Genomic DNA, 56896 nt, shown 5'->3' with positions numbered 1-56896 from the left:
CGGTCGGGACATGCCCGAGATTCCCGAGTGGCTCATGAACATCATGCGCTACGGCACGCCGGTCTTCGCGATGATCGGGACGTTCCTAAGGACCGTCGTCTTCGCGGGGCTCTACTGGCTGATCTTCTCGTTCGTGCTCGGCGACGAGGGACGCTACCGCCAATACCTCGCGGTCGGGGCCCACGCTTTGTTCGTGCCCGCCCTAATCGGCCTCGCCCTCGTGCCGCTCAAGATCATGACGGGGGACGCTCAGGCGACACTCAACCTGGGCAGCTTCCTGTTCTTCCTACCCGACGGATACTGGTCTAACGTGTTCAGGCTGATGGACCTGACAGGGATCTGGTCCGCGCTCATCATCGCGCAAGGAGCGCACTCCATCGACGCCAAGCGCAGCTTCGGCAGCGCGGCCGCGATCCTCATCGCGATCGTGTTCATCGTCGCCCTGATCTTCGGCATCTTCACCTAGCGCCGGTGCGTTCCAAAGACGAGATCTCGATCGAAAAGATGGGTTGGGAGCCGGGTTGAGGCCGGGTCGGGGCAGGATGGTCGGCTGGACCGTCGCGGCGGCTTCGGCCATTGCGGCGCTTTTCCATCTCTACGCGGCTGGGATATCTCCGTTCACGGCGCTCATCCAGCGGCCGGTCCACCTGGCGCTCATGGCGACGCTGGGCTTTTTGGGTGTGGGAGTGCAGCGAAAGATCCGGCGACGAAAGGCAGACGACGGGGCCGACGGCAGCGAAGCAAGCGAAGAGCCGCGCATCTACTGGCTCAACTGGCTGCTCGCCTCACTCACCGTCGCCGTCTGCCTCTATCTCGCCTCTGAGAGTCAAGAGTTGGTGGCCCGGTCGGGGATTCCCACACGCATGGATCTCATTGCCGGCGCGATCGCGATCCTGCTCGTGCTCGAGTTGGCGCGGCGCACCACCGGATGGGGACTCGTCGCTGTCTGTCTGCTGTCGCTCGGTTATGCCTTTTCGGGACCGTACCTGCCGGGCTTCCTAGCGCATCGTGGCTACGGCGTCCAGCGGCTCGTCGAGCACATCTACTTGTCGACTGAAGGCCTGTGGGGCGTGCCGCTCGGGGTCTCGGCGGACTTCGTCTACCTGTTCGTTCTCTTCGGTGCCGTGCTGGAAACGGCGGGCGGCGGCACACTGCTGATCGCGCTCGCGAACAAGGTTGCGGGCCGCACTCGTGGTGGTCCGGCGAAGACCGCGGCGGTGGCGAGCGCCTTCATGGGTTCGCTGTCGGGAAGCGCCGTCGCGAACGTCGTCACGACCGGCACCTTCACGATCCCGCTGATGAAGCGCGCGGGCTTCCGGCCGTTCTTCGCTGGGGCGATCGAGGCCGCCGCGAGCACGGGTGGCCAGCTCATGCCTCCCGTCATGGGTGCCGGCGCGTTCATACTCGCGACGTGGACGAACATCCCGTACGTGGAGGTCGCGACCGCAGCGATCATCCCAGCGATCCTCTATTACGTGTCGCTGCTGGCGGCCATCCACTTCCGGGCGGGGCGAATGGGCATCGAGCCGGCCCGCGAGGTCTCCAACGAGCGCGTCTTGGACCGGCTGCACCTCCTGCTGCCGCTGGTTGCGATCGTAGTGCTGCTCGCCATGGGCCGTTCCCCGATGCGCGCCGCCTTCTGGGGCGTGACCTCGGCGCTGGTCATGGCGTATCTGCGGCCGACGACCCGACCATCGCTGCCGGATCTACGTCTCATCATGGAGGGTGCGGGTCGCGGAGCGGTCCAGGTCGCGGCTGCCTGCGCCGCGGCCGGGATCGTCGTGGGTGTCGCTTCATTGACGGGAATTGGGCTCCGCATGTCGGGGCTCATAATCACCTTGTCTCAGGGGAATCTGCTAATCGCGCTGATGCTGACCGGCGCGGGTTCCATCGTGCTCGGCATGGGTCTTCCCACGACGGCCGCGTACGTCGTATTGGCGGCGCTCGGCGCGCCCGCGCTGGTCGAGCTCGGTGTGCCACTGCTCTCCGCGCACCTCTTCATCTTCTACTTCGGATGTATCTCGAACGTCACGCCGCCGGTGTCGCTGGCTGCGTTCGCCGCCGCGGGCATCGCCGGCTCGCCGCCGGTCCGCACCGCGCTTGCCGCAGCCGTTCTCGCGAGTGCCGGCTTCATCGTGCCGTTCATGTTCGTATACGGACCAGAGTTGTTGCTCGACGGTACGATTCCGCAGATCGCACTCTCGTTCTCTACCGCCGTCGCCGGGGTCACTGCCTTCGCTGCCGCCGCCATCGGATATGCGCGCCGGCCGTTGCCCGTATGGGAACGTGTGCTGCTCGGCGCGGGTGCTCTCGCGCTGGTCTTCCCCGGTCTCATGTCCGACGGGGCTGGGCTATTGGTGCTCTCTGTTGTCTTTTTTAGGGCTAAATAGAGAACGCACGGAGGATCACAGTGAAGAGAGTCCGAATCCGGTGGGCGGCTCTGGCCGTCGTCGCCTGGATGGCAGCGTGTGGCGTGGAGGGTGGACGGACGTTCCTCTCGTTGGGTACCGGCGGAACCGGCGGCATCTACTACCCGCTCGGGGGCGCGCTCGCGAGCCGCCTGTCGATCGCGGACGAGTCCCGGCAGTACACTGCGGAAGTGAGTGGCGGCTCGGTCGAGAACGTCAATCGGCTCGCGGCCGGTCAGATCGACCTCGCGTTCGTGCTGGGGGTGACGGCGTTCCAGGCACAGGCGGGCCTGGGAGATTGGGAGGAACCTGTGTCCGGGCTGCGTGTCCTAGCGCCGTTGTACCCCAACCTCACGCATGTGCTGGTGCCGGCGGGTTCGGATGCGGCCGGTATTTCTGACCTAGCAGGACAGCGTGTCTCTGTTGGTTCCGCCGGTAGTGGCACGGAGCAGGTCGCCCGGCACCTGCTGCAAGCGTACGGCCTCAGCTACGACGACATCGACGTGAGGTACTTGTCGTTCACCGAGTCGTCCTCCGCTCTGCGGGACGGCGCGATCGACGCGGCCGTGATGTCGGTGGGTTATCCGGCTGCCGCGGTGCTGGAAGCGACAACCACGGCGGGCGTGCGGCTGCTTCCGGTCGATCCCGACGTAGTCGCTGCCATGCAGGCGCAGCACCCCTACTACACCACCACTATGCTGCCCGAGGGTGCCTATCCCGGAGTAACGTCGGCGATTCCAGCGCTGACGGTCCACAATTGGATCGTCGGCATGGACTCTCTAGATGACGAGGTCGTGACGATACTGCTGAACATTTTGGCCAACGACCGTGTCTCTCTGGAGCAGGTCCACGTCATGGCGAAGCAGATCGACCTGGATCGCCTCGATGACGCCCCAATTCCACTTCATGCTGCGACTCAAAGCTGGATTTCTCAGAGATAGATGATCGAAAATAGGTACGGGGCAGGTCGCGATCTTGTGATCGCGGCGCTGCTCACGCTGTCGGTGCCCGTGGGCATCGCAGCTCAATCCGACCTCCGGGGCTCCGAGGTCGCGACTCCGAGCGCGACCGCTCCCCGCACCCCCGCAGCTGAGCGCGCCGCTCTCGACGCCGACGCGCCGCTCTTATCCATCGTGGTTGATGGTGTGCTCGACGATGCGGAGTGGGCCAACGCGAGGGTCTTCACTCACTTCACGCAGACTCAGCCCGTGGAGGGTGCGCCGGTCGAATACGATACCGAAGTGCGCATGATCATCGGTGACGAGGCGATCTGGATCGCGGCGCGCATGCACGATCCCGAGCCGGAGAGCATCGTCAGGCGCCTCACGCGGCGGGACTCGCACGGGGCGTTCGACCTCTTCGCGGTTACGCTCGATCCCAACCTCGACGGCCTGACTGGCTACATGTTCGGGGTCAGTGCGGCCAATGTGCAGAGCGATTCGTATCTGTACGACGACGACAAGTTGGACCCTGCCTGGGATGCGGTGTGGTCCTCGGCGGTGACCGTCGACGCCGAGGGATGGACCGTGGAGCTTCGCATCCCGCTCTCGCAGATTCGGTACGAGGCTTCCGACGCCGAGCAGACGTGGGGCGTGAACTTTTACCGCTCGCGCGTCTCGAGCAACGAGCAGTCGTACTACTCGCTGGTGTCGCGGCTGAAGAAGGGCCGTGTCAGCCAAATGGGGCGCATGGAGGGCGTGCGGGTCACCCGTCCTTCGCGGCGGCTCGAGATCCTACCCTACGTCGTGAGCAACCTGCACAACGGTCCATCGATCGAGGGCGATCCGTTCTTCGATGGCTTGGCGGCGAACGGTCGTTTCGGCATGGACGTGAGCTACGGTCTCGGATCGGCGTTTACGCTCGACGCGACGATCAACCCCGACTTCGGGCAGGTCGAGGCGGATCCCGCGGTCATCAATCTCTCGGCGTTCGAGACGTTCTTCGACGAGCGACGCCCGTTCTTCGTGGAGGACGCGCGCGTATTCGACTTCAACCTTTCGGGCGGCCGGAACCAGCTCTTTTACAGCCGGCGGGTCGGTCGCTCTCCTCACGGCCGCGCTCCGTCGGACGCCGAATACGACGACATTCCGTCCAACTCGACGATCCTCGGCGCCGCCAAGCTCTCGGGTCGAACGGCGAACGGCCTGTCGGTCGGGGTGCTCGCGGCGGTGACCGGCAACGAGTTCGGACAGGCTCTCTTCGAGGACGGTTCGCGAGATGACTTCCTCGTGGAGCCGCGCTCGGAGTTTGGTGTCGTGTCCTTGGCGCAGGATCTGAACGATGGCGCGACCAGCTTCGCTGCCATCGCCACGGGTATGCGACGTGCGCTACCCATCGATGGATCGTTCGATTGGCTCCCCTCGTCGGCATTCAGCGGCGGCGCCCGCTTCGAGCATCAGTGGGACGACCGGACGTGGGGGATCTGGGGTGTGCTCGGCGTGAGCCAAGTGCGAGGCTCCGAGCGCGCGATTACCCGCATTCAAACAGCGCCCAACCACTACTTCCAGCGCCCGGACGCGACGCGCTTTCAGGTGGACGAAACGGCTACGTCGATGGCTGGCGTGAACTGGCGTGTCCAGTTGGACAAGCGCGGCGGACGGCACTGGACGGGTGGCCTTTGGGCGGCGGAGGTCACGAACGGCTTCGAGATCAACGACCTCGGCTTCTCGACGACCGCCGAGCGGTTGGACGGCGGAGCGCGGATAAGCTACCGGGAGATTCAACCTGGGTCGCTGTTCCGTAACTACAGCGTCACCGCCATGACCTTCCACAACTGGAGCCACGAGGCGCTCGATGACACGTGGTCGGTCGCTTCATGGCAGCGCGCTCGCATGCGTGGATCGTTCCGGCTGAACACGAACTGGCAGTTCCTCAACTACTGGAACGTGCGGCTCAACAGCTCGTACAGCCCGCAGTCGATGACTCGCTCGGCGACGCGGGGCGGTCCGATGATGGTCAACCCGGCGTCTACCGACTTCAGCATCAACGTCAGCAGCGATCGCAGGAAGTCGGTGAGCTTCGGCTCGAACTTCCAGGTCAAAGACGACCGCATCGGCACGGGAGGCTCGACCTCCGTTCGCGGCGACGTCCGCTTCCAGCCGGCCGACAACCTGTCGGTGTCGGTGAGCCCCAATTGGTCGAGGTCGACCACCGACGCCCAATACGTATCTTCGACTTCGATACTTACGTACGACCCGACGTACGGTCGGCGCTACCTCTTCGCCGAGCTCGATCGCCGGTCGTTCTCGATGGTGACGCGGGTCGACTGGACGTTCACACCGACGCTGTCGCTGCAGCTCTACGCGCAGCCGCTGCTGTCCTCGGGTGACTACCTGGAGTACAAGCAGCTCGCACGCGCCGAGTCATACGACTTCTTCGGCTTCGAGGCGGGTTCTGCCGAAACGCTCGAGGACGGAATCCGGTGCACGTCGAACATCTGCAACGTCGATGGCAAGCAGTATGTGGACTTCGACGGGGACGGCACGACGGACTACTCGTTCACGGACCGGGACTTCAACGTGCGGTCTCTGGTTGGCAACACCGTCCTTCGCTGGGAGTACCGACCCGGTTCGACGATCTTCCTGGTCTGGCAGCGTCAGCAGTTCAGCAGCGTCCCGATCGGCGACTTCGATTTGAGTCGGGACGCAGGTGCGCTCTTCGGTGCGCCGGCGGACAATCGGTTCATCATCAAGATGAACTACTGGCTGGGGTTGTAGAACGAGCCGCCTCAGGCTGAAGGGCCGACCTCGCTGATACGGGGTGGGCCGTTTGCTTGGCTGGCCGTATCAACGACTTGGGCGCATCTTGGCCGCATGTCAGACATACCCTCCCGCTTGAATGATGCACTCTCGGGCCGCTACGCCATCGAGCGCCAGATCGGCGAGGGCGGTATGTGACCACGGTCTACCTGGCAGACGACCTCAAGCACGAGCGGAAGGTTGCGCTCAAGGTCCTCAAGCCCGAGTTGGCCGCGGTCGTGGGTGCCGAGCGATTTCTCGCGGAGATCAAGACGACCGGCGGCCCCGGCTGAGACGTCGAAACGTTGGAAGCGGATCGCGGTGACGACGAGCACGCTAGCGGCTCTGGCAGTGTTGACGGCCGCCTGGAGCTTGCTGGCGCCCTCCTCGGAACCAGGTTCGGTCATGCGCCAGAGGATCGACCCGGTGGCCGGTGGGATGACCCGCGCCGTTGGCACGTTCACCGCGCTGGCTCCTGACGACTCGAGCATGGTCTACGCCTTGTCTACCGAGGACGGCGAGGGCCGGCACCTCTGGCTAACACGACGCTGAACGACGTGACCGTGGCCGCGCCCGCGACGTGGACCACGACGATCGCGTTGAAAAGCTGCGACTCAGCCGCATGCTGGTCGGGCTCATGGAGATGGACAAGGCGACGATCCAGGGGATCACCGATCGGTCGATGGCTGGGGGGGTATGGGTGATCTACGGCCGAGGTCCCGCTTGCCGCGCTCAGAGGCGTGCCGGATAATGCAGCGCCCCCACCGGAGGAGATTGCCTTGCTTACGTCGGTTTCCCAGCCCCGGCCCGCGACTCTTGCCAGCGTCCTTGGCCTCCTGACTTTTCTGAGTGTCGGCGGAGGGGCGGAGCTCCTCGCTCAGAGTGACGACGCGTCCACGGAGTGGCAGTATTACGGAGGAAACCTGGCCTTCAACAGGTATGCGCCACTCGATCAGATCGACCGGACGAACGTTGCGGATATCGAGGTCGTCTGGCGTAGGCCGGGCGTGGACCCATCGTATCTCGAGGCCTTTCCAGATCTGAATCCGAGCGCCTATCTGAGGGCCACGCCGGTTCTAGTCGACGGTGTCTTATACGCTCCCAATTCGTTCGGGCTCGTCGAGGCCTTCGATCCGGGCACTGGCCGAACGCTGTGGGTCCAGGAGCCGTTCGAACCGACCATCGAAGAGGTCCGTGGGCGGTCGAACCGAGGTGTCCAACTTTGGGGCGAAGGGGGAGATCGGCGCATCATCCTGGTCCGTGAGCCGTACTTGTACGCGCTCGACCCGGCGACCGGACGTCTCTTGTCGGACTTCGGAGAGGGTGGCCGGGTTCTCCTGAGTCCCGGTGGGTCGGAGCGATTCAGATGGAGCTTCAGCCCGATCGTGGTCGGGGAGGTCATCGTCGTCGCGGGCATCATCGGCTCGGCCGGTGACAGTGGCGAGGTCAAAGAGGCGTTGCCCGAAGACGTGCGCGGCTTCGACGTTCGCACCGGTCGGCATCTTTGGACATTCCACATCCTGCCCCGCCAAGGCGAGTTCGGTCACGACACCTGGGGTGACGGCTCGTCGGAGTGGGCCGGTGACATGGGCTCTTGGTGCTGCCTGAGCGCCGACGAAGAGACCGGGATCGTGTACGTGCCGTCGTCGGCTCCGACGGCGGCGTACTACGGCGGACACCGACCCGGCTCGAATCTCTTCTCGAACAGCCTCATTGCGTTGAACGCGGAGACAGGCGAGCGCCTGTGGCACTTCCAGATGGTGCACCACGACCTCTGGGAGTACGACACGGTTGGGCCGCCGGTACTCGGTGACATCGTCGTCGAGGGCCGCACCATCCGGGCGGTCATGCAACCGAGCAAGACGGGCTTCCTGTACGTCTTCGACCGGGACACCGGCGAGCCCGTCTGGCCGATCGAGGAACGTTCAGTGCCTCAGTCGACTGTGCCCGGCGAGCGATCGTCCCCGACCCAACCGTTCCCGACCAAGCCGCCGCCGTTCGGAGCCCAGGGCGCCACTGAAGATGACTTGATCGACTTCACGCCGGAGCTACGCGCCAAGGCCCGGGAGTTGGTGAAGCCGTTCCGGCTCGGGCCGATCTTTACTCCACCCTCTATGCCCACGCCGGGGCCCAGCGGCGAGCTGGGTACGCTCACCCGACCCGGCATCTGGGGCTCGGGCAATTGGCATTCTGGCGCCTTCGACCCCGAGACGGGCTACTACTACGCGGTCTCGCACCAATTGCCGGACATCCACACGATCAACTCCGCCACCGGGCCCGACGCCACGATGATGTATGCGGGCCGGTCGAACCTGGAGAGCGCTGTGCCCACGATCGACGGCCTGCCGATCTTCAAGCCGCCGTATGGGCGCATCACCGCGATCGACATGAGCAGGGGCGAGCACGCGTGGATGGTCCCAAACGGTGACGGGCCGCGGGATCACCCCCTCCTGGCCGGGCTCGACGTCGGACCTCTTGGCATCTCAGGCCGCGCGGCCCCGCTCGTGACGAAGCGCCTGCTCTTCATCGGCGAAGGAAGCGACGCGGTGATCGGAACCACCGGCAGCGGGCTGAATTTTCGGGCGTACGACAAGGCTACCGGTGAGGTGGTCTGGACGAAGGAGCTCGAGGCCGGGACGACCGGTGCCCCGATGACCTACATGCACGACGGTACGCAATACATCGTGGTGGCGATCGGCGGTAACGACCGCGAGGCCGAGTGGGTGGCGTTGGCGCTTCGGTGAAGGCCGGCGTTCGAGGAAGTGACGCGGGATCTCAAGCTGGTCTTCGGGCCCGCTCGACTCGAACCTACGGTTCTGTTGGCTGATGCCCAAACTATACCAACTCTAACCTACCCTACCGCGCTCCACGTATAGGTCGCGGCCCGTCCGATCCCCCTGCCTTCCACGAGAACGTGATTGCGGTCACCATACTCGGCACGGATGGGGCGCCGGAGCTATGGGTCAAGGAGTTGCCTGACGGCCCCATTATGCGGCTCACAACGGACGGCGCGTTTACCCGTCGCCCCGTTTGGTCGTGGGAAGGCCGGACGATCGCATACGTCACCAACGCCGGTGGGTCCTATCATGCTCGGACGATTGCCGCCGACGGTAGCTCGACGAGTGCGTTCGAGGTCCTGCTCGAACGCGAGCGGCAGGTCTACGAGGTGTTCTTCACACCCGAGCGAGGCGGACTATTGTTTCGGAAGGGCACAGGGGCGACGGGAGGCATCGGTCTCGTGGACCTGACGACGGACAGCGTCTCCGAGGCCGTCGCGACCTACACGGCTGATTCGACGTTCACCGGGGAAAAGCGAGAACGCCTCAGGCGCCGCTCCGGATTCGGACGTGAACTTCATCTACGTCCAGAACTTCTTCGAGGAGCTGAGGGAGCGGGTGGGGAACTGAGCGCTCAGCGTCGGTAAGCCACGAGCTGCAGCTCGGGCACCCTGCGGAAGCTCGCCGCGTCCGCTGTGACGAGCGGGAGCCCGTGTCTCGGTCATCGATCGGGCGGCGCCAAAGCGATTCAGCGTTAGCTTTTCCGGTCCCGCCGTCCCGTACCTATTCGCCACCGCCAGTCGACCCTCCGCTCGCCCAGCATGTCCGACACCGATACGGCCGACCGCACGGCCGGTCCCGTCACCGACGACTCTCGCACGGACCGCCTCCAGGAGTTCCTGGACGCTCCCAGGCGCGCGCTCTGGATCATGGCCGTGCCGATGATCGCCGGGATGACGGTCCACACGATGTACATCGTGGCCGATACGGCGTTCATCGGATCGCTCGGAACGGACGAGCTCGCGGCGGCCACTTTCGTCGCTCCGCTGTTCTTCTTGATGATGGCGCTGACGATGGGAATCGGTACCGCGGTCACGGCTTTGGTGGCTCAGTGCGTGGGGCGAGGCGACGCCCGAGGCGCGGACGCCGCTGCGGGCACCGCGATCAGTTCCGGCCTCCTTCTGGGAGTCCTATTCGGTGGAGTCGGGCTCGCGACCGGCCGCTGGATGCTGGCGGCAATGGGCGCGGAGGGCCACGTCGTGGACCTGGCTTGGGAGTACTTCCAGGTCCTCGCGGCATTCATGCCGCTGTTCTTCGTGTCCGCGGTCCTGCGCTCCATTCTCGCCGGGGAGGGTGATGCGAAGACCCCGATGATCGTTTTGACGATCTCGACGCTGGCCAACATCGCTCTCGACGCGCTCTTCATCCTGGTTCTCCGCATGGGGCTTCGGGGCGCCGCTATCGCGACCATCCTGGCCGTCTTGATCTCGGTCTCGACGTTCTCCGTACTGCTGCTGCGCCGAAAGTCGGCGTTCGTCCGTCTGCGCTTGTCGGCGCTGGTCCCATCGCGCGAGGTTCTCGTGAAGCTGTATGGGTTGGCGATCCCGATCGCGGCGAGCATGGTCGTCATGTCGGCAGGCAGCATGCTGTACAATCTGATCCTGTCCGATTTTGGATCGGTGTCGGTCGCGGCCTACGGCGCGGCGTCGAAGGTGGACATGATCGTCGTGCTCCCGATTTTCGGCCTCTCGGGGGCCGCGGTCACCGTCGTTGGCATGTTCGCCGGAGCCGGGCGGAGCGATCTGGTACGCTCGACAGCGCTTTACACCTATCGGTGGGCGATCACGCTTGCGGCCGTCATCGGTGGCGTGGCCTACCTGACCTCTGGAAGCCTCCTCCGCGTCTTCACATCCGACCCGACCGCGCTCGCGATCGGATCGACGTATCTCGGGTTCATGATCTTCGCGTACCCGATGATGGCGGTGGGGATGACGACCGGGCGCTTGCTCCAGGGACTCGGGCATGGATTCCCGGCACTCTTCATCACCACGCTTCGCGTGTTGTTGGTCGGCGTGCCGGTCGCATGGGTAGCGGTGCACGTCTTCGACCAGTCCATCAGGGGCGTGTGGATCGGCATCCTCACGGGTGGCGTGTGTGCGACGATTTGTTCGGTTCTGATGGTCCGGCAGTTGATGTGGCGGTCGGACCCGAGCCTGAAGGCGGGGGCGGCGCGCGCCTAGAGGCCTCCCTGGCGCCTGCAGTAGGTCACGACGTCCCGCTCCTGGGCGAGTTCGCGTAGGGTCTCGCTTCGTTCCACGAGCGCCCGTGTCAAGTCGGATATGGGCGTCAGTTCGCTCGAAGCACCTCCACCGGATCGGCGCGGGTCGCCCGCCTCGCCGGCACCCAGACCGCGGTGGCGGCGACCACGCTGACCACGACCGCCACGACGCCGTAGGTGAGCGGATCTGTGGGTCGAACCTCGAAGAGTAGGCTCTCCATGACGCGTGAGCCCATACCCGCCCCGATAAGACCCACGGTCAGACCGAGCAGGACGGCCGTCATCCCCTCCCGCAGCACCACGGAAGCCACGGCGGATGGCTCAGCTCCCAACGCGATACGAATCCCCATCTCGCGAGTCCTGCGTGCTACGGAGTGGGCCACCACACCGTAGATGCCTACCGACGCGAGCGTGACGGCGAGCGTGGCGAAAGCGACCAGCAACAACGTGTAGAATCGTGTCATGGCCAGGGAAGCAGCGAGCGCCTCACGGGCAGTACTCACCGCGGGGATGGGGAGATCCGGGTCGATCGCCCAGATCTCGCGTTGGATCCGGTCTCGTATGAGCTCGGCGTCTCCAGTGAACCGTACGAGCAGGTTCACCAGTTCCCTGAGCCCCTCGAGCGGTGCGTAGAGCTCCGCCTGGCCGGCGGTAGGAAGGCCGGGGTGCTCGAAGTCTTTGACCACGCCCACGATCGTCGTCCACGGATCCCTCTCTCGTGCGCGTACGCGACGACCCACCGCCGACTCATTCGGCCAATAGGCCTGCGCGGCCGTTTCGTTGATCAACGCGACGGGTTCCCCACCGCGGTCGGACGGCCTGAGCGGGCGGCCCTGGACGACCGGGAGACCGAGTGCTGTCAAGTAGTCGCCATCCACCCAAAGGTGGGAGAATTGGATCACCTCGGTTTCCGAGAAGACGTTCCGTCCACCGTCGCTCGCACCCTCCCGGGGTCCGCCCTCCTGTTGGAGTCCAGACAGAAAGGTCATACCCGAGAACGGGGTCGCGGACCCGACGCCGACCCGTTGTACTCCAGGAATCGCCGCGACGCGGGGCCTGAGCTCCTCCAGGAATCGATCGCGTAGCGATGAGTCGCTACCGCCGCCGTATGTGTACGACGGCATCTGGAGATGCACGAAGAGAAGGCCATCGGGATCGAATCCAGCGTCCGCACGGCTCATGTGATGGAGTGTGTTGACCATCAGGATCGCGGCGACCAGAAGCGCACTCGCCTGGGCGACTTCAGCGCCAAGCAACACCTCACCTCGCCTCTTTTCCTGTCGACTGATCGAGGACCCGTGAGCGCGGATTCGACGGACCGAGACACGACTCGCTCGGAGCGCGGGGATCACGCTGAAAAGCGCTCCGGTGAGCGCGGTTAGGAGCAGCGCGAACGCGAGCACGCGCACGTCGACTTCGGCGGCCATGGCGAGAGGGATTTCCGCCGGGACCAAGGCGAGCAGAGTGTCGACACCGACCCAAGCCAGTCCCATCCCCAGCAAACCGCCCACGGTGGCGAGGATCGCACCCTCGAGGAAGACCTGCCGCGCCAGGTCGCCCCGCGATGCGCCCAGGCTCGATCGTATCAACAGCTCCGGCATTCGTTCGGCGCCCCGAGAGAGCAGAAGATTGGCCACGTTGACGCACGCGATGAGCAGGACCGCTACCACCGCACCCATCAGGATCCAAAGATTCGCTCCGATGTCGCCCACGAGACGGCTCCGATAGTCGAAGACTCCGGCACGCCACGGGTCGGCGAGCTTGCCCACCTCCAGTGCTGCCCGCTCGGAAGCGGACAGCAGATCCTGCTCGACGTCCGCGAGGCCGACCCCCGGACGTGCTCGAGCCAGGGTTACGAGCGAGCCGAAGCGGATGCGATCGCGTGCCCAGTCGACGTCGAGCTCGACCGGCGTCCACACGTCTACATTCGGAAGGATCGCCACTGTAGGAAGCACCCCGACGATCTCGAACGATCGGTCGTCGATGTGAAGACTCTCTCCCATCACGTCAGAGCGACTCCCGAATCGCTCTCGCCACAACGACTCCGAGAGAAGGGCGACCCGTTCGGCGCCCGGCTGGTCTGCGGTGGGATCGAACGTGCGACCCAACACGGGGGTTACCGAAAGCAGGTCCCGGAGGAACCCTGCGGTCACACGACCCTCTTGTACGACTGTCGGAAGGCCGACCCCGATCAAGTTTCCGTCGAAGACCGAGTAGGCCTCCATGGCTTCGAGCGTGGCAGCCCGCTCTCGCCAGGCGACGAAGAGCTCAGGGTTGAGGTCGAGCCCCTTGATGTCGTAGCGCTGGAAATCCGCGGTGATCTGGAAAAACCGGTCGCCGCCCGGGTACGGGAGAGGGGCCACCAGCACCTTGTCGACGACGCTGAACACTGCGGTCGTCGCCCCGATCCCCAGGGCTAGCGTCACGATGACTGCGGCCGAAAACAGCGGTCGCCGAGCGAGCGTTCGAAGCGTGAGGCCGGACTCCGCCAACATTCGATCCATCGCCATCATCCACGCCTCCCCCCTCAGCCAAGTGGCGTGGCGTAGCGAGCCGATCGCGGGCCACACGACCGGGCCTCCCTCGTCGGACCGGGCCCAGACCTCGGCGGACCACTCCCGCAGCCATCTCCGCCGGCGCGCCGCCGGTACGATCGCGGCCGCGAAGCGAACGATCCCCAGCGCGATCCGGCGGCTTGGTGCGGGGTTCACGTCTCCGTCAGCTGCTGGTAGTGAGGGGCTGTCCGAGCGTGCGGAACCGCTCCATCGCATGTGCGAGGGCGGCTCGCCCCTCGTGGGTCAGCGTGTAGTAGCGACGGGGCGGACGCCCAGCCTCGCGTTCTGATTCGGGGTTCTGCCACCGAGAAACGACTAGGCCGCGCTTCTCCATCCGGCTGAGAATCGGATAGACCGTCCCCGACGGGAGGCTCGTCGAGTCCATGACGTCGAACCCGTAGGAAGAGCCCTCGGTGATCGCGCGAAGCACCGCCACCGTGGCTGGGCTCATCGCTCTATTCCGCTGCGCCATCGCACCCCTCATAACGATATACGTATATATTTAATATATATATAGAGTTATGGCAAGTAGCATCGATCTCCAGACTCGTCCTTCAGGAAGGGGCCAGGTCGGCGAAGTCGACGCGGCGCGTATAGCCGCTGCGGAGGCGTAGGCCCGCTCTAACCCGGGAACCCCGCGGTAGGCATGTTCGGGATGATCCTCAACGCGTTCCCGTAGTACAGCTGCCTCAGCACATCGTCGGGCAGTCCCATGCCGTACAGCTGCCAGAAAGCGTGGTAGTTCCGGTAGTAGTCGAAATACTCGTCCTCGGTCTCGAAGACCCGCCAGTAGTATGGGTACTCGTCGGGCTGGAACGAGTCCTTCCCGAACAAGATCCGGTCCTTGTACTTCTCGAAGAAGGCGCGCGCGAAGCGGGGCTGCCTGCCCAGGTCGTAGAGGACCGCACCGACCTCCCCGTGCACGTTGGGGAAGCGATCGAAGAGCTCGCCCAGCTTGCCCAAATCCTGTGTGTACCAGCTCATGTGAGCGAGCACCCAGGTCGTATTCGTGTGCTTCGCGAGCAGTCGATCCCGCTCCGCCATCAGCTCTTCGAACGTGGGAAAGCGTGAGCGGTCGTTGAACCGACGGCTGGGGAAGATCGCCATCTCGAGCCAGCGCTCGTTTTCGAGATCGAGCGGCTGGAAGAACTCCGCCGGATCCCCCGTGTGGATGAATACGGGGATGCCGAGTCGGCCGGCGGTCTCCCACACCACGTCGAGCTCCGGATCGTCCAGCCGGAGCCGGGTCCCGTCCGCCTTCCGTGTGCCCAGTCCGAAACCCTTGCCGATCTCGCCGATGCCCACGGCACCTGCGGCGACGTCGGCCTCGAGCTGCGCAGCGATGAGCGCGCCGGAGCCCGGTCCGACGTCCCGGAGGTCCAGCGTGGTGAAGAAGACGAACCGGTCCTCATAGCCCGCGGCGCGAACCGCTTCGATCTGGCTCGTGAGGCGCTCGCCGGAGCTCCCCCGGGCCTGCACCATTACTTGCAGGTTGAGCTCGTCCATCGCCGAGATCACGCGGTTGATGGCCTCGGGGTTGTTCAGCGTCGGCGGATGCCCATGCAGGTCGACCGCAGGGAACTTCGCGCGCGGCACCTCATGCTCCGGCACGACCAGCGTCGAGCGCGGGTTGTACTCCGTGATGGTGGGCGGAGGAATCGTGGGCTCACGGTTCCGTCGGAATTGCGCCTCGCTCTGCGCGGGCGGAAGAAGAAGAGCGAGGGCGACGAGGATGAACAGCACGCGAGTGAGAGGCATCCCAGGGGCTCCGGTAAGATGAGTCCGCCAAAGTAGAGGTCTTCGCCCGATCCTGTACAGCGGACGGACGACAGCACGCTGAACACGCGCACCTCCACGTCCGCCGTACGTACGCGCGAAGGGCGCGGCTCAGCCCTCGGACTGCATCTCCGCCGCCACCGCCTGTACGTCGTCCAACACCCGCAGCAGGTTGCCGCTCCACAGCATCCCGATCTGCTGCTCGGTGTAGCCGCGGCGTACGAGCTCGAGCGTCACGTTGAACGTCTCCGACGCGTCGTTCCACCCTTCGACACCGCCTCCCCCGTCGAAGTCGGAGCTGATGCCGACGTGCTCGACGCCGATGAGGCTCACGAGATAGTCGATGTGGTCGACGAAGTCGGAGACGTCGACGGGCGGGGCGACGGCAGTCACTTCAGCTTCCATTCGCGCCTCGACGGCCTCCTGAACCGGCTGGAAGGCCGCATCGTATGCGTCGCGATCTTCAGCGCTCATCCTGAAGCGCCCGCCCCGGTCTACCAGCTCGACGCCCATCTCGTCGGCGACACTCCGCTCCAACGCGGTGCGCGCCTCTCGGTTGGCGTTGTTCTTTTCGGGGTTCACGTAACCCCGGAACGCGACGGTCTGCACCACGCCGCCGTTCTCCTTGAGCGCCATGAGCTGCTCGTCGTCCAGATTGCGGCTCACGTCTCCCACTGCGCGTGCTGCCGAATGCGACGCGATGACCGGCGCCCGGGACAGGTCTAGAGTCTGCATGTTCGCTTCTTTCGAAGGATGCGAGAGGTCGATCATGATACCGAGCCTGTTCATCTCTGCGATCGCCTGGCGTCCAAGCTCGCTGAGACCACCGTGCAGCCAGACGTCGTCCCGCTCGCCGGTGTTCGAGTCCGCGAGTTGGCTGTGCCCGTTGTGCGCGAGCGACATGTAGCGAGCGCCCATCTCGTGGAACCGCTCGATGTTAGAGATGTCAGTACCGATTGAATACGCGTTCTCAACCCCGATCATCGCGACCTTCTTGCCCGCCCCGACGATGCGCCGCACGTCGTCAGACGTCAGTGCGAGCTCGATCCGGTCCGGCGCGATCTCTTCAGTGAGCCGATGGACCGCCTCGAACTTCTCGAGCGCCTGTTGATGCGCGCTCGCGTATCCCTCAGGGGTCAGATCCCCCTGACCCACATAGACGATCATCCAGGATACGTCGAAGCCGCCCGCCTCCATCTTCGGGAGGTTCACCTGCGTGGGAAGTGCCATCGTGTAGTTGCGCTCGGCGGTGAAGTTCGCCGGGCTGATGTCGTTGTGCGTGTCGAGGGTGATCACTCGCTCGTGGATGCCACGCGCGCGTTCGACCAGGTCGGCTTCGCTCTCGGCGACCGCACCAGAGTCGTTCCCGCCGCAGGCGGCGGTCGCGACGAGGGAAACGAGGGCGATCAACTGGTAACCGGTGGTCATCTTTTTCATGGTGCTCAACCTGGAAGACTATTGCTCGGGTCCGACTCGAGGGAAGATTGTACGGGCTCATTCGCCCGTTGACGAACGCGGCCGTGTGCCGGCATCGGATCCGGGAGGGGCGACTCCGGTATCACCCGAGGGCACGTCATTCTCGACCCCCGCCGGCCTATATGCTCCGCCTAGCTCTACTGATCGTGTTCCTTTCAGGGTGTGCCGAGGCGACTCCTCCTCGTTCGCTGGACGAGCTCGCGATCCGGGACAGCACATACGTCGATCCCGAGACGCTCGTTCCGTACACCGGTCGTGTCTTCCGCATGTTCGAGACCGATCCCGAAATGCAACAACTCCGGGGTGAGCTCATGGACGGGATCTGGGAGGGTGAGCTCATCGTCTACCACGAGAACGGCCGTATCCGATACACGGGCTCCTTCGCGAACGGTGAGAGATGCGGACCGTGGCTCGAGAACCGCGACGCGGAGCCCCCGGAAGACATCTATGCCGAACTCAAGCAAGTGATCGAGAGCATGGGCCTATACCCGGATTGTCCGAGCGATGACGAGTAGCCTTACGGCTGCCCTTCCGGCGCTCACCTGCCAGCGAGCAGCCTTCCAGCTACCGCGCGACGCACACTACTTCAACTGCGCGTACATGGGTCCGTTGCCGCGAGCCTCCGAACGCGCAGGCGTTGAGGCTCTGACCAGGAAGCGTGTGCCGACGAGCATCGTGGCGCCGGACGACTTCTGGGACGCCGACGGGCTACGCGCGCTCTTCTCGCAGTTGGTGAATGCGGGAGACCCCCGTCGCATCGCGATCCAGCCCGGCGTGTCGTACGCCGTCGCGACCGCAGCTAGAAACCTCCCAGTCGAGGCGCGACAGAATATCGTGCTGACGCACGAACAGTTTCCCGGCAACGTCTACTCATGGCACAGGCTCGTATCCGAATCCGGCGCCGAGCTTCGCGTGGTCACACCGCCCGAAGGAGCCGGTCGGGGCGCTGCTTGGAACGAGCGTCTTCTCGAAGCCATCGATGCATCCACGGCTGTCGTAGCGGTCCCGCACGTGCATTGGACGGATGGCACGCTCTTCGATCTAGTCGAAGTCGGTCGGCGATGCCGCGACGTGGGCGCGGCCTTCGTCGTAGACGCCACGCAGTCGGTCGGGGCGATGCCCTTCGACGTTGAGGCGGTGCAGCCCGACGTGCTCATCTGCGCGACGTACAAATGGCTGCTCGGCCCGTATTCGGTGTCGCTCGCGTACTTCGGTCCCCGCTTCGACGACGGCGTGCCGCTCGAAGAGACTTGGATCGCGCGCGCCAACAGCGAGGACTTCCAACAGCTGGTCGACTATCAGGATGCGTATCAGCGGGGCGCGGTCCGCTACGACGCCGCCGAGCGCGCGAACTTCTTTCTGCTCCCCATCGCAGCAGCGAGCCTCGAGCTCCTCCTCGAGTGGACGCCCGAGCGGATTCAGGCGTATTGCGCCGAGCTGACGAGGGAGATGCTCGTCGAGGCGGGCGAGCTCGGATATTCGTTCGAGGACGAACGGTGGAGAAGCAGCCACCTCTTCGGTCTGCGCATGCCCGGGGGTGTCGATCTCGCCTCGCTCAAGCAGGCACTCGCGGACCGCAATGTCTCGGCCTCGCTGCGCGGCACGGCGCTCCGGCTCGCGCCGAACGTGTACAACGACCTCGAAGACGTGGACGCGCTGATGGGCGTGCTACGCGAAGCCGCGCCGTAGAAGGGTGATCGGGATGGGGGACGGGCCGCGGGACTCGCGCGTGCTTCGGGCTGTGCGTGGGTCTTGCGGAGTGGGCTATGGAGGCGACAGCGTCACCGATGGAGCTACTCACGAGAGCCAAAGGACGTGCGGATGAGTTGGAGTGAACTGGATCCCGGGACCCAGAGCGTGCTCAAGTGGACGTTGGCGAGCGCGCTCATCTGGGGCGCCGGCTTCGCGGCGACGTCGGTGTCGGGGGCCCTGATCTCGGACGTCAACCCACTCGATCACCTGGGGCCGATCGGTGTCCTCACCGTCATCGGAATCACCGTCGGCGGGCTCGTCGGCCCCCTGGCCCGCGGTCTCGCTGAACGTCGCAGACAGCGCTGAACCGCCTCTGTCGCACCGCCGCCCAGCTCAATACCCTTCGGCCGTGTCTACCGCGAGTACAGGTAGGCGTGCACGTTTCTCCGACGCGCCCGCGTTACGGTGGCCGTGACCCTGCGAGTGTCGGCTTGTGATCCGCTGCGCGCAGGTAGTAGGATGCGGGTACGTGATGGGTTAGTGGACCGTATGCGAGGAGAACCCGAGTGATCGTTTGGCTTCCTGCAATGGCGTTGTTCCCGATCCTCGCCGCCCTCTACCTGGGCGGCGCGGCCATCAACATCGAAGGAGGAGGGGGCGGGCGTCAGATCGCAGGCCTGCTGCTCCACTACGCGGCCTTCATGGGGGCCTTCGCGGTGCTGCGACTGGTCATCCTGACATTCATGGGACCTGTTCAGTCCGTGGCGCTGGCGATGGTGGGCGCAGCCATTCTCCTGCCGTTGCTGGGACGACTCATGTTCCGCGTGGTCGGTGTGCGTATCACGAGCGCGGAGCGAGCGAGCGGAGGAGGCGCGGCGTAGAACCGCCACTTGCGCTACGAGGGAGGATGGAGTGGATGTCTCGGTAGGAGCGGCAGTCGTCTTTGGAGGGCTGGTCTTCTTGCGTGTCGGACTCATCTGGTTCGCCGCGGGGCTGCTGCTGCGCCCGGCGCGTGAGTGTCCCGCCTGTTTTTGTTCTACCGTACTAGTCCGACGTCCGGTCATCACGGCTCTTCTTCCCAATGCCGAGTGGCGATGGTGTCCCTCATGCGCATGGCAGGGGCCAGCGCGAAAACCCGAAGACGATCGATGGACTCGCAAGAACGTAAAGTCGCCGGTGTGACGGTCCGGATCGACCGGCTGCTCTGCGTCGGGTTCGAGACATGCATCGAGGTTGCGCCCGATCTGTTCGAGCTCGACGACGAAGGGATCGCGATCTTTTGCGCCGACACGAACGGGACAGCGCACGAGGACGTTCTGGGCTCTTGCAAGTCGTGTCCGGTCGACGCCCTGGAGGTTCTCGACGCCTCGGGCACGCTGTTGGTCCCGTAGATGGGTCACACGGCCGGTGAGCCACGCAAGGTTCGGGGGTATGCCGAGGTGTCGCACGAGACGGGCTCCCAGCTCCTGGAACAAGTGCTCGCGCAGCACGCCAAAGTCTCGGCTCGCCTTGAGACGATCGGCGCGGTCATCGCGATCGCGAGCGGCAAGGGAGGTGTCGGCAAGAGCGCGGTGACCGCCAACCTCGCGGTATCGCTCACCCGGCGAGGCGCTCGCGTCGGCGTCGTGGACGCGGATCTCAACGGGCCTTCGCTCGGCCGCATGCTGGGTCTTCTGGGGAGCAGGCTCGTGGACGGTCCCGATGGGGTGGTGCCACCGGCCGGGGCCGCTGGTGTGCTCGGGATCTCGACCGAGCTCTTGCTGAAGGAGGACGCTCCGCTCCGCTGGAAAGGTCCCGACTCGGACCGCGTCGTATGGCTGGGCCTGACCGAGGCCGCGGTGCTGCGGGAATTCCTTTCGGATGTCGTCTGGGGCGAGCTGGACTATCTGCTGATCGACATTCCGCCGGGCACCGACAAGATCGGGCGGTTCCTCGACCTGGTTCCCAATCCTGCGAGCGTCCTCGTGGTCACGATTCCCTCGGAGGTGGCGCTCTCGGTCGTGTCGCGCTCGGTGGCTATGCTCCAGGAGGCGGGAGTGGAGTCGATCGGCGTCGTGGGCAACATGTCCGGATACGCTTCGCCGGGTGCGGTGCGGCCGCTCCCGCTCTTCTCCGGTGACGGCATCCGGCGCCTGACGGAGTCCACGGGCCTGGAGCTGTGGGCGGAGATCCCGTTCGACCCCGGAATGGGGGCCCGTACCGACGGCGGCGACCCCCCGGGCGCGAGCGACGATTCCCTATTCGGGAAGGCCTTCCAGGCCCTGGCCGATCGAGTGGAACGAGGCGTCGGGGGGCGCGAGGCAGCTTCATGAAGTTTCTCTGCCTGACCTGCGACGAGGTGATGGCCTTCGCCGAGCGACAGCTTCCCGGCGACGGCACCCTCACGGCGATCTTCACCTGCCCCGGTTGCAAGCGGGAGATGGCACTTCTGACCAACCCCATGGAGACGCAGCTGATCACCTCGCTGGGTGTAGAGATCGGCGGCCGAACGGTCCCGGAGCAGCCGATGCAGCAGACCCGCATGGGTATGGACTCGCCTCGTGAGGACGCCTTCGAGGCCCCGGCGACACCCCCCGCCACGACTGGACCCGTGACCTGGTCTACGGAGGCGACCGAGCGCCTAGAGAACGTTCCCCGCTTCGTGCGCGGCATGGTCAAGCGCATCTACGCCGACTACGCCATGGAGCGCGAGATCCATATGATCACGCCCGAGGTCATGGATCGGGCCCGAAGCGACCTGGGCCTGGAGGGCATGTAGGGCGTGTCTGGCCCCGACGCCGGCCCCGACGCCGACCGGGGCTCCGATCCGGCGTTCGACCCGGCGTTCGACCCGGTGGTCCATGCCGAGGGGCTGAGCTACCGCTACGACTCCGGCGCCCCGGCGCTCGACGGCATCGATCTGGAAGGCCGCTCAGGGGAGATTGTGGCGCTCGTCGGACCGAACGGGGCCGGGAAGAGCACCCTGCTCAGGCTCCTGGCGCGGGACATCGCTCCCGACGCCGGCGTGCTCCACCTGCCCTCCCGCCGGAACGCGGCAGGGCGTGTGGCGATGGGTTATGCGGGCGAGGAGGCGTGCCACTTCGAGTCTCTCTCCGGCACACACAACGCGGTGTTCTTCGCGAGAGCCGCAGGCCTCAGTCGCGAAGAGGCCGAGGCCGCTGTTCGGGAGCAATTCGATCGGCTGGGCCTCGCCGAGGACGCCTCTCGACCGGTCTCGACCTACTCGTTCGGGGCTCGACGTAAGCTGCTCCTGGTGGAGGCGCTCGCGCACCGGCCGACGCTCACGCTCCTCGACGAGCCGTTCGTTGGTCTGGACCTGGACTCGCGCGAGGCGCTCGCCGACCTGCTGCGAGAGCGATCCGCTGAAGGGGGCACGGTGGTGATGGCCAGCCACGATCTTGATCTCCTTCCCCAGCTCGCGGATCGGATCGTGTTCATCCACGATGCCCGCGTCGTCGCCGGAGGAAGCCCCGACGAGCTGCTCGCCGCGATGCCGGACGTCACGCGTTTCGAGTTCACGCTCGACAGACCAGTTGACAGCGCCGAGCTCGTCCTCGGTGAAGGGATCACCCTCGTGGATGGCGGAGATCCGCTCGTGCTCGAGAGCGAGCGCGGCCAGGCCGCGCTCCCCGATGCGTGCCGGGCGCTCGTGGCGGCCGGAGCCCGGATCCGCGGCGTCGCGGTACGGAATGTCGGCCTGGCCGCGGTCTTTCGGAGCGTCACCGGCGCGGAGCTCGACGGATGACCGCCATCGTGTGGGAGCTCGAGTGGCGCATCGCCACCGCGCGCAGGCGGCTCTTCGTCCTCAACGTCGTGGTGCCCCTACTTCTTGTCCTGCCGGTCGCCATGGGTGCGGCGCCGGCGGTGCACGCGGCGGCGGTCTACACGGTGCTGTTCGCGATCTTCAGCGCTTTCGGGTCCGCGATCCCCCTCGTTCGTGACGGCGAGTCCGGCCTATCGGGACGTGTGCTCCGAGCCGGAGTCCCGCCTGCCAGCTATTTTCTGCAGCGGACAGCCGCCGGAGCTGTGCTCGACGTGCTACAGCTGGGGCCCGCGCTCGCGGTGGCCGCTGTCGGGGCGGGTGCGGGTCCGCGCGCGTTCCTCGTGGCCTTCGTGGCGCTCGCGGCCACGGTGTGGGTCGCGAACCTCCTAGGCGTGCTCGTGGCCGCCGCGACCCGGTCGCTCGCGGAGGCGGCCCTCTTTTCCGCGGTCAGTACCCTGCTACTCCTGCACGCGTCCGGAGTGTTCCGCACGCCCGTGCCGGGATCCCTCGGGGCCGCTGTAGAGAGCGTGGCTCCGTTTCGCGCGCTCCACGAGGCGCTGCTTTCGATGAGCATGATGACGGCGGTCGGTGGAGGTACGGCCCTGGGGGTCTGGGGTGTGGTCATGGCGGTCGCGACCTGGGTTCTGGCCGGTCGGCTGACAGGATCGCTCGGGGTGTCGAGAAGGGCCTGACGGGCGCGCGCGCCCGCGTATCCTGCGGCTTGTCGTGGGTCACTTCAGACTTTTAGATCAGGCCGTTGGTGGGGGGCTTTGGGGCTCTTGGGGGACGGTTGACAACCTCTTGGTGGCCATCCCATACTAGCCCCCTTCGGGCCGGATCGGCTGGTCGAGCGCGCCTGCCCGAGCCTCCTCAACATCTAGTTAAGAACCGGTGGGGGCAGTTCGCCTAGTAGGCCACCGGACATAAAACGCAGAACCAGCACGGTCGCCCGAAGTGGCCCAGGCCGCTGTATATAGGGGGCGCCGAGACCCGAGAGCGACGGTCTGGCGTTGTGGGCACCCGTGCGTGTGTGTTGCAGACAACCAAGGGGTGCCATGTATAAAGAGATTCTGGTTCCGGTCGACAACTCCGATCCCTCCAACTGGGCGGTCGCCCGAGCGATCGAGCTCTGTCGCCGCACGGAAGGTCGAATCACCGGAAACCACGTCTACGCCGCGCGGCTTCACGATGTCCGCTTCCGGCAGCTGGAGACCGGGCTCCCGGCGCGGTTCCAGACGGCCAAGGAGATCAAGCGGCAGCGCAAGATCCACGACAAGCTCATCGAGAAGGGCCTGCAGTTGATCTCCGACTCGTTCCTCGACCAGACCGAGAAGCTGTGCAAGGCGGCCGACGTTCCGCTCGCGCGTCAGCTCCTCGAGGGGATCAACTACGAGGAGATCATCAGGGAGACCAACGGTGGCGAGGGTCGACTGCCGAGCCTGATCGGGTTCGACCCCAACATCGCCGACAAGTACGACGGCGGGGCCACGGTGCGAGGCGACGTCATCCTGGGCGAGGACGGCAGGCTGGTCGCGGAAGACGAGGACCCGGACGACAAGCTCGCGGGCACCAGCGGTCGCGACTACGACCTCCTGATCATGGGTGCGCACGGGATCGGCCGGCAGGAGTTCTCCCAGCTCGGTGGGGTCGTCGCACGCGTGCTGCGCAAGGTGGAAAAAGACGCCCTCATCATCCGCAACGACCGTCCGCTCCAGGACGGCAAGATGATGGTGTGCGTCGACGGGTCCGCCTACAGCTACAAGGCGCTGCGAGTCGCGCTCGAGATGGCCCAGGAGTTCGACGCGTCGCTCTACATATGCTCGGCGTTCGACGTGGAGTACCACCACGTCGTCTTCGGGAACATCAAAGACGTGCTGTCGGTCGCGGCGTCGAAGGTCTTCAAGTTCGAGGAGCAGGAAGAGCTCCACAACAACATCATCGACAAGGGGCTGCTGAAGCTCTGCAAGGCCAACCTGAAGCGCGGGCAGGTCCTGGCCGAAGAGTTCCCCGACGTGCCGGTCGAGACTCAGATCCTGGTCGGCAAGCCCTTCGACTGTATCCTCCGCTGGGCCAAGGAGATCGAGCCCGCGGTACTCGTCATAGCGCGCCACGGCAGCCATCGGATCGAGGGGACGGACCTCGGCTCCCAGGCTGACAACCTCATTCGCCTGACCGACACCAGCGTCCTGCTGGTCGGGATTCAGAACGTTGGGCCCGAGGACATTCCGTGGATCGAGGAGGACGGCGAGACCGGACTCGAGTGGGCGCCGGATGCCGAGGTGCGCATCCTCAGGGTTCCGCCCTTCGCGCTGGGAATCGCGCGGCGGGCGGTGGAAGAGTTCGTTCTCGACAACTACGGCGAGGGCGCCAACGGGACGTACCGCGAGGACAACGTGGCGACCAACGGCAGCCGTCGCGCGGAGGCGCTCCTGGCGGGCGCGCGGGCACAAAACGGCAAGGCGGAGGGCGACGGCGCATCGGCGAGCAACGGCACGTCCGCGCCGAGCGCTGACGAGCCCATGGTTGCGGTTCCGCCACTCGGCATCGACCAGCGTCCCCTCGTGACCGGCGACCGGCTCGATGAGGCGATCACCAAGCTCCTCCCCACCCACATGCAGCTCATCATGGGCATTGGGACGGCGGAAGAGCTGGCGCTTGCGGAGGTCAAGGCCGAAGAGGCGATGAAGCGGACGCACGTCGAAGGAAGCGACGCCGACCCTGAGGCGGACGTACCGATGATCTCCACGGCGTGCCCTTACACCGGTCAGGTGCAGACCCGTGAGCGGACCGAGGCGGATCCCGTCGCCTGGACCAACGAGGCCTTCCAGCGCCTCCGCGCCGTGCCGCTCATCGCGCGGCCGCTGGCGCGCAACACAGTGGAGCGATTCGCACGAGGGCACGGCTTCTGGCGCGTCACGACGCTCGTCATGGACGAGAACAAGGACGCGATGATCGAGGCCGACGAGTTCGACATGGACACGATGCTCGTCATGTTCCGCGAGCTCCAGTCCAAGCAGCTCAAAGCCGCGGCCGAAGGTGTCGACGGCCTGACTCCGGAGATGAGGCGATTCATCGAGGAGGCCAAGGCGAGCGGCGTCACGCGCTGCCCGATCCGCGACGTCGCCGAGGCTGTGGAGGAGTGCCCGATCGACTTCAAGACCGCCACTCCGGAGCAAGCGAAGGCCGCGGTCGAGGAGTACATGAAGGACGAGGGCGCTTCGGAGTGAGCGTAGCGGACACCGGCACGTCAGGCATGGGGAGCGCCGCCTCGCGCGTGCCGCCGCTGCCGGTCGTCGACTTTCCGCCGGCCTCTGGCTCGGCGCTGCCGTGGGGCGACCCGGTGGACACCAGCGCCGGAGGAACACTTCTTCCCCACGTGGTCGCCTGGAACCTCACGCGCCGCTGCAACCTCGAGTGCTCCCACTGCTACATCTCGGCAGGGGCCTGGCACGGGACCGAGGGTGAGCTGTCCACCGCTGAGTGCTTCCGCATTCTCGACGATCTGCTAGCGGTGAACCCGTCGATGCTGCTCATCCTCAGCGGTGGCGAGCCTCTTCTGCGCGACGACCTGGAGTCTATCGCGGAGCGCGCCGCCTCGGCGGGGGCTACGGTCGTGGTGGGCACGAACGGGATCGGCCTCACGCACGAGCGCATCGACTCTCTGAAGGCAGCCGGTGTGCGGGGCGTGGCGGTGAGCGTGGACTCCCTCAATCCGACGTATCACGATCGATTCCGCCACGGAGTCGGCGCGCTCGAAGGAACGCTCGCCGCGGTGGACCGCCTCGTGCGGCACGAGCTGGACTTCGTCATCCAGACCAGCCTCACGAGGGGGAACCGCGACGAGCTTTCCGACCTGGTAGCCTGGACGGCGGAAAAGGGTGCGGTCTCGTTCAACCTCTATTTTCTCGTTCCTACCGGGCGCGGCGAGGGAATGCAGGGGCTGACGCCGAGGGAGAACGAGGAGGTCCTCGCCGAGCTGCTCTCGCTCGAGCAGGAGTATCGCGGCCGTCTCATGGTCCGCTCCAAGTGCCAGCCACAGCTGATGCGCCACGTTCTCGAGGCCGGAGTCGAGTCGGGACTCCTCAACTACGAGACGCGCTGCCCGTGCGGCGTCCACTACTGTCGCATCACGCCGGAGGGGAAGGTCACACCGTGCCCGTACCTTCCGACGGTCGCGGGTGATCTCACGCGTGAATCGTTCCGCGAGGTGTGGACATCTTCCCCCGTCTTCGGCGCGCTCCGCGAGGGAGAGCTCAGCGGTAAGTGTGGGCGCTGCGAGTACCGCGAGGTGTGCGGTGGGTGTCGCGCCCGCGCGTACGCCCAGTCCGGCGACCTGCTGGGAAGCGACGAGTCGTGTGTGTACGACCCGCCGGGCGATCGGCCGCTCGTCCAGCGCCAGCGCCCGATCACGTACGGTCAGGCGACCGAGACGGCGCTCGAGTGGACGCCCGAGGCGCGGCAACGGCTGGAGCGGATTCCGAGCTTCGTTCGAGGCGTCGTCACCAACCGGGTCGAAGAGTTCGCGAGAAAGCGCGGTTATTCCGCAGTCGACCTCGAAGTCATGGCTGAGGTGCGTCGCTCGATGCCCGTAGACTTCTCCAAGAAGCTCCCCTTCTTCCTGCGTTCGGACGACGGAGGTGGCTCACAAGGAAAGGGTGTCGATGCCTGAGCGTACGTCGCTCGCTCGAATCCTGCGGCGGACGGCGCTGCCGTTGCTGTGCGCGGGTGGGGTGGTAGCCCTGCTAGCGCTGCTGGCGGACCCACTGCTCGCTCAGGGCTACACGCCCCGGGAGTACGGTGACTTTCCCCTCATCGGATCGCGGGCCGCGGTGTGGATCGCCGCGCAGCTCCATCTCTTCTTCGCCGCTTTCGTGCTCGGCGTGCCGATGTTCGCGGTGGTCGCGGAGTTGATCGGCATGGTCAACAAGGAAGAGCGCTTCGACAAGTTGGCCAAGGAGTTCACCCGGCTGCTTCTCATCTCCTACTCGGCCACTGCCATCTGGGGCGCGGTGCTGGTCTTCGCGCTCATCACGCTGTACCCGCGGGTGTGGGGTTACCTCGCCGAGATCTTCGCTCCGTCGATGTGGGTCTACGTCGGGGTCTTCTTCTTCGAGTCGTTCACGCTCTACCTGTACTACTACGGCTGGGACCATTGGAAGAAAGGACGCGCGAAGTGGGGCCACTGGGGGCTCGGCGTCCTGCTGAACATCTGGGGCACGATCGTGATGGTCATCGCCAACTCCTGGGTGACCTACATGATGAGCCCGCCGGCGGAGGTCACCCCCGACACCGCGCCGGACATGGTCCGGTTCTGGAGCGCGTTCGCGAACGCCACATGGATGCCGATCAACATCCACAGATTCATCGCGAACATCGTCTTCGGCGGAGCGATCGTCGGTGCATACGCTGCGTTTCGCTTCCTGAATTCAGAGACCGAGGAGGAGCGGGCCCACTACGACTGGATGGGCTATATCGGGAACTTCGTCGCGATCAGCGCGCTGATCGTGCTCCCCTTCGCCGGCTACTACTTGGGCAGGGAGATCTACGAATTCAACCAGCAGATGGGCACCACGATGATGGGTGGCTTCATGAGCTGGCTTTGGGTCGTGCAGGCCTTCCTGATCGGCGTGCTCTTCCTGGCGGGAAACTACTACCTGTGGGTCGGCATGGGGCGCATTCCCGGCGCCGAGCGCTTCCAGCCCTACACCAAGTGGATGCTCGCGGTGCTCGTCCTCGGGGTCATCGTATGGGCGACGCCGCGCAACATGATCGCGAGCCGGGACGAGCTTACCGCTATGGGCGGCCAGTTCCATCCGTTCCTCGGGGTTCTGGGCGTCATGAGCGCCAAGAACACCGCCGTGAATCTGATGATCCTCACGACCTTCCTGTCCTTCCTGCTTTACCGGAGGGCGAACAAGCGTCCGACGATTTCGTGGGCTCGGAGGGGCACTACGATCCAGGGGGCGCTGTTCGTGATCTCGGCGGCGGTGGTGCTCTTCTACGGCGTCTACGGCTACTTCGTACCGGCGCTCACCCGCATCGGCTTCAGCGTCTATCAGGTGCTCGCGGTGCTCACGACGATCACCGGCGTCCTCACGATCGACGTCTTGATGATGCGGGGAGCCGAGTCCAGGGGTGAGATCCGCTGGGGCGAGATGCCGGATCGCGCACAATACGCGCTCCTGATTCTGGCGGTCACGTTTACGTGGCTCATGGGGCTCATGGGATTCGCGCGCAGCGGAATCCGGCAGCATTGGCACATCTATGAGGTCATGCGGGATACGAGCGTCGACGCGGCCACGCCGGCGCTGGGCTATGCCGCCATAGTGATCTCGGCTTGTGTGCTGATGTTCCTGGGGATGGTGTCCTTCATCTTCTGGATCGGAGGCCTGGCGGAGAAGCCGGTGATCTCCGGGGTGGGCTCGGTGCCGTCCCCCGTACCCGCGACCGGGGACTGAGCCGATGACGAACCTGAAGGTTCTCGGTGTGGTGCTCGGCACGCTCGTCCTCTATACGTGGGTCGCGAACGCGATTCCGCAGCTCGAGTCCGTGGTTCCCGAGGAGCTCAGCTTCTCGGCGGACGTCACGGAAGCGGAGCTCGTGGAGGCCGGCCGGGAACTCTTCAACGGTGGCGGCGGCTGCCTCGTTTGCCACGGCCTCGAAACGCGTGCTCCGAACCTGCTCACCGATCACGGGGGTGAGGGCACGATCGGTCAGCGCTGCGGGACCCGAGTCCCGGGGGTGGACTGCAAGACGTACATCTACGAGTCCCTCACCAGCCCGACCGCGTACGTGCTCGAGGGCTTCGACCCCATGGTGTTCCAGGCGCGGGTGTTCTCCGGCGCCCAGATCTGGGCGCTGGTGGCGTTTTTGCAGGACCAGGGCGGCGCGGTCACCGTGACCGGCGGGGACGTTGCTAGCGCCGCGGAGGCCGACGCGGCCGCGCCACCTTCCGGCGGTCCCCTCACCGCGTCGCTGGATCCGCTCGAGATCATGCGCGCCAATCTGTGCTTCGGATGTCACATACTCGACGGGGAAGGAGTCGAGATCGGCCCGCCGTTCGACGGAATGGGAGACCGCATCGACTCGGACCGCATCCGACGGTCGATCCTCGATCCGATGGCCGAGGCCGCGGACGGCTACGAAGAGGTTCTGGGCCAAATGCCCCCGACACTCGTCGACATGATATCGGCGCGGCAACTCGAAGTGCTGGTCCAGTTCCTCTCCGGGCAGGGGGGCTGACATGGGCTGGTTGAGAACCCCGTTCCGGCAGGCGATCGCGATCCTGGCCGTCGCCTACGCGCTGATCGAGTTCGGGATCCCCTACATCCCGCCGCTCTTCGGAGTCGCGAGCGCGCCGGTACCCAACACCGTCGTGCTCCAGTACCTGGTCACGGTCATGGTGGGAATCCTGCTATGGGTGAGCGACAACGAGCAGCGTTGGACCGACTTCAAGAAGCCGATCCACGAGGTTCTGGTCCGCCCCGACCGCAAGGTCGCCCGTGGGGTGCTCCTGGTCGCGGTCCCGCTCCTGATGGCGTTCATCGCGTACGGGCGCGCACGCCCGGACATGTCGGCGCCGCCGAGCTTCCGCGCGATCCATCCGGCGCCCCCGAGCTCGATCCCCTTCCAGGGAGAGACGATCGAGCTGACCGGGCTCGAAAACCCTCTCAGGACCGCTGGATCGCTAGATGAGCACTATGAAGAGGGCAAGCGTGTCTATTACCAGAACTGTGTCGCGTGTCACGGCGACGCGCTCAGGGGACGCGGCCACTACGCGCCGGGCTTCAACCCCGCGCCGCTCAATTTCCAGGACGTCGGCACCATCGCGCAGCTCACCGAGAGCTTCGTCTTTTGGCGCATCGCGACGGGTGGGCCTGGCCTCCCGAACGAAGGCGCGCCATGGAACTCGGCGATGCCTGCGTGGGAGAACTTCCTGACGGCCGACGAGATCTGGTCGGTCATCATCTTTCTGTATGAGCAAACGGGGCACTCGCCCCGGGCGTGGGAGGAGACCGAAGGCGGTGAAGGCACCGAGGGGGCGGGGCAATGATGCGCCTCGCGCTGCCGTTGTTGTGTGATGCGCGTCTCGCGGCCGCGTCCCTGGCACTCGCGCTCGTGGCGGTCCCGCTCGTGCCCGCGACTGTCGCGGCTCAAGTGGACGGCGAGGGCGTATACGTAGAATGGTGTGCGGGCTGCCACGGTGAGGACGGCACCGGAAACGGCCCGGCGGCCAACACGATGCTGCCGCGACCTCGGGACTTCACGCTCGCGCTCTACCAGGTTCGGACCACCGCTACCGGCGAGCTGCCCACCGACGCCGACATGCTCAAGGTGATCGACCAGGGCATGCCCGGTACCGCGATGCCGGGCTGGGAGGACGTGCTCACCCAGGGCGAGCGCCTCGCCCTGGTCGATTATCTCAAGACCTTCTCGCGCTTTTTCCAAGGCGAAGCGCCGGCAAAACTCGAATTCAGCCGCGCTACCCGCGGCACGGACGAGGCGATCGCTCGTGGCCGGGAGGTCTACGAGACCATCGTCGAGTGCTGGCGCTGTCACGGCCAGGAGGGCCGTGGCGACGGGGAGTCGGCAGCGACGCTGAGCGACGACGCCGGCTTCCCGATCTTCGCGGCCGACCTGACCGCGAACTGGACGTTCAACGGTGGCGGCTCGGTGGAGGAGATCTACCGGGTTCTGCGCACGGGTCTCGACGGCACGCCGATGCCGGCGTTCTCCGAGATCGCCGATGTGATCACGGACGACGACCTGTGGGGCATCGCCCACTACGTGCGCAGCCTGTCACCCGAGGAGTTCCCCGAGGTGCGCGAGGTCGTCTCGGCCAAGCGAATCATCGGCGGCACCGTTCCTGAGACCCTGAGCGATGAGGCTTGGCAGGCGGTAGAGGCCATCTACGTGCCTCTCGTGGGCCAGATCGTGGTGAAGCCGCGCTGGTTCAACCCCCGCGTCCGCGGCGTGTGGGTCCAGGCCCTACACGACGGACAGGAGCTGGCCTTGCTCGTCTCGTGGACCGATCCGTCCGCGAGCCCCGACCCGGATTGGGCGGACTTCGGGCAGCGGATGATCGAGACCATGGGGCCGGGCGATGAGGGCGCGGCGACGGCTTCGGGAGCGCCCGACCAGCTCGTCGTCCAGTTCCCGGTGACGCTGTCGGACGGCATGGAGCGTCCGTACTTCCTCCAGGGAGACACGCGCCGACCGACGAACACCTGGACGTGGCGGAGCGACGTTCCGGACGCGTTGGAGAGCATCGCGCGCGGCATGGGCACCGCGGTTCCTCAGCCCGACGGTGAACAGCACGTGAGGGCAGAGGCGGAACACTCCGACGGCGAGTGGAGGGTCCTCTTCGTGAGGTCGCTCGACACCGGTGGGGCCGAGGATCTCGTCTTCCCCGTGGGCCAGACGGTGCCGGTGGCGTTCCAAGCGTGGGATGGGGACAACGGCGAAAGTGGAAACCAGGGGGCGGTGAGCACGTGGTACTTCCTGTTCCTCGAGCAACCGACCCCGATGTCGGTCTACGTGGCGCCCCCGATCGCTCTGGTGCTCACGCTCTTGTTCGGTTTGCTTGTGATCCGGCAAGCGCAGTGGGAGGCGAGTGGAGCGAGCGCCGGAATAACAAGGCGACTGCCAAGGTTCAGGTTGACGAAGTCCGTTGAACTGGCTTTCGGGATGGGCGTGGGCGTCGCTTGGCTCGGGATGGCGTTCGCAGCCTACCGGAGTGCCAGCGCCGGTTGGGACGCCGGACATTCGGACCTGGGCGTCTGGTGGACGGTCATCGCGGGGTTCCTGGCGATCGCCGGCCTCAGCGCTATGATCGGGACATGGATACACACACGACCTAATGACGTACGGAGGCAGCATGATTGAGAGAGTTTGGAAGACCGGGCGCGTCGCCTTCGTCACCGCGCTGTTGGCGGTGGCGGGATGTGGAGGGGATGAGGGTGGTGGCTCGGGCGCCTCCGCCGGAGGTGAGTCGGCGCCGGCGGCGTCCCCCGTCGACCCGGCTACGGTCGGGCACGCGTCGGGCATGGTCACCTTCTCCGGCATGGCTCCGGCCATGGCCGAGATCGACATGTCCGACGAGGCGGTCTGCGCGTCGAAGCATGCGATGACTCCGACGGCAGAGACCGTGATCGTGGGCGACGGCGGTGGCCTCGCGAACGTCTTCGTGTACGTGAAGGAAGGCCTCGAGGGCATGGACTTCCCGACGCCCACCGAGCGGGTGGCCTTGGACCAGGACGGCTGCATGTACACGCCCCACGTCCTCGGCGTGCAGACAGGGCAGGACTACACCATAGTCAACAGCGACGGGATCCTGCACAACATCAACGCGTCGCCGACCGAGAACCGGCCGTTCAACGTGAGTCAGCCGGTCGTCATGGAGACGAACCGCTCGTTCGCGACGGCCGAGATCATGGTGCCGTTGATCTGCAACGTGCACGGCTGGATGTCGGCTTACATCGGCGTCGTGGACCATCCGTACTTCGCGGTCACCGGTACGGACGGATCGGTCTCGTTGCAAGGGCTGCCACCCGGCGACTACGTGGTCGAGGCATGGCACGAGATGTACGGGACCATCACCCAGAGCATCACGGTCGTGACGGGCGAGACCGCCGAGCTCTCGTTCGAGTTCAACTCGGACATGTCAGCGGCTCATGTTCCGCTCGGCGAGCCGATCGACCTGATGCATCCCCAGGGCCACCGGACGGTGGACCCTCAGTAGGGGATTTCGGACGGGTAGGTCCTGAGCCTCACGGCCGGAGACAACTATGAATTGGAGCTGGATGCTCCCGGAAGCCTTCTCGACGTTCTCGGACGACGTCGACAGGATCTACTACGTCATCCTGTGGATCACCGGCGTCATCTTCGTCCTCACGGAGAGTGCGCTCATCTACTTCCTCGTCAGGTATCGCCACAAGGAAGGGCGAAAGGCCACGTACGACCACGGGAGCAACAAGTTAGAGCTTGTGTGGACCTTGGGTACACTCGTTATCTGTCTCGGGATCGGCATCGCGAGCAAAGGCGTGTGGGACCGGATGAAATCCGAGGTTCCGCCCGGCTCGATGGAGATCATCGTGACCGCCAAGCAGTTCGAGTGGAACGTGACCTACCCCGGGCCCGACGGCGCCCTCGGGACTGCCGACGACTTCGTGGTCCGGAATCAGATCCATGCCCCGGTCGATCGGCCCGTGTGGATCCACCTCCGCGCCGAGGATGTGCTGCATTCACTATTCCTGCCCGAGATGCGCGTGAAGCAGGATGCCATTCCGGGCAGGGACATCGCGGTCTGGTTCGAAGCGACCGCGACCGGTGACTACACGATCGGCTGTGCCGAGCTGTGCGGAATTGGTCACTACACCATGAGCGGGACGCTCACGATCCACACGGCGGCAGACTTTCAGGCTTGGGCAACCGCCCAGGCGCAGCAGCGCCCCTAACCGCGGCCATGGTGGAGCGTCCACATGGGGAACCAACGTCACACGAAAAACGGTTTTGACCGGAAGGCCACATGAGCACGACCGAACAAGAGATCGCGGGCGCGATCGTCGCTGGTGGGCAGCACGACCACCACGAGATCCCCTGGATTCGCCGATACGTCTTCGCCACCGACCACAAGATGATCGCGAAGCAGTTCATGTTCCTGAGCCTCTTCTTCCTCGTGGTCGGTGGTGCGCTCGCGAGCATGATGCGTTGGCAGCTCGGCTTCCCGGGCCAGCCGATGCCGGGTGGCGGGATCCTGCCGGACGCGATGATGGCGCCGACGCCGGATGGCGCGATCATGCTGCCAGAGTTCTACAACTCCCTGGTGACGATGCACGGCACGATCATGATCTTCTTCGCGATCATGCCGCTGCTGGTGGGGCTCTTCGGCAACCTCCTCATCCCGCTGCAGATCGGCGCCGAGGACATGGCTTTCCCGCGCCTGAACATGGCGTCATTCTGGCTCGCGGTCCCCGCAGGCATGCTCATGCTCGCGAGCTTCTGGGTCGAGGGAGGTGCTGCCGGTGCTGGCTGGACGGCATACGCGCCGCTGAGCACGTCGGGCGAATGGACTGGGGTATACCTCGGGCAACAGCTCTGGCTCGTGAGCCTGACGATTCTTGGCTTCTCGTCGCTCGTTGGAGCCGTGAACTACATCACCACCGTCATCAACCTGCGCGCGCCGGGCATGACCTGGTTTCGTATTCCTCTGGCGACGTGGTCGCTTTTCGTCACGGCGGTGCTCGTCCTGTTGGCGATTCCGATCCTGGCGGGCGCGCTGATCATGCTCCTGTTCGATCAGACCATCGGGACCGGGTTCTTCCGGGCCGATGTGGGCGGTGAGCCGCTACTGTGGCAGCACCTCTTCTGGTTCTTCGGGCACCCTGAGGTCTACATCCTCATCCTACCCGCGATGGGGATCACGTCCGAGGTGCTCTCGAACCGGGCTCGTAAGCCCATCTTCGGATATCACTCGATGGTGCTCGCGCTGATCAGCATCGGGTTCCTGGGCTGGATCGTATGGGGACACCACATGTTCCAGAGCGGCATGAACCCGCTGCTGGGCACCTCGTTCATGATCTCGACCATGGCGATCGCGGTTCCGTCGGCGATCAAGACGTTCAACTGGCTCGGGACGTTGTGGAAGGCCGACATCCACTTCGATGTGCCGATGCTGCACGCGCTCTCCTTCGTGTCGATGTTCATCATCGGCGGACTGTCCGGGATCTTCATGGCCTCGACGCCGGTGGATGTCTACATCCACGACACCTACTTCATCGTCGCGCACCTCCACTACGTGCTCTTCGGCGGTAGCCTGTTCGCGATCTTCGCCGGAATCACCTTTTGGTTCCCGAAGATGTTCGGACGGATGATGAACGAGCCGCTGGGCAAGGTGCACTGGGTCATGTCGTTCATCTTCTACAACCTCGTCTTCTTCCCCATGCACAACTTGGGACTGCAGGGGATGATGCGGCGGATCTACGACTTCAGGCAGTACGAGTTCCTGCAGGAGCTTGAACCGATGAACCAGTTCATTTCGGTCTTCGCGTTCGCGCTGATCGCGACGCAGGTGCTCTTCGTCATCAACTTCTTCTGGAGCATCTTCAAGGGCAAGAAGGCGGGCGACAACCCCTGGAATTCCAACACGCTCGAGTGGTCGGTTCCGTCGCCGCCGCCGCACGGGAATTTTGCGCGGATGCCGACGGTCTACCGCGGTCCGTACGAGTACAGCTCACCCGAATCCGACGACGACTTCCTGCCGCAGACGACGCCCCCCCGCGAGGGTCCCGGCCCGTCGAGAGGTGTTCCCGAACCTACCCCGACTCCGGAGGGAGCTGAGGTATGACGACGATGACCGCTGACCGGGCCCCCATGGCCGGAATGAAGGTCTACCACCTCAAGCTCGGGATGTGGGTGTTCCTGCTCTCGGAGGTCATGTTCTTTACCGGCCTGATCGGGTCGTACATCATCCTGCGCTTCGCGCACCCGGAGGCCTTCGCCGCGCCCGGGGTCGTGCTCAACGTACCGCTCACCGCCTTCAACACCTTCGTGCTCATCTGCTCGAGCGTCACGATGGTGAAGGCGTTCGCGGCGATTGAGCAGGGAGACCAGAAGGGTCTGCAGAAGTGGCTTCTCGGCACGATCCTGCTCGGGGCCTTCTTCGTCGGCGTGCAGGCGGTGGAGTACACGATCCTGTCCAGCGAGGGCTTCGTGCCGATGGCCGAATCGTACCACGCCATTGCTCGAGGGGCGGCCGAAGGGAGCGCGGTGATCGGAGGTCCGCTCTACGGCGCCACCTTCTACACGATGACCGGCTTCCACGGCGCACACGTGTCCATCGGAGTACTCTGCCTGTGCTTCACATTGTGGCGCGCCCGCAAAGGTGCCTACACCGCCGGCGATCTCGGCGGCGTGGAGATCATGGGTCTCTACTGGCACTTCGTGGACCTGGTCTGGATCCTCCTGTTCACGGTCGTTTATCTGATATAGCGGTCAGGTCGACCGCTCAGCCCAAGAGGAGGGCGCATGGCAACCGGGGAAGAGCACAAGGCTCCACCGTACATGCTCGTATTTGTGGTGCTCGCCGTTCTCACGGTCCTTGAGGTGCTGTTCGCGATGTTCGCCGACCTACCCCAGGTCTGGCTCGCGGTGGGCCTGATCCTCATGGCTCTTTGGAAGGCCTATCTGGTGGCGCTCTACTTCATGCACCTCCGCTTCGAGCCCAGGCGGCTCTGGATCTTGGCTGCCTCGCCGATTCCGTTGGCGATCATCCTCGTCCTCGTGGTGATCAGGGAGTTCTAGCGTTCAACGATGTCACTCGTCCACTTCCACCGCTTCCTGATCACGACCGCGATCGTCTTCTGCCTGGGTTACGGTGCGTGGGAGCTGAACGCCGCCGCGGACAGGGCCGGCGGCTTCATCCAGGGAACGGTCTTCATCGTCCTGGGGCTGGCGCTAGCTGTGTACCTGAGACATCTGGGTCGATTCCTGGGCTACGACGAGTAGTGCTCTCACACCCGGGCGGCGGGTCGCTCGCGGACTCCGTGAAGCGTCTCGAGTTTCTCGCCCACGATCGTGTTACTCTTGCGCTCGTGGGCGTTCTCGCGCTCGGAGCGGTTCTGTTCGTCGTGGCGTCGCTGGGCCGCAGGAACATCCCCACCTTCGTGGCCACGACGCCGGCTCCCACCGACGTGGGCGCGGCCACATTGGGGCCCGACACCGTAACCGTAGACGCGACAGGGGAGGAGGGCTGGCGCTTTTTCGACTTTTCTCGTGCCTCGGTGGTCGAGGCCCCCGGCCCGATGGATTGGGACCTCGCATTTCTGCGACACAGGATCGTTGCCAACGGAGGAAGGGCCTTCGCGGGTGACGGCGGCTTGCTCGAGCTGGGCGGCGTCGAATACGACTCGGTCTCGGAGGTGCCGTCGACCGGATACATCGGCTCGCCCCAACCCGGCGATACGACGAACGCGGCGATCGAGCGTTGGTACAACTACAATTGGACGAGCCACATCCTGGAGCCACGGCCCACCGTGTGGGCCGTCCGCACAGCGGACGGGCGGTACGCCAAGCTCCGGATCCTGGGGTACTATTGCCCGGGCCCGCAGGCAGGCTGTCTGACGTTCGAGTTCGTCTATCAAGGAGGGGGAGGCACCGATGTCACGTCGCAGTGATGCGAAGGCGAGGAGCCTTCTCCTGGTCACGCTTGTCGGCATCTCGGTCTCGGCGTGTGGCGTGCCGGCGGAGGGTGGCAATGTGGGCGAGCTGCGGGGTTGGGTCATGGACACGCCGATCGCGAAGCCGGACCTCACGCTCACCGATACGAACGGTGAAGCGTTCGATCTGAGAGCGGAAACCAACGGGTACCTGACGCTCCTCTTCTTCGGCTACACGCACTGTCCGGACGTCTGCCCGGTCCACATGGCGAACCTGGGCGCTGTATTCGGGGATCTGCCGCCCGAGGTACGCGATCGCACCAAGGTCGTCTTCGTCTCTACGGATCCCGAGCGGGACACGCCCGAGAGACTGCGTTCGTGGCTGGACAACTTCAACCGGGCCTTCATCGGGCTTCGGGGGTCTCTGGACGATATCAACGCCGCGCTGTCGTCGATGATGCTGCCCGGAGTCGCCGTCATCCCGGGGGAGCACGGCTCGGAGCCGATGGTCGGGCACCCCGCCGCGGTCCTGGCGTTCGGTCCGGACGGGCTGGCCCACGTCCGGTACCCTTTCGGCGTGCGGCAGGCGGATTGGGCTCACGACCTGCCGCTGCTCGTGGAAGGTTTCTGAGGCGATGCAGTGGTGGTGCTTCGCGCAGCAGCAGCCTTGGACCTGGACCTGGCGGCCTCTGCTGGGCGTCTGGGTCGGTGTGGTGCTGCTCGTGCTGGCGTATCGTCGTCTCGTGCGGCGTCCGTCCGCTGACCCGGAGTCGGACCGGACCACGCGCTGGCGTCGGTTGGCGTTCGGGCTCGGCGTATTTCTCCTGTGGGCATCGCTGGATTGGCCGCTCGGCCCGCTCGGCGCCGGCTATCTCGCGAGCGTGCACATGATCCAGTTCCTGGCCGTGGGCCTCGCGGCGCCCGCGTTGCTCCTGCTCTCACTCCCGCCGAAGGCGTACGATGGCCTCCTGACTCGTCCGCGCACGCTCTCCATGCTCGAGGAAGTCACGAGCCCCGTGAGCGCATTCTTCATCTTCAACATCGTCATGACGGTCACCCACTGGCCCGGCGTGGTCGACTCCCTCATGCCCACCCAGTTGGGCTCGTTCCTGCTGGACGCCGCGTGGTTCGCGGGCGGGCTGATCTTCTGGTGGCCGGTCATCGCGCCCGTACCCCATCGCCCCGGATTCCACCCGCTCGGCAAGATCGCCTACCTGGCGCTCAACGCGTTCCTGATTCGTCCGCCGTTCGCGATGATGATCTTCAGCGAGCATCCGATCTACTCGATCTACGAGTTGGCGCCGCCGCCTGGTGGTGACGCCCTCAACGATCAACAGTTCGGCGGCGCGATCATGAAGATCGGTACCGCCTGGATCCTGTTCGTGGGCGTCGTCGTCGTCTTCAAACGATGGGTGCACTCGGAGAGCGCCGCAGAGGCTTCTGCTACCTGAGCCGGCCCCCGGCCGCGCGTCGAGCCGCGCCCGCGTCCCGCTCGGGGATCGTCCGGTGCCGCCTGCACTTGTGGGGCGCACCCTCTGCGCAGTAGGCTACGATATCGAGGTCCCCGACAGGTGTACCGGGCCTGGCCGGGAACCGTCGCAAAGGAGCGTCCGCGATGGAGAACCCGGCTGTCCATGACGAGCGCCGAGAGGGACAGAGAGAGGGTCCCACCAAGCTCGAGGACCTACTGTATGACGCGTTCTATTCCGCGGCGATCGGCGGGTCGGTGCTGGGGCTCTTCTTTCTGTTGGTCGACACCGTTGCCGGCCAACCGTTCTACACTCCATCCCTCATGGGCAGTGTCTTGTTCCTGGGGATGACGCCGGAGGCCGTCACCGAGATCCGGCTCGACCTGGTCGCATATTTCACCATGATCCATATGGGCGCTTTCGGCGCGCTAGGGATCGCGTTCTCGATCTTGGTCTATGAGGTGGAGCTGCACTCTCACCACCCCGCGCGCGTGATGGCGCTACTCTTCCTGGTCATCGAGGGAGGGTTCCTGATCTCGGCCAACACCTTCATGCCCGGCGTCGTCTCCGCGATCGGTTTCGGTCGAATCTTGGTTGGGAACATTCTGACCGCGACGGCCATGGCGCTCTTCATGCTCAGGTCACACAACCCGAAGGCGTGGGACCGACTGCTTCGCGGAAGGCCGATCGAGCCGATCTACTAGCGAAAACGAAGTATCCGTGTCCGGGAGGTAGCCATGAAGATCGAGGAGATCCTTCGCAGCAAGGGCCATGACGTCGTCACGATCACGGAATCCAAGAGTGTGCTTGACGCTGCTCAGGTCCTCGTAGACCACAATATTGGCGGACTGGTGGTCATGGACGGTGAGCGTCCGACGGGCATCCTAACCGAGCGCGACATACTGCGTCTCACTGCACGAAACCCGGGTGAGCTCGGTTCGATCCAGGTGGGTAGCGTGATGACGCGGGAGTTGATCACGGCGAGGCCCGAGGATCAACTCGCCGAAATGATGGACGTGATGACCGAGAGCAAGATTCGTCACCTGCCGGTCATGGAAGGGGATCGACTCGCCGGCATCATCTCGATCGGCGACCTCGTGAACGCGTGCCGGGTGATGGCGGAGGAGGAGAACTCCCAACTTCGGCAGTATATCCAGGGTGCCGGCTGATCCGATCACTCGCTGACGCGGCTCGCACGGCACTACCGCCGAATGCGTCTCACGATCCGGTTACAGATGATACAGCATGACGTAGACGGCGACGCCGCTCACGGAAACATAAAGCCAGAGCGGTAGCGTCCAGCGCGCGATCTTGCGATGCAGCGCAATGCGCTCGGTCCAACCGCGATAGATCGTGAGAAGCGCGAGCGGAACGATCAGCGCCGCCAGCGTGACGTGCGGCACGAGCACGGCGAAGTACACGCCGCGGATCCACCCCTCGTGCTGGAAGTGAACGGAGCCGACCTGGGCGTGATGAAGCAGGTAGGTGACGAGGAAGAGCGACGACAGAACGAAAGCGCTGACCATGCAGATTCTGTGGGCTTTGACGTTTTCGTTACGAATGAACGCGTAGCCGATTAGCAGGAAACACGCCGCACCTCCGTTGAGGACGGCGTTCACCGTTGCCAGCACTCCGGGCGCACTGGGTTCCGGGCCGCGCCCCGGCATGGCGTAGAGTACGATGAGCACAGCGGCGAACACGACGACGGAAAGGACACCGATCACCCAGCGTGCCCCGGCGGACTCTGCTGTTACCGTAGTCACGACACGGGACGGGATGAGCTCGAGACCAATTCAGCGCCCGACCTGGATGCCGAACTCGATCTGTGCCTGGTCCCCTACCACGACGCCGTGCTTGGCGAACCACCCCTGCGCGACCTCCAACGCGAACATCGCCGGCGCCGCGCTCGGGTAGGAGTCGGTGACCAGGGGCTCCATTTGCTGAATATCCACGATCACGTAGGACACATTGATATAGGCGATGTCCAGCGGCACGTAGGTGTTCGCCATCCAGAACGAACGGATCTGGACGTCTTCGAATACGAAGAGCATGCCCGTGCCGTCCGGGAGCTCATCCCGGTACATGAGGCCCTGGGCCCTCTCGTCAGATGTCCTTGCGATCTCCGCGACGATCGTATCGGTGCCGAAGATGACCCATGCTCGGTTCGCCGGGGGCCGACGGACCTCGAGCGTGGCTCCATCGCTCTCGGGAACCGTCTGAGCCGACACGGCCGTGTCCGCGGCACTGCCCTCTCCTGAGCAGCCCAGGACGGTGAGCGCGGTGAGGAGGGCGGTCGTCATGCACGCCGCTCGACCCCTACTCTCGGCCTCGATCCGAGTGCTTATCTCGCTCAACATTAACGACCTCCCGTTCCCCAGCCGACGCTGATAGGTTACTTGGCTCCCGCCTGAAGCCCAGTGGGGACTCTCCTTTCTTCTTTTCCTAAGTGTAGCGACGGAGTCGGTGACGAGCATGGTCGATCAGGAATTGTTGGACATCCTCGTATGTCCCGAGACCAAGCAGCCCGTCCGACTAGCCGGAACTGACCTGTTGCGCATGCTGAACCGAGCGATCGATGCCGGCGAGGTCAAGACGCGGGACGGACAGCTGGTGGAAGACCGCATCGAGGAGGGCCTCGTCCGCGAGGACAACGGTGTGCTGTACCCCGTGCGAGATTCCATCCCGATCATGTTGATCGACGAGGCGATCCCGCTCGACGACGTTGTGAAGACCACCTGATACAGTCCCGTTTCACGACGATGGTACGACTAGGCAACGGACGGAGCCTCGCGACCGTGCTGCTCGTCCTGGGCGCGGCTGCTTGCGGCCGACCCGCTGCGGGCGTGGCGCTGGGCGAGGAGCTGTTCGATACGTGCGCGCCGTGCCACGGCGCGAACGGCGGTGGCAACCCCGTGATTGCCGCACCGGCCATCGCGGGTCTTCCACAGTGGTACGTGGCAGCCCAGTTGGAGGGGTTCAAGGCCGGCTTCCGCGGCAGGCACGCCGACGATTTGCCCGGGCTCCGGATGCGTCCGATGGCCGTCTCGCTCAACCGCGAGGGTGACATCGAGTCTGTCGCGGAATACGTTGCCTCGCTCACGCCGGTCCTCACCCCGAGCACGCTGCAAGGAAACGCGGGCGCCGGGGCCGAAATCTACACTCCGTGCGCCGTGTGCCACGGGACCGACGGCCTGGGGAACGAAGTGCTGCATTCCCCGCCGATCGTCCAGATGGACGACTGGTACCTCGTGCGGCAGCTCCAGAACTTCAAGCACGGCGCGCGCGGTGCCGTAGCCGGCGACACGTGGGGCATCACCATGCAGGTGAATACGCTCGCGCTCTCCGACCCGGCGATGGAGGACGTTGTGGCCTATATCCAGACTCTCAGATAGATAGCGGAACCGAATCATGCCGGAGTTCAAGCAGGCGGCGATCGAGGACCCGGAAAGCGCGGCAGTGCGCGGCGAGCACCTCCCGGAAGACGACAATCCCGCGCTCATCGACGCGTACAAGACGTTCGTCGCTACGCTGTTCTGCACCGCGGTGTTCGTCGGTGTCGTGATCTCGTTCATCCTCTGACGCGCCGACTCGAAATCGCATGATCGAGATGCTTCAGCAGGCCTCTTCCTATGCGGCTGACATCGACGGTCTCATCATTCTGATCGCCGTGCTCAGCGGCTTCTGGTTCCTGATCGCCGAGGCCGTCTTCTTTTGGCTGATCTTCCGCTACCGGGCCAAGCCGGGGACGAAGTCGAGATACATCACGGGGCGTGAGAAGCACCTCAAGCGTTGGATCAACTTCCCGCACGGGCTGGTTCTCGTCTGCGACGTCTTCATCATCATCGCCTCCATCAGCGTGTGGTACGACGTCAAGCAGCGGTTGCCCGAGCCCGACCGCGTCGTGCGCATCACCGGGCAGCAGTGGGCTTGGACGTTCCAGCATCCGGGCAGCGACGGCGAGCTCGACACCGATGACGACATCTACGTGGTGGACGAGCTCCACGTCGAGGTGGACAAGATCTACCATTTCCGCCTGGAGGCCAGGGACGTCCTGCACTCGTTCTCCGTCCCGGTGTTCCGGCTGAAGCAGGATGCGGTCCCGGGTCGGTCCATCACGGGCTGGTTCCGACCGACTCGGACTGGTGAGTTCGACGTGCAGTGCGCCGAGATCTGCGGGATCGGCCATGGCCTCATGGCCGCGAGGATCTTCGTTGCCGACGAAGCTCAGCACGCGGCGTGGGTCACACAGAACACTCCGACCCGGTAGCGAGAGGAACCCATCGATGGCCGAAGCACCGGTAGAGGTCCGGCACGACGTCTCCGAGCATCACGGGCCGCAAGGCGTCCTGAAGTACCTCTGGTCGACGGACCACAAGATCATCTCCATGCAGTACCTCTTCACGGGGATGTTCATGGCGGTGATCGGCGGCTTCATGGCGTACGTCTTCCGGATGCAGCTCGCTTTCCCTGGAAGCTGGGTTCCGGGCTTCGGCATCGTGTCGCCGGGCGAGTACAACTCGCTGGTCACGAACCACGGCACGATCATGATCTTCTGGGTCGCGATGCCGATTCTGATCGCCGCGTTCGGAAACTTCCTGATCCCGCTCATGATCGGCGCGGACGACATGGTGTTCCCGCGGATCAATCGCCTATCGTTCCACATCTTCTTCATCAGCACGCTCGTGATCCTGGGCTCGCTTTTCGTCGAGGGTGGTGGCTTCGGTGGCGCGTGGACGGCGTACCCGCCGCTCTCTGCGCAGGAGATCTACAACCAGACCCCGCTCGGCGCGACGCTGTGGCTCATCGGCGTGAGTCTGGAGTTCGTGGCGTTCCTCCTGGGCGGGATCAACTTCATCACCACCCTGATGAACGCTCGTGCCCCCGGGATGAAGGCATACGACATCCCGATGGTGTGCTGGATGATCGTGATCGCGAGCATCCTGTTCATGCTTTCGGTGGGACCGCTCATCGCCGGCGCGATGATGCTGCTGTTGGACCAAACGCTCGGGACCGGCTTCTACAACCCGGCTATGGGCGGCGACCCCATCCTGTGGCAGCACCTGTTCTGGTTCTTCGGACATCCCGAGGTCTACGTGGTGCTCCTGCCCGCGATGGGCATCACGATCGATATCGTCGCGACCTTCGCTCGCAAGAAGCTCTTCGGCTACAAGGTGATGCTCTATACCGCCGTCGCCACGGGTGTGTTGAGCTTCTTCGTGTGGGCGCACCACCAGTACGTGGCGGGTATCGACCCTCGAATGGCGAACGTGTTCACGGTCACGACGCTCCTGATCTCGGTGCCGATCGCGGAGCTCATGTTCGTGATCATCGCCACGCTCTACGGCGGCTCGATCAGGCTGACCACGCCGATGCTGTGGGCGCTCGCGTTCATCGCCGAGTTCCTGATCGGCGGCGTGACCGGAATCTTCCTCGGGGCCAGCGGCGCGGACATCTACTTCCACGACACATACTTCGTGCTCGCGCACTTCCACTACACGTTCTTCCCCATCGCGGTCATCGGGACCTTCGCCGGGCTGACGTACTGGTTCCCGAAGATGTTCGGGAAGATGATGAGCGACACCCTCGGGAAGATCCATTTCTGGGGCACGATCATTCCGTTCAACGTCATCTTCATCCCGCTGTTCGTGCTCGGAATCGGTGGTCAGCACCGCCGGATCTACAACTACCAACACTTCCCGGATCTGGCGGGCGCGGACTTCCAGCGTCTCCGAGTGATCGCGACCATCGCTCTACTCGTCATGCTCGCGTTCCAGCTCGTGTTCTTCTTCAACTTCATCCGCAGCCTGCTGTGGGGTGAGAAGGCCGGGAAGAACCCGTGGAACGCGAATACGCTCGAGTGGACAACCGAGTCGCCACCCCCGCACGGCAACTGGCCTCCGGAGGAGATGCCGAAGGTCTACCGGGGACCGTACGAGTACGGCCACCCGGACCGTGAATCAGACTACTGGCCCCAGGACGAGCCCGCCTGATGTTCGCGAAACCGATAGCGACCACGCGCAGCGCGACCGGGATCCCGACTGGCCGACTGGCCGTCTGGTGGGTCCTGGCGTCCGAGGTCGTCATCTTCGGCGGCTTGCTCGGCTCATACGTGATGCATCGCATAGGCCACCCCGAGTGGGCGGAGGCTGCGGCGCATACCAACACCTGGTTCGGGGCGTTCAACACGCTCGTCCTCCTCACCTCGAGCTTCACGGCGGTGCTCGCTCATCAGGCCGCCGAGAGCGGAGACGGGAAGAAGGCGGCGAAGTACTTGTTGATGACGATGGGCGGCGCGCTCACCTTCCTCATGGTGAAGTCGGTCGAGTGGACGATCGAGATCTCTCACGGCTACACGATCACGGCGAACAACTTCTGGTCGTTCTATTACACCGCGGCCGGGTTACACGGGCTCCACGTGATCGCGGGGGCGATCATCATGGCGTTCGTAGCGGCGGACGCGTGGAGGGGTCGAGAACTCCATCGCGTGGAGCTCATCGGCATCTATTGGCACTTCGTCGACCTGGTTTGGATTTTCCTGTTCCCCCTGCTCTACATCGCGAAGTAGGCCGACATGTCCGAGCACGAGCAAGTGAACGAGCACAACCACGAGCAAGTGCAGACGCACGACCACGAGCAGGGCGACGAGCACCCCGACTACAGGAAGATCTACTTCACGCTCGTGGTCCTCCTGGTGGTCAGCGTGGCGGGCCCCTTCGTCGGTATCGTGTGGATCACGCTGATCACGGCGTTCGGGATCGCCGTGGTGAAGGCGAACCTCGTGATTCAGAACTTCATGCACCTGAGATGGGAGAAGCGCCTGATAAAGTGGGTGCTCATCTCGTCGCTGGCCCTGATGGCGCTCTTCGTCGCAGGCGTAGCCCCCGACGTCATGCGTCACGAGGGCCAGAACTGGGTGAACGTGGCCGCGGCAGATGCGGTCGAGCGTGGGATCGGGGACGAGCACGCGGCGGAAGAGGAGCACGCCGAGGAGGAGACCGAAGTGGTGGCTGCCGAGCCAGGCGCGTTCGACGCGGCCGGCTCGTTCAACACGATTTGCGCCGTGTGCCATGGCACGACCGGTGATGGCACCGGCGCGGCCGGTCTGGCGCTCGACCCCCCTCCGGCCAACTTCACCGACCCAGCGTTCTGGGAGACCAGCGACGACGAGCGCATCAAGACCGTGATCCGCGACGGTGGTGCCGCGGTCGGCGCCTCGCCGCTGATGGCGCCGTGGGGTGCCCTCTACGACGACGCCCAGCTCGATGCGATGGTCGAGTACGTGAACTCCTTCAGGCCGGCTGGCCGGTAGAGCGGGGGGAATCATGGTCACTGAGCCCGTCACCTATGCGATGGAGCAGGGCCCCGAGCCGGTGCGCCGTCCCAAGCTCCTGGCGGACGGCGTGATGGGTATGCTGCTTTTCGTGTTCGCGGAGATCATGATGTTCGCGGGTCTGATCTCGGCGCACTCGATCGTGCGTTCCCGAGTGGCTGGCGAGATGTGGCCCCCTTACGGCCAACCGCGACTACCGGTACAGGAGACCGCGGTGAACACCGCCGCTCTCTTGGTGAGCGGCGTCGTGCTCGTGTTCGCGCAAGTCGCCTTCAAGAAGGAAGCGTCGCGCGCGCGCGTGCCGGTGTTGATTGCGCTGCTACTCGGTCTCTTTTTCGTCGGCTCGCAGGGCGCGGAGTGGGTTGCGCTGCTCGGTGAAGGTCTCACGATCAAGTCGAGTACGTACGGCGGGTTTTTCTATCTCATCGTCGGCGCGCACGGCGTGCACGCGATCGCGGCGATCTTGGCTCTCGGCTGGGTCTGGTACGAGCTCGACAAGGGCCGACTCGACGAGGTCCAGCTCGCCACGGTATCGGTCTTCTGGTACTTCGTGGTCTTGCTTTGGCCGGTGCTCTACCTGAACGTGTACCTATGAACCGCGCCTGGATTCCTGTTCTTGTTCTGGTCGCCTTGGCCATTTTTCCGGACATCGCACAAGCATGTCCGGTTTGCTTCGACGCCCGGGACGAAAACCGTCGGGCGTTCCTGGCCATGACGGCGTTCTTGTCGCTTCTGCCGCTCGGCATGGTTGCGGGCGCAGGTCTGTGGCTGCGCAAGCGCTCGCGGGAGATCGACGTGAAGATCGACTTCGAGGCTCCTTCGGACCGCTAGCAGCCCGAACGCCAGGAGGCTCCTGAGCGTGTCCAAGCCGTCCGACCCCAGAGAACGTGGCCCAGCGTTCCACTCACGGAACTTGGACGGGGAGCGTGCCCCGAGACGCGCTTTTTCCAAGCTGTCCAAGAGCAAGGTCAGAGACCGCGATCTCCAGGATGTAGGCGTCAAGACGATGGCGCTCGTGGCCGCGATGCTCGGGGCGATCATGGGCGCTGCACTCGGTTTCTTCATGATGGAGCAGTACGGCCTTGGCCTCTGGGCGATCCCAGCGTGCATGGCCGGGATGGGGCTCATGGTGAGCACGAGCCTGCTCTTGGTCGTTGGCAGTGCATCGGGAACCGCGAAGGGCCTCTACAACCCGTCTGGTTCAAGCACACCCCATAAGAAGGAGTATTCCTACCCGGAGTCGCTAGCGATGCGGGGCCTGTACGAGGACGCCATCTCGGCGTTCGAGCTGGTCATCGTTGGGGAGAAGTCGACCGACCCGACACCGTTCCTCAGGATTGCGCGCATCTATCGAGACGATGTCGAGCGGTATGAGGATGCCGCCCGGTGGTTCAATCGCGCGCTCAGCGAGTCGGACATGCACAGGGGGCTCCAGGCGCTCGTGCGAAAGGAGTTGGTCGAGCTTTATCGTGTGAAGCTGAAAATGCCACAGAAGGCCGCCCCGACGCTGGCGCGTCTCGCGGAGGATATGGAAGGCACGCCAGACGGCGAGTGGGCCGCCCAGCAACTTCGCGACGTCAAGCAGTCGATGCGGGAGCGGGAGACCTGAACCGCGTCGGCACGGACACTCTTAGTCCGAGCTTCTTCGCCCGTTTCTACGCGCCCCTCGTGGCAACGAGCTTCCTGCTCACGGCTACGAATCCGCTCATCGCGGCTGCGCTCGCTCGCACGTCCGACCCGGCCGGGTCACTCGCTGGCTTCGGAGTGGCGTTCGCGCTCATCGGGGTTCTGTACGCTCCTCTTCTCGTGGTACAGCAAGTGTCGGCGGCGCGACTGCTCGATGCCGGTGACCTGGCTCCCGTCCGGCGCTTCGCCCTGTTCATGGGGCTCGCCATGTCGGCGTTGGCAGCGATAGTGGCCTTCACGCCGCTGGGCGTGCTCGTGCTGGAGGGTGGAGTCGGCGTGCACGACTCGATCCTCGACCAGGGGATCTCGGCGATGACGGTGCTGTGGCCCGTTCCGTTGCTCACAGGTGTGAGGGCGCTGCACCAGGGGCGCCTCGTCGCGGGCCATCGCACCAACCCGATCGCGGCCGCGACCGGAGTGCGCACTGCGGTTCTCGTCGTAGTGGCGTTCTCACTGACTATGACGCCCGCGGGTGCATGGCTGGGCGGGGCGGCGTTCACCGCGGGTCTGATCTTCGAGACCGGGATCGTGGCGCTTGCGCACGCGCCCAAACCGGCGGTCCCCGAGAGATCCTCCACGGAGCGGGAGGGTGAGGACCGGCTGCTCTCCTTCTCGACGCCGCTCATGCTCAACGTCATGCTGTGGTGGAGCACGCCGCTCATCATCATGTCGGTTCTCGCACGCACTCCGGAGCCGGACTGTTCGATCGCTGCGTTCACCGTCGTGGAAGCGGTGGCGTGGTTCCTCACAGCGCCGGTCGGTCAGCTCCAACACGCTTCGATCGCCCTGGTGGACTCACGCGTGGCTCACAGTCGCGTGCGCCTCTATGCGGGCGCGCTCGCGGTGACCGTCACGGGCCTGCTCGCGATCCTGTCGATCCCGGCCGTCCGCGAGGCAATTCTGTGGACCGGGTTCCGGCTCGACCCATCCCTGCTCGAGCCGGCCGGTCTCGCATTCCCTGTGGCCGCGCTGTATCCAGTGCTTTATGGGCATCGCCAGTATTACCAGGGTCTCTTCGTGCGAGTCGGGCGCACTGGACTGGTGGGGCGGGGTGCCGTGGTGCGCATTGTGGTGGTCCTCGCGGCAGGTCCTCTGCTGCTCGGACCGATGGGAAGCAACGGTGCTCGACTCGGCGTCACCGTCGCCGTCGTGGGACTCGTTGCCGAGAACGTCTTCCTGCAGGTGATGGCTCGCAGGCGTGTGCTGCCCCTACTGGGAGGGGTGGCCGCCACGGCGAGCGGTTAGCTATGAGTCGTTGCTCCGGGCCGTGAGGGCCCAGCCGGTGACGCGGATGTCCAGCCTGTGGTTGGCGCGCAGTCCGGCGACGCCATAGGGGCGGGCCTCCGGCGCCGGCATGGTGTGCACCAACGTACCGTTTACGTGGAAGCGCGTCTCGCCCTGCACGACCTCGACCGCCAACGTGTTCTCGGGTTCGTCGCCCACATCGACGACGCGCCGCACGGCCTCGTGCGAGGTCCAGTCCACGAAGGTCTCGAGGACCTCGCCGATGCGGCGCTTGATCAGGTAGTCGCCCGTGGGCCGGACCAGCAGATACGTGTATTCCTGGTCGGGGCTCTCCAGGTCGCGGCCCCCAACGAAGATTCCGTACGCCTCACGGTACCCTACGGGTGCCCCGAACTGGACGAACGTCGCTTCGACGCGGAAGTCCCCGCTGAGGACCTGATCTCCCGACTTGAAGGCGATTCCGGCAGGGCCGGTCAGAATGCGAACGGATCCGTCGGCTTCGGAGAGGCGGAACTGGCCGGGGTCACTGCGCTCGCTGTCGAGTCGGAATGTGTAGCTCCCTGGCGGGGTTGCCGACTCGGGGCCCGGTTGCTCGGTGGGAGGGGCGACGTCTTCGGCACAACCGGCGATCGAGACGAGCAGCATCATACAGATGCCTGACCACCATCCGCATCGTCGGTCGTTACCTCTCCAGATTCCCCTCACGACAACCTCCTCCGCTTGTTCTTCAGAAAGTCCATCATGATGTACTGACCCAACGTCATCGTACTGGTGAAGTACGCCTTGCCACGAGCGATCTCGGAGACTTTCTGCACGAACTGCACCAGATAGGGGTCACTTGCGAGCATGAATGTGTTGATGAGGATGCCGGCCTTGCGGCACGCGGAGACTTCCTGAAACGTTCGCTTCAGGATCATCGGGTCGAGCGCGCCCGAGTTCGTGTAGACGCGCCCGTCGGGCAGCGTCATCGCACTCGGCTTCCCGTCTGTGATCATGATGATCTGTCGCATGTCCTTCTTTTGCGCGCCCAGAATGCGACGGGCTACCTCCAGGCCTTCCGCGGTATTCGTGTGGAACGGTCCGACCTGCGCTTTTCCGAGCTGCGAGAGTGGGATCTCCTGGGCCTTGTCCCCGAACGTCACGACGTGCAGCGAGTCACCCGGGAACTGCGTGCGGATCATGTGCGACATCGCGAGCGCGACGCGCTTTGCGGGAGCAAAGCGATCCTCTCCGTAGAGCACCATCGAGTGTGAGATGTCGAGCAGGAGCACCGTCGCGCACGACGAACGGTACTCCGCCTGGTGCACCATGAGGTCACCGTACTCGAGGTTGAGCGGAACCGAGAGGCCCTCGCGCTCGATCGCGTTCTTGAGGGTAGCCGCGATGTCGAGGTTCAGCGTGTCGCCGAACTCGTACGGCTTCGACGCTGCCTCGGCCTCGATGCCCGTCGAGAGGTGGGGGGTGTCGTGGGCGCCAGCGCTCGCTTTGCCGAGTGCGGAGAGCAGTCCCTTGAGCGACCGGTAGGCCAGGAAGTCCATCCCCTTCTGCGTGAGGTTGAACTGCACTTGCTGGGCGGCCTGCTTCGCTTCGTCGATCTTGCCCTGACCCGTCACGTCGTATGTGGCGCCGGGCATCTGGGGAGCACCCGTCTCGAGGTTGATGTACCCTTCCTCGACCATTCTCTGAATGAGGTCGTCCAACATCGCGGCGATCTGCTTCTGAAGCGCCTCGTCGCCCTGACCCTCGCCACGCAGCTCGTCGATCATCTCGGGCGTGAGCTGACCACTCTCGAGCAGCGCCTTGAGCAGTGCGTTCTTGAGCGAGTCCTTCGAGTTCGGGTCTTCCGTGCCGGACCAGCCCCAATACGGATGGTAGTGCGGTCCACCCGCGAACCCACCGTCCATGAGAAAGTCCGAGAGCGTCTCCAGCAGCGCCTCGAGATTCAGCGCGTCGAGCCAGCGGCCCTTGTACTTGGAGTAGGTCGTAAAGCGCATGTTATCAGACTAGAAGGGTGATCGGAACGGGGGGCGGGCCGCCACCCATGCTAAACGCATGGGTCCCCGGGTGCCACGGCCTCAGATCCTAGGCGGAGCGGCGAAGGCATAGCCGTAGCTACGTCGAGGCGCTCCAACGACGGAGATGGGGCCGTGGCACCGCAACCCACCGACTTGTAATGTATGATCACGTTTGGTGTTGGGCACATTGCGACCAACGCTTCGCGTCGGTGCCCGCGCGGTTGATCCATCGTCTCTCCTCGTCGGACCACCGCCTTCGGCGGCGGTGCCCGCTCGGCTACGACTCCTCGTCGTTCCTTGTCTGAACGCGCGCAAAGCGCGGGGCACCCACGCCGCAAGGCGTGGGTCGCGCGGCCCACCCCCCGTTCCGATCACCCTTCTAGGTCTGTGAGTACGTTCTCGCCATGAACCGTGCAATCCGACACGCGCTGCTCGATCACTACGATCGGGAGCGCCGAGAACTGCCGTGGCGCGGCGAGTCCGACCCGTACCGGATACTCGTGTCGGAGGTCATGCTGCAGCAGACGCGTGTGCAAACCGTGCTTGCTTACTACGACGGCTGGCTGGAGCGGTTCCCTGATGTCGAGGCGCTGGCCGACGCGGAGATCGACGACGTGCTCAAGGTGTGGGAGGGACTCGGCTACTACCGGCGGGCTCGGAATCTCCATCGGGCCGCGCGCCTCGTTCGCGAGCGCCCGGACGGTGACTTGCCCGGCACTTTCGCCGGCCTCAGGGCACTTCCCGGCGTTGGCGCATATACCGCCGGTGCCGTGGCGAGCATCGCGTTTGGTGAGGCGGTGCCCGCGGTGGATGGCAATGTGCGCAGGGTCCTCTCACGCCTCTTCGATGAGAAGGAGCCGACAGCGACTTGGCTGGGCACGAAGGCCGCTGAGCTCCTGGACCCGGAGCGGCCTGGGGACTGGAACCAGGCGCTCATGGAGTTGGGTGCGACTCTGTGTTCGCCGCGCTCGCCACAGTGCGCCGCTTGCCCGGTTGCCGAGTGGTGTGCCGCACATGGCGCAGGCACTCAGGAAGAGCGCCCTGTCGCGCCCGTGAAGAGGAAGACGAAGAAGCGCGGAATCGTGCTCGCAGTGCTCGAGGCGAATGGGCGTGTCCTGCTCGAGCGTCGTCCTAGCAAGGGCCTCCTGGCCGGATTGTGGTCGTTCCCAGAGGTGGGGGAGTGTGACACTTGCCCAGACATGCGGGTGGACGCTGCCCGTTCCCGCGAGTCGGTACTCGCGACAATAGCGGAGCGAGGACTTGTCGCGACGGGCTGTCCCGAGGCGCTCCCACTCGTGGAGCACCGCTTCACACACCTGCACGCGACGTATGAGCCATGGCTGGTGCCCGTCGCCGCCCCGGCCGAAGGCGAGGGCCGGGCGTGGATCGATCCCGCCGCCTCCAACGATCTCGCGGTGCCTGTCGCGCAGCAGAAGGTGCTCGCGTTCGCGAACGAGCGCACAGCCGCGGAGGCAAGGTCATCGTATTGAGAATGTTGCTCGCCAGCTGTACCTCAACTCGCTGTGGCCACGCACCAACGCCCACTCTTGATCGAAGACATACTATGCTATCATACTATGATAGTATTCCGACAGGGAGCGCTCGAGCATGAAACCGGTTCGATATCACATCCTCCTCGCGCTTGCAGACGGTGCGCAGCACGGCGCGGAAGTGCGCCGTCGAGTCGCCGAGCAGAGCGAAGCTGCCGTCAAGGTCTATCCGGCGATGCTGTACGGGTCGCTGGACGAGCTGACGGCCGCGGAGTGGATCCGCGAGACCGAGCCGCCTTCGCCGGAGCCCGACCAGACACGATGGCGATTCTACGCGCTCACGCTCGAGGGGCGCGCGGCGTTGGAGGCCGAGACGAAGCGCCTGGAATCGGTGGTGGCGAGAGCCCGCGCCTCGCTTCGGCCTGCGTAAGAGCTATGCGGCTCTACCGTTCCCTCCTCCGGCTCCTTCCCGGGCGCTTCCGATCGCGCCACGCGGACGAGATGGAGCGCGTCTTCGAGGACATGCTCTCGGAGGCCCGGCGTTCGGGCGGCCTGTCCGTTGGCTGGCTGTATGTGACGAGCGTCGTCGATCTCTTGTGCAGGATCGGTGTGGAGTTGGGACGGTCCAGGAACAGGGAGGGGTGGGGGATGAAGACGTGGCTGGACGGAATAAGAGCAGACTTGCGGCTGGCACTCCGCGGTCTTCGGCGCAACCCGGGATTCACCGCCGCGGCCGTCCTCACCTTGGCACTCGGCATTGGGTCCACCACCGCCATCTTTAGTGTGGTAAACGGCATCCTCATGCGCCCCTTGCCGTATCCAGATGCGGATCGGATTCAACGGATCTGGGATAACCAGCTCAAAGACGGCAACGGCGGCTCCCCCTATACCTCCGTGGGGGATGACGCCTTCCTCCTCTGGCGCGAGGAAAACGAGACGCTGGAAGATCTGGCATCATACACCATAACGACTCGGACGCTCTACGGCGGCGAAGCGCCCGAGCGAGTCAGGGTTGGACTGACATCGTGGAATTTCTTCCAGTTCCTGGGCATCAGCCCGCTCATCGGGCGGGCTTTTGCCTCCGGCGAGGACATGCCCGGCGCGGCGGTTGTACTTCTCGGCCACGCGATGTGGACCCAGCGCTTTGGTGCCGATCCGGATATCATCGGACGAACGCTTATTCTCAATGATCGCACACACACGGTCATTGGAGTGCTCCCACCCGATTCGCAGTTACATCTGGGCTGGGTGTGCCAGACGCCGTGTGATATCCAGATCTGGGCACCCCGCGATTTTGATCGGAGTCGGCAGGGAATGTACCATGGGGTCATCGCGCGGCCTAAGCCGGGGGCCACGACGGAAGCCATGGCCGCGGACTTGGGGCCGTTGCAGAACCGCATTCACGCCGGGCACGACCACCCACCGCAGTGGGAGGACGAACCCTGGCGAGCTGTGACCATCGAACCGTTTCATCAGGCGATGGTGAGCAGCGCTCGGCAGACACTCCTCGTGCTTCTGGGAGCAGTCGCTTTCGTGTTGCTCATTGCCTGCGCCAACGTAGCCAATATGCTGTTAACCCGCGGATCGCTTCGGGAGCGGGAGATCGCCGTCCGTGCCACGCTCGGCGCCGGCAGAAAGCGTCTTGCGCAGCAGCTCCTGACGGAAGTTCTGGTATTGGCACTGCTCGGCGGCGCTCTCGGGCTCGCGCTCGCCGGATGGGGTGTCAATACCTTGGTGGCGATCAATCCGGGAGATATCCCGCGACTCAATGACATTGGCGTCGACGGACATATGCTCGGTGCCACGATCACAATCTCGCTCTTGACGGCTATCCTCTTCGGAATCATTCCGGCGCTGCGAAGCTCCAAGCCGAACCTGAGCAATGCGCTCAAAGACGGCAGCCGGTCGCTGTTCGGATTGTTGCGTCGTAATCGGCTGCGGAGTGTGTTGGTGGTGGGGGAAGTGGCGTTGGCGTTGGTGCTATTGATCGGTGGTGGCCTCATGATGAACAGCTTTTTGCGGCTGCTCAATATTGATCCGGGTTTCGATCGGGAGAACGTGCTGGCCTTTGAGGTGCGGCTCCCGACTTCCCAGTATGCGGTGCCCGCCGGCATAACCTTCTTCGGCGGTTCGGCATGGCAAGCCACTCCCCGGTTGGAGGCCTTCTTGACGGAGGTCCATCGGCGAGTCCACGAAATTCCAGGAGTGCTGTCTGCCAGTTACGCGCTGCATGCTCCGCTCACCGGACGTTATGGTGGCCGGGGGGGCGGTGAAGAAGTGTTCGCAATCAATCCGGTGAGCGTGGATTACTTTCGCACTCTGGACATTCCCCTGCTGCGTGGCAGGAACTTCACGGAGAGTGACGGACCCGGAACGCCGAGGGTTGCCGTTGTTAACCAGACCTTGGCCCGTAATCTGTGGCCGGGCGATGACCCTCTCGGCAAGGAGCTCATAGAGCCGGATATATATTCCCCCAGCTCTTCCGCCGACCAAATCCGCATGGACACGTTGGAGGTCGTCGGGATAGTGGGCGATGTCAGACAGTGGGGGCTCCGTGAGGAAGCGGCGCAAGGATTTTACATCGCCATGAAACAGTCCGTCGCCCGCCGTTCTGGGGGAGGCATCCTCCGTGTAATTTTTCTGGCCCGCACCACCAGCGACCCGCTCGATATCGTCCCTGCGGTACGGACCATCGTGACGGACGTGGACCCGAACATCCCGGTCTACAATGTCAACTCGTTGGAGCAGTTCGTAGCGTCGCAGGTCGCGGAGGCCCGTTTCTACACGCTTCTGTTGACGATCTTCGCCGGTGTCGCATTCCTCTTGGCAACCATCGGAGTCTACGGAGCGATCTGGTACTCGGTGACTCAGCGGACGCACGAGATCGGTGTTCGCGTAGCCCTAGGCGCAAGCCGCGACGACGTTCTAAGGTTGGTGGTCGGTCAGGGGGTGATACTGACAGGGATCGGTCTAGCTGTTGGGATCGCCGGCGCATTGGCACTAACCCGCCTGCTAGCTTCACAGCTCTATGAGGTTGGCGCCACCGATCCAGCGACTTTCGTTGCCACTTCTGTCTTGCTCGGCGGCGTGGCGATCGCCGCGACCTTCGTACCGGCTCGCCGAGCGGCAAGCGTTGATCCAATGGTGGCGTTGGGACACGAGTGATGTTGAGGGCCTTGATATCGGGCCGCTCGCGTAACTCGGGGTTCCTGAGCTTCCTCAGCCGAGCTTGGCGCTCTCCTGCAGCTCCAGCACCCAGTCGGGCGTGTCGCTGAGATACTCCTCGATCAGCGCGACCCGGCGGAAGTAGTAGCGGGCGTTCAAGCCCTGAAACAGCACGGTCGCCGCGATCACGGCGCCGTACACCGTGAGCGTCAGCGAGCGCACCAGTTCGTCCAAGTCCCCACCGAGCAGCTCGGTCAGTTCAGCCATCTGCGGATCGGGCCGAGACGTCATCTGGTACATGCTCCACAGGCAATACGCGATGATAAGCGCCATGAAACCGATCTGGTTCCGCCAGAGAAGATCGGGACCTGCCGGATCGGATGCGAGGGTCCGGGCACGGCCCTTGAGCTCGTTGCGCGCCACCACGGCCATTCCCACACCGAGAACGAGCGCGGTGAGGTTGAAAATGCCGAACAGCACGGTCACGGCCGCGAAGAAGCCGATGGACCACCCGTTGAACGCGGCCACCCTGGCTGCTCCGGCGAACGCTCCGGCGCGCTCGCCCGCTCGCTGGAGCGCCTTCTGCTGCTCCGGTGTCAGGGGCGGTGGGGCGGTCATCTCAGATGTTCAGCCCGCCGATCGGGTCGAAGCCCTGATGTCCCTTCCCGGGCTCGGGACCGGGTTGCGGCGCCCGGGCGTACCCGGCGCTGCTCCGGCTGATGCGTTTCTGGGCGACGAGCGCCTCGAGCACCAACTCACACGCGGCGGCTCGCACGCCATCGCCTGACGCGGCGCCCGCGAGGCCGACGTTCTCGACCAGCTCTAGCAGCCCGGGCACGGTCTCGAAGCCCTGCACACACGCCGACGCCGACGCGTCCT

Annotated in this window: 59 protein-coding genes (2 of these 59 running past the window's edge); 49 read left to right on the top strand and 10 right to left on the bottom strand. The window is 64.9% G+C overall.

Annotation, left to right across the window (positions count from 1 at the left end):
* The 9 genes from IIB36_01310 to IIB36_01270 form a co-directional block, all read left to right on the top strand.
* Positions 1 to 466, top strand: partial view of a hypothetical protein gene (locus IIB36_01310; protein MCH7530384.1) — the 3' portion only. Its footprint begins 281 nt before the window's first position; the window shows 466 of its 747 coding nt (coding positions 282-747); the start codon falls outside the window, past its left edge; the stop codon is at positions 464 to 466.
* A gap of 55 nt (positions 467 to 521) precedes the next feature.
* Positions 522 to 2390 (top strand): TRAP transporter permease, encoded by a 1869-nt coding sequence (locus tag IIB36_01305; GenBank protein ID MCH7530383.1) that lies wholly within the window; start codon positions 522 to 524, stop codon positions 2388 to 2390.
* A gap of 20 nt (positions 2391 to 2410) precedes the next feature.
* Positions 2411 to 3349 carry a TAXI family TRAP transporter solute-binding subunit gene (locus IIB36_01300; protein MCH7530382.1) on the top strand — a complete coding sequence of 313 codons (939 nt, stop codon included), beginning with the start codon at positions 2411 to 2413 and terminating at the stop codon, positions 3347 to 3349.
* Complete coding sequence (locus IIB36_01295) at positions 3350 to 6124, top strand: carbohydrate binding family 9 domain-containing protein (GenBank protein ID MCH7530381.1); 2775 nt, start codon at positions 3350 to 3352, stop codon at positions 6122 to 6124. It abuts the gene before it with no gap.
* 176 nt (positions 6125 to 6300) lie between these two features.
* The gene (locus tag IIB36_01290) at positions 6301 to 6438 is read left to right on the top strand and encodes a hypothetical protein (protein ID MCH7530380.1); all 138 of its coding nucleotides are present in this window, start codon (positions 6301 to 6303) and stop codon (positions 6436 to 6438) included.
* Positions 6439 to 6466: 28 nt separating this feature from the next.
* Positions 6467 to 6697 (top strand): hypothetical protein, encoded by a 231-nt coding sequence (locus tag IIB36_01285; GenBank protein MCH7530379.1) that lies wholly within the window; start codon positions 6467 to 6469, stop codon positions 6695 to 6697.
* Between the two features lie 227 nt (positions 6698 to 6924).
* Entirely contained in the window at positions 6925 to 8889 is a 1965-nt protein-coding gene (locus IIB36_01280) for a PQQ-binding-like beta-propeller repeat protein (GenBank protein ID MCH7530378.1), read from the top strand.
* Positions 8890 to 9059: 170 nt separating this feature from the next.
* A complete protein-coding gene (locus IIB36_01275; GenBank protein MCH7530377.1) occupies positions 9060 to 9569 on the top strand; it encodes a hypothetical protein in 510 nt (169 codons plus the stop codon).
* Between the two features lie 174 nt (positions 9570 to 9743).
* Positions 9744 to 11162 (top strand): MATE family efflux transporter, encoded by a 1419-nt coding sequence (locus tag IIB36_01270; protein ID MCH7530376.1) that lies wholly within the window; start codon positions 9744 to 9746, stop codon positions 11160 to 11162.
* Between the two features lie 106 nt (positions 11163 to 11268).
* On the opposite strand, the gene IIB36_01265 is transcribed toward IIB36_01270, so the two are convergent.
* The 4 genes from IIB36_01265 to IIB36_01250 all read right to left on the bottom strand — a co-directional run bounded on the left by IIB36_01265 (position 11269) and on the right by IIB36_01250 (position 16959).
* Positions 11269 to 13911: an ABC transporter permease gene (locus IIB36_01265; protein MCH7530375.1), complete on the bottom strand. Its 2643-nt coding sequence runs from the start codon at positions 13909 to 13911 to the stop codon at positions 11269 to 11271.
* Between the two features lie 7 nt (positions 13912 to 13918).
* On the bottom strand, positions 13919 to 14206 hold the full coding sequence (locus IIB36_01260; protein MCH7530374.1) for a PadR family transcriptional regulator: 288 nt from the start codon (positions 14204 to 14206) through the stop codon (positions 13919 to 13921).
* Between the two features lie 170 nt (positions 14207 to 14376).
* The gene (locus tag IIB36_01255; GenBank protein ID MCH7530373.1) at positions 14377 to 15513 is read right to left on the bottom strand and encodes an amidohydrolase; all 1137 of its coding nucleotides are present in this window, start codon (positions 15511 to 15513) and stop codon (positions 14377 to 14379) included.
* A gap of 129 nt (positions 15514 to 15642) precedes the next feature.
* A complete protein-coding gene (locus IIB36_01250) occupies positions 15643 to 16959 on the bottom strand; it encodes a dipeptidase (GenBank protein ID MCH7530372.1) in 1317 nt (438 codons plus the stop codon).
* Between the two features lie 170 nt (positions 16960 to 17129).
* Between IIB36_01250 and IIB36_01245 the strand changes: the two genes are divergently transcribed.
* The 26 genes from IIB36_01245 (at position 17130) to IIB36_01120 (ending at position 40255) form a co-directional block, all read left to right on the top strand.
* The gene (locus IIB36_01245) at positions 17130 to 17522 is read left to right on the top strand and encodes a hypothetical protein (protein ID MCH7530371.1); all 393 of its coding nucleotides are present in this window, start codon (positions 17130 to 17132) and stop codon (positions 17520 to 17522) included.
* Positions 17512 to 18696: an aminotransferase class V-fold PLP-dependent enzyme gene (locus IIB36_01240; GenBank protein MCH7530370.1), complete on the top strand. Its 1185-nt coding sequence runs from the start codon at positions 17512 to 17514 to the stop codon at positions 18694 to 18696. The genes IIB36_01245 and IIB36_01240 overlap by 11 nt, the downstream gene beginning before the upstream one ends.
* 132 nt (positions 18697 to 18828) lie before the next feature.
* Positions 18829 to 19065, top strand: a complete 237-nt coding sequence (locus IIB36_01235; protein MCH7530369.1) for a hypothetical protein — start codon at positions 18829 to 18831, stop codon at positions 19063 to 19065.
* 200 nt (positions 19066 to 19265) lie between these two features.
* Positions 19266 to 19580 (top strand): hypothetical protein, encoded by a 315-nt coding sequence (locus IIB36_01230; protein ID MCH7530368.1) that lies wholly within the window; start codon positions 19266 to 19268, stop codon positions 19578 to 19580.
* A 267-nt stretch (positions 19581 to 19847) separates the two neighbouring features.
* Entirely contained in the window at positions 19848 to 20090 is a 243-nt protein-coding gene (locus IIB36_01225) for a ferredoxin (protein MCH7530367.1), read from the top strand.
* Entirely contained in the window at positions 20091 to 21011 is a 921-nt protein-coding gene (locus IIB36_01220) for a P-loop NTPase (protein ID MCH7530366.1), read from the top strand.
* Positions 21008 to 21457 (top strand): PCP reductase family protein, encoded by a 450-nt coding sequence (locus tag IIB36_01215; protein ID MCH7530365.1) that lies wholly within the window; start codon positions 21008 to 21010, stop codon positions 21455 to 21457. The genes IIB36_01220 and IIB36_01215 overlap by 4 nt, the downstream gene beginning before the upstream one ends.
* A gap of 3 nt (positions 21458 to 21460) precedes the next feature.
* Positions 21461 to 22444, top strand: a complete 984-nt coding sequence (locus IIB36_01210) for an ABC transporter ATP-binding protein (GenBank protein ID MCH7530364.1) — start codon at positions 21461 to 21463, stop codon at positions 22442 to 22444.
* Positions 22441 to 23154, top strand: a complete 714-nt coding sequence (locus tag IIB36_01205; GenBank protein ID MCH7530363.1) for an ABC transporter permease — start codon at positions 22441 to 22443, stop codon at positions 23152 to 23154. Before IIB36_01210 ends, IIB36_01205 begins: the two co-directional genes overlap by 4 nt.
* Before the next feature lie 363 nt (positions 23155 to 23517).
* The gene (locus IIB36_01200) at positions 23518 to 25689 is read left to right on the top strand and encodes a universal stress protein (GenBank protein ID MCH7530362.1); all 2172 of its coding nucleotides are present in this window, start codon (positions 23518 to 23520) and stop codon (positions 25687 to 25689) included.
* A complete protein-coding gene (locus tag IIB36_01195; protein ID MCH7530361.1) occupies positions 25686 to 27131 on the top strand; it encodes a radical SAM protein in 1446 nt (481 codons plus the stop codon). The genes IIB36_01200 and IIB36_01195 overlap by 4 nt, the downstream gene beginning before the upstream one ends.
* Complete coding sequence (locus IIB36_01190; GenBank protein MCH7530360.1) at positions 27124 to 28920, top strand: cytochrome ubiquinol oxidase subunit I; 1797 nt, start codon at positions 27124 to 27126, stop codon at positions 28918 to 28920. The genes IIB36_01195 and IIB36_01190 overlap by 8 nt, the downstream gene beginning before the upstream one ends.
* 4 nt (positions 28921 to 28924) lie before the next feature.
* The gene (locus IIB36_01185; protein MCH7530359.1) at positions 28925 to 29704 is read left to right on the top strand and encodes a c-type cytochrome; all 780 of its coding nucleotides are present in this window, start codon (positions 28925 to 28927) and stop codon (positions 29702 to 29704) included.
* Position 29705: 1 nt separating this feature from the next.
* The gene (locus IIB36_01180) at positions 29706 to 30515 is read left to right on the top strand and encodes a cytochrome c (protein ID MCH7530358.1); all 810 of its coding nucleotides are present in this window, start codon (positions 29706 to 29708) and stop codon (positions 30513 to 30515) included.
* A complete protein-coding gene (locus IIB36_01175; protein ID MCH7530357.1) occupies positions 30512 to 32347 on the top strand; it encodes a c-type cytochrome in 1836 nt (611 codons plus the stop codon). The genes IIB36_01180 and IIB36_01175 overlap by 4 nt, the downstream gene beginning before the upstream one ends.
* Positions 32340 to 33203 carry a hypothetical protein gene (locus IIB36_01170; protein MCH7530356.1) on the top strand — a complete coding sequence of 288 codons (864 nt, stop codon included), beginning with the start codon at positions 32340 to 32342 and terminating at the stop codon, positions 33201 to 33203. Before IIB36_01175 ends, IIB36_01170 begins: the two co-directional genes overlap by 8 nt.
* Positions 33204 to 33249: 46 nt before the next feature.
* Complete coding sequence (gene coxB / locus IIB36_01165) at positions 33250 to 33918, top strand: cytochrome c oxidase subunit II (GenBank protein MCH7530355.1); 669 nt, start codon at positions 33250 to 33252, stop codon at positions 33916 to 33918.
* A 71-nt stretch (positions 33919 to 33989) separates the two neighbouring features.
* Positions 33990 to 35807, top strand: a complete 1818-nt coding sequence (locus IIB36_01160; protein MCH7530354.1) for a cbb3-type cytochrome c oxidase subunit I — start codon at positions 33990 to 33992, stop codon at positions 35805 to 35807.
* Positions 35804 to 36451 (top strand): heme-copper oxidase subunit III, encoded by a 648-nt coding sequence (locus IIB36_01155; GenBank protein MCH7530353.1) that lies wholly within the window; start codon positions 35804 to 35806, stop codon positions 36449 to 36451. Before IIB36_01160 ends, IIB36_01155 begins: the two co-directional genes overlap by 4 nt.
* Before the next feature lie 36 nt (positions 36452 to 36487).
* Positions 36488 to 36763, top strand: a complete 276-nt coding sequence (locus IIB36_01150; protein ID MCH7530352.1) for a cytochrome C oxidase subunit IV family protein — start codon at positions 36488 to 36490, stop codon at positions 36761 to 36763.
* Positions 36764 to 36772: 9 nt separating this feature from the next.
* The gene (locus IIB36_01145) at positions 36773 to 36967 is read left to right on the top strand and encodes a hypothetical protein (GenBank protein MCH7530351.1); all 195 of its coding nucleotides are present in this window, start codon (positions 36773 to 36775) and stop codon (positions 36965 to 36967) included.
* The gene (locus IIB36_01140; GenBank protein MCH7530350.1) at positions 36967 to 37635 is read left to right on the top strand and encodes an HmuY family protein; all 669 of its coding nucleotides are present in this window, start codon (positions 36967 to 36969) and stop codon (positions 37633 to 37635) included. Before IIB36_01145 ends, IIB36_01140 begins: the two co-directional genes overlap by 1 nt.
* Positions 37619 to 38248 (top strand): SCO family protein, encoded by a 630-nt coding sequence (locus IIB36_01135; protein ID MCH7530349.1) that lies wholly within the window; start codon positions 37619 to 37621, stop codon positions 38246 to 38248. Before IIB36_01140 ends, IIB36_01135 begins: the two co-directional genes overlap by 17 nt.
* 4 nt (positions 38249 to 38252) lie before the next feature.
* Positions 38253 to 39068 (top strand): cytochrome c oxidase assembly protein, encoded by an 816-nt coding sequence (locus tag IIB36_01130; protein ID MCH7530348.1) that lies wholly within the window; start codon positions 38253 to 38255, stop codon positions 39066 to 39068.
* Positions 39069 to 39232: 164 nt separating this feature from the next.
* A complete protein-coding gene (locus IIB36_01125) occupies positions 39233 to 39790 on the top strand; it encodes a hypothetical protein (protein MCH7530347.1) in 558 nt (185 codons plus the stop codon).
* A gap of 33 nt (positions 39791 to 39823) precedes the next feature.
* Positions 39824 to 40255, top strand: a complete 432-nt coding sequence (locus tag IIB36_01120) for a CBS domain-containing protein (GenBank protein MCH7530346.1) — start codon at positions 39824 to 39826, stop codon at positions 40253 to 40255.
* Positions 40256 to 40315: 60 nt separating this feature from the next.
* Here the strand turns inward: IIB36_01120 and IIB36_01115 are convergent, their stop codons facing one another.
* A complete protein-coding gene (locus tag IIB36_01115) occupies positions 40316 to 40849 on the bottom strand; it encodes a DUF420 domain-containing protein (protein MCH7530345.1) in 534 nt (177 codons plus the stop codon).
* Between the two features lie 30 nt (positions 40850 to 40879).
* Entirely contained in the window at positions 40880 to 41386 is a 507-nt protein-coding gene (locus IIB36_01110; GenBank protein ID MCH7530344.1) for a DUF192 domain-containing protein, read from the bottom strand.
* A gap of 172 nt (positions 41387 to 41558) precedes the next feature.
* On the opposite strand from IIB36_01110, the gene IIB36_01105 reads away from it, so the two are divergent.
* The 11 genes from IIB36_01105 to IIB36_01055 are packed head-to-tail and all read left to right on the top strand — an operon-like array spanning position 41559 to position 49347.
* A complete protein-coding gene (locus IIB36_01105; protein ID MCH7530343.1) occupies positions 41559 to 41825 on the top strand; it encodes a Trm112 family protein in 267 nt (88 codons plus the stop codon).
* A 56-nt stretch (positions 41826 to 41881) separates the two neighbouring features.
* Positions 41882 to 42478: a cytochrome c gene (locus IIB36_01100; GenBank protein ID MCH7530342.1), complete on the top strand. Its 597-nt coding sequence runs from the start codon at positions 41882 to 41884 to the stop codon at positions 42476 to 42478.
* Between the two features lie 16 nt (positions 42479 to 42494).
* Positions 42495 to 42665, top strand: coding sequence for a hypothetical protein (locus IIB36_01095; GenBank protein ID MCH7530341.1), 171 nt, complete (start codon positions 42495 to 42497; stop codon positions 42663 to 42665).
* A gap of 19 nt (positions 42666 to 42684) precedes the next feature.
* Positions 42685 to 43353: a cytochrome C oxidase subunit II gene (locus IIB36_01090; protein ID MCH7530340.1), complete on the top strand. Its 669-nt coding sequence runs from the start codon at positions 42685 to 42687 to the stop codon at positions 43351 to 43353.
* Between the two features lie 16 nt (positions 43354 to 43369).
* A complete protein-coding gene (locus IIB36_01085) occupies positions 43370 to 45076 on the top strand; it encodes a cbb3-type cytochrome c oxidase subunit I (GenBank protein MCH7530339.1) in 1707 nt (568 codons plus the stop codon).
* On the top strand, positions 45076 to 45651 hold the full coding sequence (locus IIB36_01080; protein MCH7530338.1) for a cytochrome c oxidase subunit 3: 576 nt from the start codon (positions 45076 to 45078) through the stop codon (positions 45649 to 45651). Before IIB36_01085 ends, IIB36_01080 begins: the two co-directional genes overlap by 1 nt.
* Before the next feature lie 6 nt (positions 45652 to 45657).
* On the top strand, positions 45658 to 46395 hold the full coding sequence (locus IIB36_01075; GenBank protein MCH7530337.1) for a c-type cytochrome: 738 nt from the start codon (positions 45658 to 45660) through the stop codon (positions 46393 to 46395).
* Between the two features lie 13 nt (positions 46396 to 46408).
* Entirely contained in the window at positions 46409 to 47011 is a 603-nt protein-coding gene (locus IIB36_01070) for a heme-copper oxidase subunit III (protein ID MCH7530336.1), read from the top strand.
* On the top strand, positions 47008 to 47247 hold the full coding sequence (locus IIB36_01065) for a hypothetical protein (protein ID MCH7530335.1): 240 nt from the start codon (positions 47008 to 47010) through the stop codon (positions 47245 to 47247). Before IIB36_01070 ends, IIB36_01065 begins: the two co-directional genes overlap by 4 nt.
* A 28-nt stretch (positions 47248 to 47275) precedes the next feature.
* On the top strand, positions 47276 to 48025 hold the full coding sequence (locus IIB36_01060) for a hypothetical protein (GenBank protein MCH7530334.1): 750 nt from the start codon (positions 47276 to 47278) through the stop codon (positions 48023 to 48025).
* A gap of 59 nt (positions 48026 to 48084) precedes the next feature.
* On the top strand, positions 48085 to 49347 hold the full coding sequence (locus IIB36_01055; GenBank protein ID MCH7530333.1) for a hypothetical protein: 1263 nt from the start codon (positions 48085 to 48087) through the stop codon (positions 49345 to 49347).
* Here IIB36_01055 and IIB36_01050 read toward each other — a convergent pair whose 3' ends face one another.
* On the bottom strand, positions 49348 to 50052 hold the full coding sequence (locus tag IIB36_01050) for a hypothetical protein (GenBank protein ID MCH7530332.1): 705 nt from the start codon (positions 50050 to 50052) through the stop codon (positions 49348 to 49350). It abuts the gene before it with no gap.
* Positions 50049 to 51341, bottom strand: coding sequence for a VWA domain-containing protein (locus tag IIB36_01045; protein ID MCH7530331.1), 1293 nt, complete (start codon positions 51339 to 51341; stop codon positions 50049 to 50051). The genes IIB36_01050 and IIB36_01045 overlap by 4 nt, the downstream gene beginning before the upstream one ends.
* A 425-nt stretch (positions 51342 to 51766) precedes the next feature.
* Between IIB36_01045 and mutY the strand changes: the two genes are divergently transcribed.
* The 3 genes from mutY to IIB36_01030 all read left to right on the top strand — a co-directional run bounded on the left by mutY (position 51767) and on the right by IIB36_01030 (position 56017).
* Positions 51767 to 52852: an A/G-specific adenine glycosylase gene (mutY, locus tag IIB36_01040; GenBank protein ID MCH7530330.1), complete on the top strand. Its 1086-nt coding sequence runs from the start codon at positions 51767 to 51769 to the stop codon at positions 52850 to 52852.
* A 118-nt stretch (positions 52853 to 52970) separates the two neighbouring features.
* Entirely contained in the window at positions 52971 to 53282 is a 312-nt protein-coding gene (locus IIB36_01035; GenBank protein MCH7530329.1) for a helix-turn-helix transcriptional regulator, read from the top strand.
* A 218-nt stretch (positions 53283 to 53500) separates the two neighbouring features.
* On the top strand, positions 53501 to 56017 hold the full coding sequence (locus tag IIB36_01030; protein ID MCH7530328.1) for an ABC transporter permease: 2517 nt from the start codon (positions 53501 to 53503) through the stop codon (positions 56015 to 56017).
* A 54-nt stretch (positions 56018 to 56071) separates the two neighbouring features.
* On the opposite strand, the gene IIB36_01025 is transcribed toward IIB36_01030, so the two are convergent.
* Entirely contained in the window at positions 56072 to 56635 is a 564-nt protein-coding gene (locus IIB36_01025; protein ID MCH7530327.1) for a hypothetical protein, read from the bottom strand.
* A gap of 1 nt (position 56636) precedes the next feature.
* Positions 56637 to 56896 carry the 3' end of a magnesium chelatase gene (locus IIB36_01020; protein ID MCH7530326.1) on the bottom strand. 1210 nt of this gene lie beyond the right edge of the window, so the window shows 260 of its 1470 coding nt (coding positions 1211-1470); its start codon lies beyond the right edge, outside the window; its stop codon occupies positions 56637 to 56639.

This window comes from Gemmatimonadota bacterium, from assembly GCA_022560615.1.
In the GTDB taxonomy this organism is placed as follows: domain Bacteria; phylum Gemmatimonadota; class Gemmatimonadetes; order Longimicrobiales; family Gaopeijiaceae; genus UBA1138.
This window is presented reverse-complemented; position numbering and strand designations above follow the sequence as displayed.

What these genes read in the sequence shown, in the direction of transcription:
- IIB36_01295 (MCH7530381.1), top strand. Translation starts at nt 3,350, where the DNA reads ATGATCGAAAATAGGTACGGGGCAGGTCGCGATCTTGTGATCGCGGCG.
- IIB36_01270 (MCH7530376.1), top strand. Translation starts at nt 9,744, where the DNA reads ATGTCCGACACCGATACGGCCGACCGCACGGCCGGTCCCGTCACCGAC.
- IIB36_01260 (MCH7530374.1), bottom strand. Translation starts at nt 14,206, where the DNA reads ATGAGCCCAGCCACGGTGGCGGTGCTTCGCGCGATCACCGAGGGCTCT.
- IIB36_01255 (MCH7530373.1), bottom strand. Translation starts at nt 15,513, where the DNA reads ATGCCTCTCACTCGCGTGCTGTTCATCCTCGTCGCCCTCGCTCTTCTT.
- IIB36_01250 (MCH7530372.1), bottom strand. Translation starts at nt 16,959, where the DNA reads ATGACCACCGGTTACCAGTTGATCGCCCTCGTTTCCCTCGTCGCGACC.
- IIB36_01245 (MCH7530371.1), top strand. Translation starts at nt 17,130, where the DNA reads ATGCTCCGCCTAGCTCTACTGATCGTGTTCCTTTCAGGGTGTGCCGAG.
- IIB36_01240 (MCH7530370.1), top strand. Translation starts at nt 17,512, where the DNA reads ATGACGAGTAGCCTTACGGCTGCCCTTCCGGCGCTCACCTGCCAGCGA.
- IIB36_01235 (MCH7530369.1), top strand. Translation starts at nt 18,829, where the DNA reads ATGAGTTGGAGTGAACTGGATCCCGGGACCCAGAGCGTGCTCAAGTGG.
- IIB36_01225 (MCH7530367.1), top strand. Translation starts at nt 19,848, where the DNA reads ATGGACTCGCAAGAACGTAAAGTCGCCGGTGTGACGGTCCGGATCGAC.
- IIB36_01220 (MCH7530366.1), top strand. Translation starts at nt 20,091, where the DNA reads ATGGGTCACACGGCCGGTGAGCCACGCAAGGTTCGGGGGTATGCCGAG.
- IIB36_01215 (MCH7530365.1), top strand. Translation starts at nt 21,008, where the DNA reads ATGAAGTTTCTCTGCCTGACCTGCGACGAGGTGATGGCCTTCGCCGAG.
- IIB36_01205 (MCH7530363.1), top strand. Translation starts at nt 22,441, where the DNA reads ATGACCGCCATCGTGTGGGAGCTCGAGTGGCGCATCGCCACCGCGCGC.
- IIB36_01200 (MCH7530362.1), top strand. Translation starts at nt 23,518, where the DNA reads ATGTATAAAGAGATTCTGGTTCCGGTCGACAACTCCGATCCCTCCAAC.
- IIB36_01190 (MCH7530360.1), top strand. Translation starts at nt 27,124, where the DNA reads ATGCCTGAGCGTACGTCGCTCGCTCGAATCCTGCGGCGGACGGCGCTG.
- IIB36_01185 (MCH7530359.1), top strand. Translation starts at nt 28,925, where the DNA reads ATGACGAACCTGAAGGTTCTCGGTGTGGTGCTCGGCACGCTCGTCCTC.
- IIB36_01180 (MCH7530358.1), top strand. Translation starts at nt 29,706, where the DNA reads ATGGGCTGGTTGAGAACCCCGTTCCGGCAGGCGATCGCGATCCTGGCC.
- IIB36_01175 (MCH7530357.1), top strand. Translation starts at nt 30,512, where the DNA reads ATGATGCGCCTCGCGCTGCCGTTGTTGTGTGATGCGCGTCTCGCGGCC.
- IIB36_01170 (MCH7530356.1), top strand. Translation starts at nt 32,340, where the DNA reads ATGATTGAGAGAGTTTGGAAGACCGGGCGCGTCGCCTTCGTCACCGCG.
- coxB (MCH7530355.1), top strand. Translation starts at nt 33,250, where the DNA reads ATGAATTGGAGCTGGATGCTCCCGGAAGCCTTCTCGACGTTCTCGGAC.
- IIB36_01160 (MCH7530354.1), top strand. Translation starts at nt 33,990, where the DNA reads ATGAGCACGACCGAACAAGAGATCGCGGGCGCGATCGTCGCTGGTGGG.
- IIB36_01155 (MCH7530353.1), top strand. Translation starts at nt 35,804, where the DNA reads ATGACGACGATGACCGCTGACCGGGCCCCCATGGCCGGAATGAAGGTC.
- IIB36_01150 (MCH7530352.1), top strand. Translation starts at nt 36,488, where the DNA reads ATGGCAACCGGGGAAGAGCACAAGGCTCCACCGTACATGCTCGTATTT.
- IIB36_01145 (MCH7530351.1), top strand. Translation starts at nt 36,773, where the DNA reads ATGTCACTCGTCCACTTCCACCGCTTCCTGATCACGACCGCGATCGTC.
- IIB36_01135 (MCH7530349.1), top strand. Translation starts at nt 37,619, where the DNA reads ATGTCACGTCGCAGTGATGCGAAGGCGAGGAGCCTTCTCCTGGTCACG.
- IIB36_01130 (MCH7530348.1), top strand. Translation starts at nt 38,253, where the DNA reads ATGCAGTGGTGGTGCTTCGCGCAGCAGCAGCCTTGGACCTGGACCTGG.
- IIB36_01125 (MCH7530347.1), top strand. Translation starts at nt 39,233, where the DNA reads ATGGAGAACCCGGCTGTCCATGACGAGCGCCGAGAGGGACAGAGAGAG.
- IIB36_01120 (MCH7530346.1), top strand. Translation starts at nt 39,824, where the DNA reads ATGAAGATCGAGGAGATCCTTCGCAGCAAGGGCCATGACGTCGTCACG.
- IIB36_01110 (MCH7530344.1), bottom strand. Translation starts at nt 41,386, where the DNA reads ATGACGACCGCCCTCCTCACCGCGCTCACCGTCCTGGGCTGCTCAGGA.
- IIB36_01105 (MCH7530343.1), top strand. Translation starts at nt 41,559, where the DNA reads ATGGTCGATCAGGAATTGTTGGACATCCTCGTATGTCCCGAGACCAAG.
- IIB36_01095 (MCH7530341.1), top strand. Translation starts at nt 42,495, where the DNA reads ATGCCGGAGTTCAAGCAGGCGGCGATCGAGGACCCGGAAAGCGCGGCA.
- IIB36_01090 (MCH7530340.1), top strand. Translation starts at nt 42,685, where the DNA reads ATGATCGAGATGCTTCAGCAGGCCTCTTCCTATGCGGCTGACATCGAC.
- IIB36_01085 (MCH7530339.1), top strand. Translation starts at nt 43,370, where the DNA reads ATGGCCGAAGCACCGGTAGAGGTCCGGCACGACGTCTCCGAGCATCAC.
- IIB36_01080 (MCH7530338.1), top strand. Translation starts at nt 45,076, where the DNA reads ATGTTCGCGAAACCGATAGCGACCACGCGCAGCGCGACCGGGATCCCG.
- IIB36_01075 (MCH7530337.1), top strand. Translation starts at nt 45,658, where the DNA reads ATGTCCGAGCACGAGCAAGTGAACGAGCACAACCACGAGCAAGTGCAG.
- IIB36_01070 (MCH7530336.1), top strand. Translation starts at nt 46,409, where the DNA reads ATGGTCACTGAGCCCGTCACCTATGCGATGGAGCAGGGCCCCGAGCCG.
- IIB36_01065 (MCH7530335.1), top strand. Translation starts at nt 47,008, where the DNA reads ATGAACCGCGCCTGGATTCCTGTTCTTGTTCTGGTCGCCTTGGCCATT.
- IIB36_01045 (MCH7530331.1), bottom strand. Translation starts at nt 51,341, where the DNA reads ATGCGCTTTACGACCTACTCCAAGTACAAGGGCCGCTGGCTCGACGCG.
- mutY (MCH7530330.1), top strand. Translation starts at nt 51,767, where the DNA reads ATGAACCGTGCAATCCGACACGCGCTGCTCGATCACTACGATCGGGAG.
- IIB36_01035 (MCH7530329.1), top strand. Translation starts at nt 52,971, where the DNA reads ATGAAACCGGTTCGATATCACATCCTCCTCGCGCTTGCAGACGGTGCG.
- IIB36_01030 (MCH7530328.1), top strand. Translation starts at nt 53,501, where the DNA reads ATGAAGACGTGGCTGGACGGAATAAGAGCAGACTTGCGGCTGGCACTC.
- IIB36_01025 (MCH7530327.1), bottom strand. Translation starts at nt 56,635, where the DNA reads ATGACCGCCCCACCGCCCCTGACACCGGAGCAGCAGAAGGCGCTCCAG.